The organism is Gymnodinialimonas mytili, from assembly GCF_037544085.1.
GTDB lineage: Bacteria > Pseudomonadota > Alphaproteobacteria > Rhodobacterales > Rhodobacteraceae > Gymnodinialimonas > Gymnodinialimonas mytili.
In genome coordinates this window covers 911434-963502 of record NZ_JBBIFW010000002.1, presented here as the reverse complement: position 1 = coordinate 963502, position 52069 = coordinate 911434, and the positions used below count along the sequence as shown (strand labels likewise).

Sequence of the window (52069 nt, the reverse complement as noted above, 5' to 3'; positions counted from 1 at the left end):
GACAGCTTCAGCTCGATCTCACGCATCAGCTTCAATACATCTTCGTCTGAATGTCGCTTCCGCGCCATTCCACTCCCCCCTCTCGCGACCAATGTCGTGGCCCAGCTTTACGGGGAAAGGACAATCTTCCTCGAATCCGAATGGGTGCGCCACTATGCCACGATGGCTGTGCAGAATAGGGCTAGTGCCAAACAGTCCCGAACCCTATTTTGCCCAATCATCTATTTCTCTGGGCACTCGCTCAGGGCCAAGGGTGGTTAGCTACGATCCAGCCCGAGCCACCGCAAAAGAGGCTCGTATCGAAGCGCAAGAGCGCGTGGGTGCTCGAGTGCTGGCACAGCGCGGATATGATCCAAACGCGCCACGCGTCACCTTATGACAGGGTATCAGCGAAGAATTTCGACGCTTACATCGAGACCGCGCTTGAAGCGGAATTGCTGCCGCTCGGATATGAACGCGCGCGCGTGGCCGGATCTTGTCGCGAGAAGCAAGTAGCGGCGGCCGCCATTTAGTTGCGGCTTAGGAAAGAGATTGTCAATTGCACTAGCTATCGCGCCCCTTTCTGGGAGTTCAAGATACTGCGCCTTCAGCACACATTTAGTTGATGCGAATGTGATCCATCACAACATGCAGTTCATAAAGTTTTAACGAGTTCTTTGGATAACTGCAGGTGTTGACGATTAGGTAAGCAAGATGAACACCCACCAGGTTCTAGAGATGGCAATAGCGCGCGCAGAGGGCACGGCTTCGCTTGCGCGTAGACACGGTTGTGAGCTGACAGAGGCAATCTACTCCGACATTGCCAAACGGATTGCAGAGGTCATCCGCGACGATGACAACTCAGCTCAAATCTCGGCATTCGAAAGGCGGCAAGTTGTTGCTTGAAAAAAATTCTATTGGAAGGATTAACGCTTCATTAGGAATTATTACTCAGATTGTGCATGTATACACGTTCAAAGGACTGATTCTATGCAAGACTTGATGTTGAAAACTCTTTTGGCAGAGAAGCGTGCGCGGGAGCTAGGCTTTGAGCACACAGCTACTGTTCTGCAGAAGCAAGCTGATAAGCTGATGTACATACACCGTAAGGGGTCGCCTGAAGCGCCTAACGCCGCCAATTGTCATGGGTCGCCAAGCATCGTCGCCAAGATCATGGCAGCTCAATCCAAGTTTTGATCATCCTACCGGATCTCCAAGCGGTGAGCGGGGCAGTAGAAGTTCGGCTTTCTCTGTGTCGGCGCAATACGAAGTGAGCAATCCCATTACTCACCTGCTCACTTGATCCAAATGCTGCGAAGTCTCGTGCAGAAAAGTCACATCCGGTTAGCGCGAACAGTTTTTTGGAGCTATTAACCAACTGTTAAGCCTTTGAGCGAATTGTTGCTCAAGCGACGAATGCTGGTCACGGAGAAACACGAATATGGCGAAGACCTCGATCATTGATGCTATTGTTGATGTGCTTGAAGAACTCGAATGTGCCGGTGAGACAGATTCACGGGTATCTATGACGATACTTGGCGAAGCTCTGGCGAAAGATCTTGGAGTATCTCGCAGACTTGTACTGGATGAAATCAAGAGCGCGAAAGCGACTAGGTGCGAACAACATGCGAGGGCCAGTATGCACGGCTTAGGCCTTTCGGCATCTTCAAAGTACCAAAACATGCAAAGACGTCAGATCTAAGAAATCAGACGACGTTATACCTGTGGGCCATTAGTAAATGGTCATTTTAGAGGTCGCACCAGCCATTTCAGTGACACCAGAATTCATCTTCATCGGGCCATGACCGAGCCAAGCCTTCGCGGATCAAGATGTCCCCGACATTTTCGCCGCTGACAAAGAATTCAGCTACGCCCTCGCCAAAGAAGTCATCAATAACACAGCCATCAAAATCTGTGTTTGGATTTGATAGCCCAGTGCATCGGTACGATCTGACATCTCAGTCAATGGCACCCTGAACACATCTTTTATGACGCGCGGCACCGGAATCTATTCAATTTGCCGAAACCTCTATTTGTAGGCGCTTCGATGGATCTGGTTGCAGAACACCGTTGCGCGGCGCCGCGTTTGTTTCAACCAAGTTGAATTGTCCGTTCTTTTGCAAAGCAGAAACGGTTCAATTGACTGCGACGGCAGCGTAGCCTGACAGAGCGGAAACCTCATGTATCGCAGCCCTGGCTGGCTACGCGGGCCTCCTTTTCGCGGCGCTTGACCAGCGTGTTCCAGCCATCATTTCGAGATCATGTTGGTGTATATCGCCTAGTTTGTTTGCCCGCCGCCGTTTCTTCGGAGGCGTCTTCTCTCGCTCTGTTTTGATGGGAGTGGTATATTCACTTTGTTCTAAGGCTAATTCGGTCGATAGAGTTGTTGAGCAGAGACAACAGCAGTAGGCCCAGGCGGTAGCTGGGTTGACGATAGCTTGCAGTTTCATCGCGATAATAACCCCGTCGCCGGTGACCATTTTTGCCCATCGATCCGAGCGCCCAATCGAGCAATGCCTTTACCTTGGGTCGGGAAACGCCCAGGATTTCGCCGAGCGCATAGAGCAAAAACCCTTCGGTTGCGTTCAGCAAAGGCGCCTCACGCTGATTGGGGTTTGGGCCCTAACATCGCCACTGCGCTGGCTGCTCGACCAAACTGTCAGGACAGGAAAATTTCCGTGTGCTCACATTTTTTTCGAAATCCTCATAGGCATCGCGAAGTTGGTCGCGCTCGCGCCCGCATGCTATTGCTGCTGTGACCAGGGCGTTGACTTTGCAAATCGCCTGCCGGGCAATGGTGTCACTTGCCAGCCTGCATCCCGCAGCAGGGCGGCGATCCGGCGGTAGCTATAGCGGCCGTACTGACGGGCCAGTTCAATCATGCCGGCGACCAGATGCGCCTCGTCGACCCGGCCGCTTGGCGACTTTGTCTGCGTCGAACAGTGCTGCCCCAAGACACGGCAGGCCTTCCGTTCCGACACCTTGAACTGACTGCGCACACGCTCAATGCAGGCCCGGCGACGGGCGGGGCTCAGAAGGGCTGCGCGTTCAGGCCTGCAAACCATCCACTGGATGGTTTCTTTGACGGCCTTCATCCTTTGCCGCCTCCGACAGAATGAGCGTGTCCAGTGTCAGGTCCGAGACGGCGCGTCGCAGTCGTTCGTTCTCCTCCTGAAGCCGTTTGAGTTCCTTCAGTTGGTCGGTTCCCATCCCGTACTCGACCATTGTCCTCGGACCAATGGCGGGCAAGGTCTCGTTGCTTACGCCAGCGATAGTAGGTCTGCTCAGTGATGCGCACTTCGCGGATCGCATCCACGCGCCGCATCCCCGGACCGACAAGCACCTCAACCTGCCGCAGCGTCGTGACAATCTCTTCCGGCTTGTGCCACTTCGTAGCCATCCTGATCCTCCGCTTTCATAACCATAACGGCGGACAACTTCACTGGGGGAGGATCAAGGGAGGCCCGGACACATACATAAATCTGCCGTTAACGCTGTTGTTTTCGACGACAGTACTATGTGCTTCACAACAGTCGAACACTTCATCAAAGATATCTTCTAAGAGGTTGATTTCAGTCAGAAACCTACAGTATTGAAAAAAATTTTCAAGGAATTAACCTGAAATTTATATAAATCTGTGAGTGTTTAAACAACATCAACCAGCTGAAGAGCACGGATCTTATGCCCAGTAATCCCAAGCAGTTTTTTGAATTAGCCAGCTCAATTTCCTCGATAGTCGAAGATCTCAACAAGTTGGGTATTTCAGTAAAGGTAGGAAACGACTTTTCCGTATATAGGGAGTATCGATCACACCTTTCAGAGCGAGGACCAGTCTATCCGATGTTCGACGCAAGAAGCTCCTACATTGACCATACAAATGGTTTCTGGATCTGCGGATTTGATAACGACGCCCGGTTAATTCATACGCAAGCGGCTAGACTTATCGACCTTTCCAACCGAACTTTGGGCGAGCATATTACAATACACCGACAGAAGTATGCGACACCAAATAAGAGCTCGGATCCCGACAAGACATTTTTTGTCGGTCCGAAAGCTCTAGGGCGAATTACAGGGCGTGTCTGTTATCAAGGCGAGTTTTGGCTTCACGCTCAAGGTCTCGGAGGGCCACGTAGCCTAGGCGCTACTCCATTGTTATCCAGCTTGCTCCTTGAAATCGCTGCAGCTTCTTGGAAACCTTCCTCTTTCTTTGCACTTGTGCCTAAGAAGCTAGCTGCAAAAGGTGCTCATCTCCGCTATGGCTACCATCACTGCGAACCTGGCCAATGGCTTGGACCAAACCGTGAAGTGACGGACGAAGACTATTTGATTTGGATGGATGCGGACGAGTTTGAGAGTGACAGCGGTAGCATTTTAGCGTCAAGTTTTGCCGACATGGGTCTTTTGGAAGCTCCCTTGGTACAATGCACTAATTATCAACGGCCACAACTTGTTCTTGCTGGTGAATAGTGGTGTCGCGTTCGAACAGCAACCCATCTCACCTAGTAGTAAACTCAAGGGCACCCAAAGTGAAACATACCCACAATTGGGGGCTTTTCCCCCCAGTTTTGGCTAGCGCTGCATTCGTCTTGGAACTAACGCTCACACCTGCAACTCTCCCAGCTATCCGCGGCGCCCTCGAGCTCGAGCTCTCAGAGCTAGCTCTTTATGTGAACTCTTATAGCTTCGCCGTTGCATTAGGCGTTGTTTTCAGTGGCGTTCTCGGTCACAAATGTGGTGAGACTGGCGTTTTTCTTGTTGGAACACTTCTGTTTTCAATAGGGTGTTTTCTCGTCTTGATGAGCGAACAAATCCACTCGCTCCTGATGGCACGTTCAGTTAAAGGTCTCGGAGCCGGCCTTTTCATACCAATTGTTCCCGTACTGTTAACTAAGGCCACCTCCGAAAAACCCGGCCGAATTCTTATAGTATGCGGTGCAATCTCTGGCTATTTGGCGGGACTGGCGCCCATTACCTACGGAAGTCTCCTTAAGGAGGGAAATTGGATTACACCATACATAAGCCTGGCTGTAATCAGCTTACTCGCGTTCGCGCTGTCAATTACATCTAACAAAAGATGCGATAAAACTTGTGTCAAACAGTCGAATGCTCCCCGATTCTCAATAGTCGAAGCTAAGGGACTTATGGGAATTTATGTATATATCTTCTGCACCTACGGCGCGGTCACGTACTACCTTTTCAAGTCACCAATTTTAGTCTCTGATAGCGGGTTCAATATAACAGAGTTGGGCGGGTTACTTACTTTACTCTGGGTCTCCTTTTCAACAGTCAGCCTTGCCCTTCGAAATCTTGTTGACAGTTACTTCATATCTTTTGTCCTCGCCACCGCTCCAGTTGCGCTCATAGCGGGTCTTGTCTTGCTAAGCCTGCCTTACTCACCCCCAATCTTGATCGCCTCAGCCTTTTTGGTTGGCGTTGGTTTGGCCTGCAGCAACTCGCCTTCCACCCAAGTAATTCTTACATTAACACCGAGAAGATTTCATTCTTTGGCTTCGAGCTTAGACTTCATTTTTGCACGACTTGGGGGAGTGCTTTGTAGTACGCTGTGTGTTGTTCTCTTGCCGCAAGCCCAAGTCATCGTGCTCCTATACCTTTTAGCAGCAGCTATTGCTGCAGCCAGTTTCGTTAGACCCATCTTGCACCAACGAATGTTGGCCAGCGTCAACGCTCCGAGAAACAAGCTTCCCTAGGCCGAAGGAGAAGTAATTCGCCAGCTTAGGGGTCTGCGGCACCACCCGGACGCTGTTCTCTTCCCTGTGAATACTATCTAGCGAAATAGTTCGCACTTTTCACCGTTTGTTAACCAAACTCTAAGTATCGTGACTAAAAAATCCTTGAGGTTACAATGCTTCCAGCACAAGTGTTCGATCAAATACCTCTGCTCTGCCCAGTAGGCTTGGGTCTGGCGAAGGCAGAGCCTGACGACGGTGCTGTCATGCATTTTCTTTGGGCAAACGAGCGCTTCTGTCGAACTCTGGGCTACCGAAGCGAAAAACTTCTAGGCAGTCGCGGCACCATCTTAATTGGTGCAAATATGTCACAGGCGACACACTTGTATATCATCGAACGACTCATGAGTTGGGAAGAGTTTTCAGTTAGCACTCCCACAAACATGCAAGACGGCACACCGATCCAAGTCGAAATGTGTTGGACCCCTCTCTCGGATCATGTGTCAGGTGATCGCTGGTGGCTTTGTGCACTCTCGGAACAACCACGTCTGAACGATGGACCGAAAGTGGCAAATCTTCAAAAAGAGACTTCTACCTATGCACCCATCGTTGAGCTGCAGAGAGAGATAGGCCGCCTGAAAAAGGATAATCAACGGCTCCACAATCTGAGTAAGATGGTCGCGAGGGAATCTAACCGTGATCCTCTTACTGGACTATCAAATAGAAGACATTACGGGGTTCAACTTAGGGAATGGATAGAGTGGTCAAAAGTCTCCTCCAAAGATTTCGCTGTCATCTATGTCGACTTAGACCATTTTAAGCTTGTAAATGATAACTTTGGTCATGAAGCCGGTGATCAAGTTCTAATTTCAACCGCAGAGACTCTCCGTGAGATCTGCAACCCAACCGACTTTATCGCACGGATCGGCGGAGACGAGTTTGTCATTTTCAGAGAACTCTCCCAAAGCGCGCTTTCGATAAGTGGGCTAGCAGACCAGATTGTCGAAGCTTTCGGCAAACCTCAAGAGTTTGATGGCGGAAGCGTAACTATTTCCGCAAGTGTTGGAATTTCTCTTGGAAGTTTAGCTGATCACGACCCAGAGCAAGTAGTTAGCCAAGCCGACATCGCTCTTTTCAAATCGAAGGAAAATGGTCGCGGGCATTGGTCTTTTTTTACGCCCTTGATGCATACCGAAAGCATCGAAAAAAAAAGGTTGTCAGCGGAGATTCTGGTCGCCTGCGAGCGCAAAGAGTTTTTTCCTGTGTTCCAGCCCGTAGTCGACGCCTTGACTGGGGAAATCAGTAGTGCGGAAGCACTGATGCGATGGCAGCATCCAACAAGAGGAGTATTGCCACCAAGCGCTTTTCTTGATGTTGCCAATAGGACTGGACTTATTGGACGTATAGATCAAATCGTGTTTGAGAAGGTGTGTCAATTCGCCAAAGAGACAGATTTATTCACTCTTGGCCTTCCTAGGGTTTCAATCAACGTATCATCGGGTCGACTCTCTGACCCATCCTTTCTTCACGAAGTCTTGAGCAGTGGTATTGAGCCAAACCGATTATGCGTAGAGATACTAGAGTCTACTTATCTGGATCGGCCCACTGTTGCACTACGTAAATCAATAGAATCACTTCGACGAAATGGTATATTAATTGCTGTCGATGATTTTGGAATGGGTCACACTTCCCTTCAAGGACTACTCCAAATCGAGCCTGATCTGATGAAAGTTGATCGTCAATTTATCAAGCCACTTCTGGACAGTGAAAGGAACAAACTGATAGTCCAATCCCTTTTTGGGATCGCGGAAGCGTTGGACATAAGAGTGGTTGCTGAAGGCGTCGAGACAGAAGCTCTCGCGATGGCAGCCACAGAGCTTGGATGCGAGTATCTGCAGGGGTTTCACTTTAGCCGGCCCCTCTCGTGCGAACAACTTTGCTCGTTGCTCGCCAAAACCAGAGTTTTTCGGGGACACAAATCTGCGCAAGCAAAAATTTTGGCCGAAGACTATAGTGTTAGCAGAAAGCTTTAGCACAGATTGGAACTGTCCCGGTCTCGCGGACGGTTACGAGCTAGAACTCTAGCGTCTCGAGGGCGCCCCTTTCATAGTCGATGAGCGAGAGTGGAGTTCCCCCGGTTTGATGGACACTTTTTCACTGATGATGGAGAGTGTTTTTCATGCCGAGAACGAGGAACCCGTACCCGACGGAATTTAGGGAACACTTGGTTGCGCTGGCGCGAGCTGGTCGCAGCGTTGAGAGTCTTGCGCGGGAGTATGAGCCCTGCGCTGCAACGATCCATGACTGGGTCAAGCAGGCTGGAGCGGACGAAGGTGAACGTGATGACCGCCTGACGAGCGCCGAGTTGGGAGAGCTTCGCCATTTACGCCGCGAGCTGAAACAGCTTCGCCAGGAACGAGATATCTTATCAAAGGCCGCTGCTTGGTTTGCACAAAACGACGTGACATCGCGGAGGTCTTCAAGTTCATGACCGCGAACCAGGCCGAGTATTCGATCCAGTTGATGTCGCGCACCTTGGGCGTATCCCGCAGTGGTTTCTATGCCTGTCGCAGCCGTCCGCCCAGTGCCCGACAGGTTGCCGATGATGCGCTGTCCGACCGGATCGCCACGATCCATCAGGCATCGAAGGAAACCTATGGCGCACCACGCATCCACACTGAATTGTCTGAAGACGGCATCAATGTCGGTCGCAAGCGCATTGAGCGATTGATGAAGGCCAAGAGTTTGAGAGGTGTCAGCCGCCGCAAGTTCGTCGTTACGACAGAGCGTGACCCAAGGGCCCGGCCAGCCAGTGATCTGGTTGACCGAAACTTCTATGCCGATGCGCCAAACGTGCTTTGGGTTGCCGACATCACCTATATACCAACCTGGGCAGGCTTTCTGTATCTGGCCGTCGTTCTGGATGCCTTCAGTCGCCGGATCATTGGCTGGGCCATGGGCAACGATCAGAAGGCGCAGCTTGTCATCGATGCGATGAACATGGCTGTGACGCAGCGCAAGCCCGATAGCGTCATTCACCATAGCGACCAGGGATCGCAGTACACATCAGTGGCGTTCGGCCTCAGGTGCAAAGAAATGGGTGTACGCCCGTCAATGGGATCGGTTGGTAATTGCTATGACAACGCCATGTGCGAAAGCTTCTTCGCCACCCTTGAGTGCGAGTTGCTCGACCGCCGGAAGTTCGAGACCAAGGCTGAGGCCCGTGTCGCCTGCTTCGAGTTCATCGAAGGCTGGTACACCCCCCTCGCGCAGGCATTCAGCTTTGGGATACAAGTCCCCGATCAACTACGAAAGGACCGCCGCTGATGGGCTAGAATCTATAAGCCCATAACCGTCCATCAAACCGGGGGAACTCCAACACCTACAACCATACTTGCGCCATGCTTGGCTGCACTTTGATCACGACTTTGCTGCACTTGCCTCCCAAGAGAGTAAACGTGTGCTCACGCGCCGCTGAGACGCCAGAAGCAAACAATTCGTTAAGCGCAGCAGACGCCGTGCGTACCGGCGGAACTTCAAGATACTGCGCCTTCAGCACACATTTAGTTGATGCGAATGTGATCCATCACAACATGCAGTTCATAAAGTTTTAACGAGTTCTTTGGATAACTGCAGGTGTTGACGATTAGGTAAGCAAGATGAACACCCACCAGGTTCTAGAGATGGCAATAGCGCGCGCAGAGGGCACGGCTTCGCTTGCGCGTAGACACGGTTGTGAGCTGACAGAGGCAATCTACTCCGACATTGCCAAACGGATTGCAGAGGTCATCCGCGACGATGACAACTCAGCTCAAATCTCGGCATTCGAAAGGCGGCAAGTTGTTGCTTGAAAAAAATTCTATTGGAAGGATTAACGCTTCATTAGGAATTATTACTCAGATTGTGCATGTATACACGTTCAAAGGACTGATTCTATGCAAGACTTGATGTTGAAAACTCTTTTGGCAGAGAAGCGTGCGCGGGAGCTAGGCTTTGAGCACACAGCTACTGTTCTGCAGAAGCAAGCTGATAAGCTGATGTACATACACCGTAAGGGGTCGCCTGAAGCGCCTAACGCCGCCAATTGTCATGGGTCGCCAAGCATCGTCGCCAAGATCATGGCAGCTCAATCCAAGTTTTGATCATCCTACCGGATCTCCAAGCGGTGAGCGGGGCAGTAGAAGTTCGGCTTTCTCTGTGTCGGCGCAATACGAAGTGAGCAATCCCATTACTCACCTGCTCACTTGATCCAAATGCTGCGAAGTCTCGTGCAGAAAAGTCACATCCGGTTAGCGCGAACAGTTTTTTGGAGCTATTAACCAACTGTTAAGCCTTTGAGCGAATTGTTGCTCAAGCGACGAATGCTGGTCACGGAGAAACACGAATATGGCGAAGACCTCGATCATTGATGCTATTGTTGATGTGCTTGAAGAACTCGAATGTGCCGGTGAGACAGATTCACGGGTATCTATGACGATACTTGGCGAAGCTCTGGCGAAAGATCTTGGAGTATCTCGCAGACTTGTACTGGATGAAATCAAGAGCGCGAAAGCGACTAGGTGCGAACAACATGCGAGGGCCAGTATGCACGGCTTAGGCCTTTCGGCATCTTCAAAGTTCCAAAACATGCAAAGGCGTCAGATCTAAGAAATCAGACGACGCTTTACTTATCGGCTACGAGTAAATGGATGTGTTGGACATAGTTCGCAGCTAGTTCTCGGCCAAAATCGCCATGCCGAGGATTAATCTATTCGTTGTGGATCTAAACCTCTAGGCCGATTGCAGTGTCACCGATCTCCATGAACCGTATACCTGCTTCTTCTAGTCGAGGAGATTACACGCGTCCTGACGGAGGCTCGTGTGCGTATTTTCACCGAACTGACACGGAATTCTCAATAACACTGCTGCGCAATCTTAATAAAACAGCCGTCGGGTAGTTGGAAGTGACTGATGGGAGAAGGCGAGAAGCGCGGAGACTTAATGCATTGTAGCGGTTCTCGCCTTCGGGCAACAAGCGCTTAGCTCGGAGTGGGTCGGGATCCAAAGGCCCCCGGCGGGCCGATCAATTGCACCAGAATTCTTCTCCATCGGGCCAGTATCGCGCGAGGCCCTCGCGGACCAATATGTCCCCTACGTCCTCGCCATTGATGTCGATGCTCGCCAAAACCCTGCCGTGGCGGTCGGCTTGCCCGTGTGACTACAACTCCCAGTCGTTCTGGTTCAGCAGTTCAATGAGGCGCTGTGTAGCCTCGCGGGCCAGATCAATCTCCCGAAACCCGCCGCAGATGTTAGTGTGCTCCTCCGGCGTGTCGTAGCCGCGGAGGCGATAATTGATGCCATCCAGCCAAAGCGTGCCGCCATCCACGACGCAGGTGTAGCGGTCTGATCTCGGGCAAATCTCGATTGCTTTCGCCTGATTGGCCAGTATTGCGGCGGAAAGCCCGAAGCAAATTGCCAAAACCTTTGCGCGCATACTGGCTCACCCTTTGAGTGATGTTTGTTTGCGAAACTTATGTCGCCGTGACTCGTGTTCCCAAAGGATTTGCACGATATTTGGCCTTTTGGACATGTCTGTTTGTATGTCTTGGCAGTCAAGCCTGGCCGAAACTATAAAATCTGTGTGTGTAAAGTCGACCTGAGTAACGATTGTTCCATTACGGAAACCGACCACTTCTATGACCTAGAGTGGTCGGATTTCGTCAAGGAAGTTAATAAGCTAACAGGCGGCAATCCCGTCGCCCGCCAGCTTTTCTTTGATGCTCGTGAACGACATCTGGCTGGTCGCCACTAAGAAGCCCGCCATCTGCCGACACGCGATGCTGACAAGCAGCCCTTAGGACTTGTCCTCATTCGAGGGCCACTATCACCCGTCCTATGTTTTGTCAGATCCAGCTAAAGCAAACACGGTTAGACAAGGCTATGTTGCCTGCATGCTGCTACTTTGCATCATCGTAGCCGCACCTGCGCTGGCGCTGTTGAGCGGTGTTCCACATGTCTCTTGCACACCACCCGCCACTAAGGGCACCCAGACGGCTCATCGCGTCAAAGGCGGGATATGGGCGCATCTCAATCTTTGAAATGTGCAGGTAGTCTCTGCCGTCATCAGGCATCACGTAGTAACCGCTGGCTGATCCGTACGGGGTGTCCCATCCTAGTCTAACAAGACGTCCTTCGGGCTTGTTCTCGTGTAACATAATCATGATCGGATCCGCCATAGACTTGGTCCTCACTTCTAATACTGCCGAGCGCTTTGCGACGAGACCCTCTCAACAGAATGCGCTAAACCAGCTTCTTTCTGGGTTGATCGATGCTCTTCAAGGCTTACCACAACACCACGTTCCACAAAGCCTGACCCTGAAATGTCATGTCGAAGTGGTAACGGTTCTGGCGAAGGTCTTAAAGATGCTGCGACCAGCAGTGCCAGAAAAGCCGTGAATGAAATGCCGTAGAAGCAGCTGATAGCCACCAAGACTGACGCGCTAAACGAGTATCCTGCAAAAGCAGCAACCGTTCCCATAGTCATTGCCAGTAGAAGAATTCCGAAGGCCAAGGGTTCATTTCTTTTCATGTCCTCACCATTCAGTGACAAGGTTAAGCTATGGTTAACTTTTGAACCGAAGTCTTTGCATACGTCGTTTTGGTGCTTCCAGCGAAGTGACATAGGCGGCCTCTTGCTCGGTGGAGCGCTCAGGGCTTGAGGATGAAATGAAATTTCTTAGCGGTTCAGATTAATCTCTCTGAAACGTTTTGCGCTCTACCGTGCACGTGAGCAGTCACTAAACTTATCAACTTACTGAAAACAAAAAATGTAATACGTTTGGCCGTCAGTCAGTCTTTTTGGGGACGAGGCTGACGGTGACCTCTCAAGCTAGCAGATGGCACGTCCTTCCCCTTTAAAACTGGGCCATTAAGCTGGCTGAGAGAGGGGGATTGGACATGGCGAGGGAACGACACTCTGACGAGGACATCTTGAAGCTGCTGCGTGAGATCGAGCTGAAGCTGGCTTCGGGCCATGATGTGGCATCGGCGTGTCGCAACATCAGGATCAGCGATGCGACGTACTACAACTGGCGGAAGCGGTTTGGCGGCATGGGGCGCGCGCATTTGTCAGAACTTAACAGCCTGAAGAAAGAGAACGCCCGACTGAAGAAGATCGTCGCGGAACTCACGCCTGCTCGGCTCCCCAAAGCGGGCATCTGTTAATTGTGTAGCATTCAGCAGAAAGGGCTCTCTGGACCTTGTGGCAAACGCTGCATCTAAGCAATGGTGCGCCCAGATGACGGCCACTCACGGCCCAAAGGAGACATCCAGCATAGACCTGCGATCCTGCGGTGCGCCCGTCAGACCTGCCGTTCGCTGCGGCTGCAAAACCAAAGATTGGGTGAACTCACGGATCGCGGACTTAAAGCTTTGGCTTTGCGTTTGCAGCGAAGGTCAGCTTCCCGCCCTCCCTGCTGAACAGAGGGCGCTCAGCTCGGCCAATCGAATGTCTCCTTCGGCGCGATTCGGTCGTTGGTCCAGATGCGGAGGATGGCGGATGTGAGCCCTATTCACCAAATGCGGCGAGACAGCGAAGGTCGGCTTTTCAACAACCTCGTGGTAAGCTCATCTTATGACAGACAAGAAGAAACCCGCGCATTCCTCCAGCACGAACCCCTATATCCCGAAGGGTGACGGCGACGAAGCCGTGCAAGCATACATCTCGGCGATGCTCGGCTGGAAAGGCACGCTCGGCAAAGAGATCGACGCGACTGTCGAAAGTGCCTTCCCCGAGGTGCGCAAACAGGTTCGTTGGAACACGCCGTTCTATGGCAAGGAGGACGGCTGGTTTCTGGCGATGTATTGCTACAAAAACTACGTCCAGATCACCTTTATGACCGGGTCGTCGCTCGATCCGGTACCGCCGAAAGCATCCAAGGTAGAAGGTACTCGGTATCTGGACATTTACGAGGATGAGGCTCTCGACAAAGAGCAACTTGCAAGCTGGGTTCACCAAGCCCTGAAGCTTCCGGGACAGAAGCTCTAAAAAGCAGTCATTCAGGTTGATAGGGCGAACGCCAGCTTTGTCCCGCACTGCCGTCATTGTCCGGGTCGATGGTGCAGTTCCGGTTGGCGGACGAAAGCGACCCTCGGTTGTACTTGCATCAAAGACCGCTTTCGGACGGGCGGGCAAAATGCAAATGGTCATTGCATACCTAGAACAAGACTTTAGCCGCGCCGTCTCCGAGCCGATATTATCACAGCTTCCTCTCACTGCTCGAAGTAGACGATCATCTTAAGGTGGCGGTGCTCGTCGACAGTCAGTAACTGGTGGTTGAAACTGAGAAGCGCTTCGTCTTCTGCAAGCAGAGCGCTGACGCCTCTGGCGCAGATGTCCATGCCGGGTTGTTCCATCCAGCGGCGGAAGTCTGGCGACACCTTTTTCAGGTCTTCGACCAGCCAGAGCATGTCTGGATCGTCCGGCGCAGCGGCCAGATCGTATCGAAACTGTGCGACCAGCCGGGGCGCGTCCTGTTTCCATTCCGGCAGACGTCGCCGCAGGTCCGGATCGGCAAAGACCATGCGGATGATGTTGCGGTCGCGTTGATCCCGCTTGGAGAATGCGAACAGATTCTCGGCCGCCGCGTTCCAAGCGATGACGTCCCAGCGAAGATTGGACACGTAAGCCGGCCGTTCGACTAGATCGTCCAGCAATAGCTGAACCAACGGGTCGACCGATGGCCATTGACGGGCTTCCGGCGGTGGTGGTCGCCTGTGGGCAAGAAGGAACAGATGGTTGCAATCAGCGTCGTCCAGTTTGAGCGCCTTGGCGATCTTGAGAAGAAAACTCTCTGACACCTGGATATCGCGGCCCTGTTCGAACCAAGTGTACCATGTGAGCCCGACGCCCGCGAGTGCGGCGACCTCCTCCCGCCGGAGCCCGGGCGTGCGTCGCCCCCCGGTGGTCGGCAGGCCGACATCGGCCGGGGTGAGTGACTTCCTGTGGCGCGTGACGAATTCAGAGAGGTTGGGTTTGTCGCGCGCGAGGGTTCGGCCAGACAAGACCATTACTCCTAGTAATAGGATTATTTCTCACATTGTAACACCCATCGAGATAGCCAGTTTGTCAGTCTCACGCAAGGAGACGACATGACAGTTCACCACGATACAGAGGTTAAGTCGCCCCACGGCAAAGTGGCCTCCTCGGCGAGGGCTGGGGCGCGCGAATGGCTGGGTTTGGCGCTGCTCGCCTTGCCGACCATATTGCTCGGGCTTGATCTCACATTCCTGCCCATGACCTTGCCAACGCTGGCAATCGACCTGCAGCCGACCAGCACACAATCGCTGTGGATAATCGATGCCTCGGGCTTCATGTTGGGCGGGTTCCTGATCACTATGGGCACGCTTGGTGACAGGATCGGGCGACGCAAACTCTTGATGATTGGCGCGGCATGTTTCGCCGCGGCGTCCACCCTGGCAGCTTTTTCGACAAGCGCTGAGGTGTTGATCGCGGCCCGTGCAATGCTCGGCGTGGCCGCAGCCACACTCATGCCCTCGACCTTGGCGCTGATCAGCACGCTTTTCATCAATCCGCGGGAGCGTGCGCTGGCCTTCGGCCTTTGGGCCACGATTTTCGGGGTCGGCTATGCCCTCGGGCCGGTTCTTGGGGGATATCTGTTGGGGCAATTCTGGTGGGGCGCCACTTTCCTGTTCGCTGTGCCGATCGTCGCGCTGTTGCTGATACTCGCCCCGTTCCTGTTGCCTGAGTATCGCACACCGAAGGCCGGACGGCTCGACCTTTTCAGTGTCGCAATTTCACTCGCCGCCATGCTGCCAGTGATCTATGGCGTCAAACAAATAGCCGCATATGGGCTGTCCCCCCATGCGGTTGGTCCCGCCGTGGTGGGCATTCTTTTCGCCATGCTCTTTGTTTGGCGACAAAGGCGTCTCTCCGATCCGCTGCTCGACATCAGCCTGTTTCGCAACAGGGCCTTTTCCGTGGCTTTGATCGTCCTGCTGGTGGGCCTAGTGGCGGTCGGCGGGACGATGTTGTTGTCCGCCCAGTACCTGCAATTGGTGGCTGGTTACGCGCCATTCGCTGCCGGACTTTGGATGGGCCTTGCGGCCTTGGGCATGATCACTGGCGGCGTGGGTGCCCCGCTGGTTGCCAGATCCGTCCGGCCCGGCTTTGTCGTTGCGGGCTCGCTGGTTCTGTCAGCTGCGGGTTATGTGATGCTCGCGGTGGTTACCGACGGGGGTGTCAGCGTAGCCTTGGTCGTCTCTGGTTTGAGTCTCGCTTATCTCGGCAACGGGGTCATCGCTGCGCTCGGGACTGATCTTGTGGTTGGAGCCGCGCCAGCAGAGAAAGCGGGATCCGCCTCGGCCATGTCCGAGACCGTTCAGGACATCGGCGTCTCGATTGGCATCGCCATTCTCGGCAGCCTCGCGACCGCCATTTATCGACGCACAATGCACGACCACATACCGGATACCCTCGGCGACACGATGCGCGTAGCGGTAAGCGATAGTCTTTGGACGGCATCGGCGATGGCACCTGACCTACCGACCGAGCTGATCGATCAGGCGCAGGCGGCGTTTACTCTGGGCTTCAACGGAGCCGCGTTAGCGAGCGCGATTAGCATTCTGGTGATAGCTATCCTAGCGGCAGTGGCGCTGCGGCACGGCAAACCTCTTGGACCATCTGATTGCAAGCATTGATTGGATTTTTGAGGAGCCTCGACCAAAAGTCGTTACGCGGAAAGCTTCTCGTCCTCACCATTTTTACAGACTAGAGAACCTTCGGCGACGAAGCCTCATGCGGCGGCATTGACCGACGGTTGCATCTCTTGAAGGGGCCATTCGCACGTGAATAGCAAACCCTCCTGTCGCCAAGTTAGGTTTGGTCGACCGTTGAACGTTGAAGCTGAGATCCCGGTCAGAACCTGCATGCCAAACCCAGTGGTCTTGGTGGGTGCCGAAACTTGGTAGCTAGCGCGTTCTGACCATCTGAGCGTTAGTAGGTTGTCTTCGGTGAAGATGCTCAGATCCATCCCAAAGCCTTCTTCGGCCAGACCCCCATATTTGACCGCATTCGTCATCAATTCCCCAATAACAAGCGCAATTGTCTGAGCGGCCGTTCGATTAACTTTTGTTTCTGCCACTTCAACGCTCAGATTAGTGGCGTGCTTGACGGGTCTCAGCACTGCGTCGACAAGCTCTTGCAGATCAGCGGCGTCGCCACCGCCCTGCAAGACTACGTCGTTCAGCGCAGTAAGTGCGCCGAGCCTTTGCAAGAAAGCGACCGCGAGGCCTTCTTTGTCATCGGCACCGCGGGCCGTGGCGCGAAAGATGCTAGAGACGATAGCCAGGATGTTCTTCACCCGGTGGTTCATCTCACTGGCAACCAGATTGGCGCGTTCGAGTTCGGTGTGCTTATCGGTCACATCGTAATTCACGCCAATGAGAACCCGTTCACCACCTTCGGCGATTGCGACGCGACCGTTGGCGGCAAGCCACATCACCTCGCCAGTGGGCTTGTTGAACTTAAACTCCACAGCATAAGTTCCGTCTCCCGCAATGGCCTCATCCACCGCGAGCCTGACCTGAGGCCAATCCATCGGCTCGATGCGGCTGGTAAAGTCTGTCGCAGGTCCGCGGCCTTTAAAGTCGTGCAAGCCCGTTAAGTCGCGCAATGTGGCATCGATTTCGCATTCGCCAGAGTCAAGGTACCAGATGAAACGCGCAACGTCCCCCGCGCTCGGTGCAACATCGCGCCACGCGTTCACGCTGACCACGTCATCGAAATCGCTAGCGCACATGGCCACACCGGTTCGCAGGCGAAACTGTCGCCAGTCCTAAGCTCAGAATTCGCTGACAATCTCGCTGTCAACTTGACGAAGGTCAACATGCGTAAGTACGCAAGCATGGACTAAGGGTGCGTGCAGCCAAAGTCTTCGCTTCGCAAACGTCTAATGACCACTAAGCGGAGGAGAGCCGACAATCATGTCACCTCGGACCATGTCCGCTATGTAGTACCAAAGGAGCCATTCCAGCGACGGGTGAAATGATGTCCAAAACTGATCCATCTCGAACAAACACACCCTTTCGCCGCGCTCTGGTTGAGACGCCGTTTGCCGCGCATTGGACTGCAACCCAGATTGATCACTATATCGATTTCACCGCCGCGCTTGATCCAGAAGGCAAGCTGAATGCAACCTTTGGGAAAGGTGGCGTAAGCTACTTCGGCGGATCGGAAAAGGGGCGAGTGTTCTTGTGCCATTTCAACGCGGCACCGCGTGCGAGTGAACCTGATCTTGGCTTTGCCGACTTTCGCTACGCCTCCATCGAAAACCATGTAGACGTCGATGGCGTTATCGCCCGGTTGAGCGAAGCGGCTGAGGGACACGCCACAGCCTCCGCCAAGAAAACTTGGTTTAGCCTACACTTCGCATTGAGCGACACCGCAAAGATCGCGGGCTTCTTTCGCGCGCACCTGGTTAACCCCGTGCTGGCCAGCTTCAACAAGGCGGCCCCTTAGAGTTGTCCGCTGTGACTTGCTGAAAGAGCCGAAATTTTCCGCGTACATGGCACCCACCAGCAAGAACTCCGTCCAGACGCGAGCTGAATAGGTTTGGCATGGAAGCAGTGCGGACGGAGCAGACCTTGCCGCTGGGACGGACCAAAACCCGCTTTGGCTTCCTCTAGGGCTGTGATCTTTAAGTCGATGAGATTGCGCTTAGCAGCCCTCTAAACCATGATCCCTCGTTCAGATCATCACCCAATACGGGACAGCCTGCCCACATATCGCAACTTGACATCGTTAGTCGTAGCCCCTGCCTCCGGGCAGAAGTATTGGCCCCACATATGTCCAGAGCAAAAATCCAGCGACTGTCCCGGTAACCAGTGCGATCACCAGTGACACTCCCTCTTTGTGGTACGCGCGCAGCAGAAACCAAATCAGTCCACCGACACCCAAGATCACGGCAAGTGCCGCCAGGGGCAACGATCCGATGCCAAGCGCTTGCGAGACCTGAACTTCGTCCGACGAGAAGCCAGACGTATCTCGGCCTAGCAAGCTTTTGACCGTAAAAGGTAAAAGTAGGATATCGCGACTGCATGCGCCGAGACCCAAAGACAATGCTGCCGGACGCGAAGTGCCACTCAGCCAGACCAGCAGAATGATTGCATGAGTCAGAAGCGGCCCTGCCATCCAAGTGACGGCAAGACCGCGATCGTCAAGAGTGGTCTCATCGAAGGTTATGTCCGCCCAATGCAGAGCAACATTCTGCGCGCCCATCGCCACGGCGCCTAAGTAGTGCGCTATCTCATGGGCCAGAATCGTGAGGGCCGTCATTATCGCTCCAACGGCAAACCAGCCAGCCAGTTTTCCAAGATTACCCACCTAGCTAACCCTTACGTTTTTTTGAAGCATGCAATCCTCATCGTTGCCGAGCGGATCCGGATTGGCAAGGCACCGAGAAAAGCGGGCGACACGAGATCTTGTTGCTGATGAGTTCGGGCTCACTGCCGACCTTTGCTGCTTTGGCGAGCGTCCCGAACCGATGAAATACCCCGACGAAGGTCCGGTTGGCGGACGAACCGGACATTGAATCATCTATCTGGTACGTCTGCTTTTGCAGCTTCCAAGCTGAGGGATTAATCCTGCGGGTTTCATCAATTGAAAACACTTCCTGCTGATCTATTGGGTCAGTCTCTATGCGACACGACCAGAACTCCTATCGCCGATTTCTCAATCCATGAACGCGCTATCTGCAAATGCCTCGATCAGCGCCGCGGTGGCACTCGGCTGTTCTTCCATGATCCAGTGGCCGGAATCTTCAATCTCCGCCGTCTCCACATTTGTGGCGCCTCCCGCCTCTAACGCTTCACGCATGGTTTCGAGCGCTGGCGCCATTGCGGTTTCGGCACCAATCAAGAGCAGCTGCACATCGAAAGGACCTGTCATGGCTTCAAAGTGGGCCTGATCTTGATCGAATGCGCGATAAAGCTCGAAACCCGCACGCAACCGTTCTGGTGTCCCATAGGCCTCCGCATAAATGGCAACGTCCACGTCCGCAATCGCCTCCGGGTGCTTGGCGACATGGTCGATGAAGTACCGGATATACTCCGCCTCCTGGCCTGCCACGAGATCTTCGGCGATGGGTTGATTGTGGAAGTCGAAGTGCCAGGAGTTCGGAATGCTGACCACCCAGTCCCATGGGGCAAAGCCTGGCAGGGGCACATCCATGACAATCACACCGGCCAATTCGTCGGGGTATTGACGCGCGTAGGCATAGGCCACCATGCCGCCGATGTCGTGTCCTGCGACAAGGGGGTTGTCCAAACCAAGCGCACCGACAAAGACGTGGATATCATCTGCAAGCGCTTGTTTCGTCCAATCCTGATCGGGATTGGTTGAACCACCGATACCGCTGAGGTCAGGGCAAAGACCCTGTAGTCCTCAGCCAGATCAGGCATGATGTGACGAAATTCATCTGCGCTTTGTGGCCATCCATGCAACAGCACGATCGCAGGTCCGTCGTCGCCTGCGGCCAGGTATCGAAACGTCTGACCCTCTGCGGTGATGGTTTGGTCGGTGATTTCTGTTTCCTGCGCCCAAAGCGGTGCTGCAGTCAGAAGGCTGATGGTGGTCGCAGCCAGAAGCGCGACCCGTTGGGTCGGTGTCATGGGAAAGTCCTTTCGGTTGATGGTGTCTAAGTCTGTCGTTCGAGAGCGATGACCGTGTCGATCACCGTTGCCGTTTGGCCGCCCGGACCATTTGCGAGCCGTTCGATGGGTCCAATGAAGACCTCGCGCCAATCGGATTGGTTGAGGTCGAGATGGGCGAGTTCGTCCTCTGCCGTGGGATAGATCGTGTCCGCATCAGCCCACGACCACGGTGCGCGTGATCCGTGTGCTGCGATCAGAAGCATGCCTCCTGGAGCCACCACACTTGCCGCGCGCTGCAACGCCGCTACGCGATCAAATTTGCCCGGCGAATGTAGGAACATGGCCGAGACGAGCTCAAATGCGCCATCTGGGATAGAGACGTTCAGATCGTGACGCTCAAAGCGGGTGCGTCCTGCAACGCCAGCATGTTCCGCTGCCCGTTGCGCCGCATCAATCGCCGACTGCGCAACATCAACACCCGTGGCCGTCCATCCCTGTTTTGCGAGCCAGATCGTGTCATCCCCGCGTGCGCAACCCAGATCGAGCGCTCGCCCGAGAACAAGACCCTCAGTAAAGCGAACCAGGATGGCCGAGGGGCGACCACCAGAGGGCTTGGTCAGCTTTGCGTAGTGACCTTCCCAAAACGAGGCCACGTCCTCATGGGCTTGTGGCATTGTCATGTTGTGTCCTTTCTTGTGCGCCATGCCGACACGCCGACCAGAAGTGTCAGTGTGGCGAAAACGGCGATAGAATAGATTGTGGCCATGGCAGCGGCCTCGACAAAGCGGGGTGCTGTGGCAACGCCTGCGGCCATGCCGTTCTCACCAAGCAGCCCGAAGAAAATTTGACCCGCGATTGCGATGCCGAGGGCTGCGCCGATCTGTTGGAACGCCTGCATGGCACCCGACCCTGCGCCCGCATCCTGGGGCTCCACGCTCGACATGGTGACTTGAAACAGCGACATGATCGCGGTGCCCATGCCGAAGCCACAGACGAGAAGTGGCAGAGTGAAGGCATAGGGGTTCAGGTCGGCCCCAATGGACCGGATCACCCATTGCAGCGCACTCATGCCGATCATGAGCAACGCTGCTCCGCCCGCGATGCGGGCTGAGAGATAGCGATCGCCAAAGCGCTCCGTTGTCATCGAGGCGAGCATGACACCGACCGGGAACGGGGTTGTGACAAGGCCGCTTTGCAAGGCGGTCAGCCCAAAGCCCGATTGCAGGAAGATGGCGAGCACGAGGAACAGACCTGGGATGCCGCTGAAGAACAGTGTCACCAGTCCGAGCCGCCGCAGATAGGGACCGTTCGACAGAAGACCCAGCGGCATCAAGGCTGAGTGGCCATGCGCGCTGCGGCGTCGTTCAAAAGCGACGAAGAGAAGAGTTGCGGGGATCGATGCGAGCAATGCGGCGAAGCACCACCACGGCCAGCCAAGTGCGCGACCTTCGATCAAGGGCAGCACCAGCAGCACCGCCGCTACAGTGAACAGTGCCGTGCCGATCCAGTCTGGGCGGGCTTTGTTGTCGGTATCGAGTACGGGGACAAACGTCCGTGCGCCGATCAAGGCTGCGATCCCAAGTGGGATGTTGATCAGGAACGCCAAGCGCCAGCCAAGACCGGCAAGGTCGGCCGAGATCAGCGCGCCACCGATGATGGGGCCTGCCACAACCGCAAGGCTCGACACCGTTCCAAAGAGACCAAAGACACGGGATTTTTCCTCCGGTGGAAAGATCACATGGGCGATGGCGAGAACTTGTGGAACCATCATCGCCGCTGCAATGCCTTTGACCGCGCGTGCAGCGATTAGTGTCACCACATCGGGTGCAAGGCCGCAGATGGCGGAAGACACAGTGAAGCCGATCAGGCCCCAAATGAATAAACGTCGCCGTCCAAAAACATCACCGAAACGTCCGAATGGAAGGAGGCCAACCGCAAGGGCCAGGACATAAATCGCCGCGACCCATTCAAGCTGCGTTGGCGTGGCACCGGTATCGGCTTGTATCTGCGGCAGGGCCACATTCACGATACTGACGTCGATCAGGTTCATGAAGCTGGCCAAAAACAGCACGGCCAAAGCCGCCCATCGTTTTGAATGAACCGTTTCGGCCTGGAAGCTGGCATTTGATGCGATACTCATGTATCACTAAATGTATCAAGAGATCGCAAGAGTCAATCTCTTGTGTTTTTAAAAGTTACGTGACCGGAGCGAAACCACGGAATGAGACAAGACAAACGGCTTTCCCGGGTCCTGCACGCCCTTCTGCATCTGGATGAAATGGATGGACCCGCGACCTCCGAACAGATTGCACAAATGCTGCAAACGAACTCGGCGGTGGTCCGTCGTACAATGTCCGGCTTGCGTGAGGCTGGGATCGTAACATCTGTAAAAGGCCATGGCGGTGGGTGGTCATTGGCCAAGCCCTTGAAGGATGTGACCCTGCTTGCAATATATGAGGCGCTTGGATCCCCGAAGCTCTTTGCCATCGGCAATGACGACGAAAACCCAAGCTGTATTCTTGCCAAAGCGGCCTATATCGCGACCGACGAGGCCTTAAGCGCAGCCCGGATACAATTCGAGCAATCCTTGCAAAAAGTGACCGTCGCTGACCTCGCTGAAGGCGCCTGACACGCGATACCGGCTCCTATCGCCTGATATCCTGGGGCGGTGTCCCGGTCTCAAGCCATCTTTCCAATGCCATCAGAGGATCAAGATCAGCCTGCGTGATGCCTGCCGGTCCAGGTTGCGCACCGCAATGATCGACGCCAGGTAGCATATGCAAAGAAACCGCTTCCGCGCGCGCGTCCGTGCCAATGGATTCCCCAACGGCTGCGTACCAATCCACGGTCTTCTGCGGCGTGACCAGCGGATCAGCCCACCCATGCCAGACGAGCATGCGCCCCCCTGCCTCGTGAAAGGCTGAGATGTCCGGGTTGTCTGCATTGTAGAGGCTTGCGGCCTCACTCATGCGCTGCGAGTCCACATCGAGGTCGAACTGTCTCGGATTGTAGTTTGCACCCGGGTCTTCCGGAAACGCCATATGTCCCAGAAAGCCTGCCGCAAAGAAGTCCATGAGTGGAGGAGAGCCATCCGGCGCGCCAACCAACCAAAACGGCCAGAACGCTTCCGAACCGGCAGGAATGCCGCCGGGATAAAGCTGTTCGCCGGTACTATTGCGCGGGCCATCGCGCCAACTGGAGAGGACCTGCATCTCCTCATCGGTCAAGCAATTGTCGTCTGCGCCGTCGCACATCAAGGCGGACAAATCGGGCTGGCACATCTCTGGATCAGCTACTGCGCCATCTGACGATCCATCAGCGGCATCGCATTGATCCAAGACCGCCTCAGCAATCAGTGCTGAGTCATCTGGGCCAAGAATACGTTCCCCTGTCGGGCTGGTGTTCGTCTGTATCAGAAAGGCAAGCATCGAGCCAACGAGGCCTGGGTAATCCATCGCCGGAGCACCAACAATGATGCCGTCGAACATCTCCGGTGTGTCGAGGGCGGCGCGCATCGCCATGCGTCCACCGGTAGAACATCCTTGAAAAATCGACGTTTCCGGCGTTTCGTCATAAAAGGCGCTCATCAAAACATTGGCGACACGGTTGGTCTCAGGGACAGAGCGCCATCCCCAATCGCGTTCGGCTTGCGGATTTTCATGTGCCCACGATGCATCCACAACCGATAAACCGTGATGTCCGGAATCCGACGTTGCTGTTGCATAGCCACGGGCGAGCCCCGGTCCCATCGAATTTATGATCGAACCACCTGCGTCAGCGCGGCCGAGTTCGCCACAGAACCCACCACATCCGGCTTGATAGAGACCACCATTCCAGCCCTCGATCGGCAACCGCACTTCGATAGATATTGCCGGCAGTGCCGTCGCGCGCACTTCGCAATAGGCAGGAAGTGAACCATATGGACCGTCTTGGGTGGCCTCGACCACTTGGGCGGACGTCACATAACCCCCAGGGAACGATTGGTTTTGCAACGCGGTACAAGCGTCTTCCGACTGCGCCATGGCGCTCCCGGCAACGCCGTAGGCGAGGAGTGAGCAAGTGAGACTGAGGAAAATAGGGCGGCTCATGCGTTACTTCCTTTCAAGGTGCGATCAAAGAAGCTGATCATTTCTTTCCATCCACGCTCGGCTGAGGTTGCGTCATAGACCGGGAAATCCGGTTTCATCCAACCATGCGCCGCAGGATAGGTTTCAGCTGTGTAGGTCACGCCTTCCTGGTCCAGCGCAGCTTCAAAGCTCTTCGCCATTTCAGCAGGATAGTGTTCATCATTCGTTGCAGCAGCGATGTAGAGCTCGGCCTTCAGCTTCGACGCAAGAAGATGTGGGCTGTCAGGCGCGTCACTGGCCAGATTGCTTCCATGGAAACTCGCCGCGGCCCCAATCTGATCGGGATAGGTTCCGGCAGCGGTGATGGCCATGCCACCACCAAAGCAGAACCCGACTGTGCCCACCTTGTCTCCAACGACATCGCTCCGCGTCCCGAGGTAGTCAAGGATCGCGCCGGTGTCTTCTGCGGCCTTCGCATTGTTCGTCGTCATGAGCAGCGGACCGAGAATGGCCATCATGTCGCCAGCCAGCACTTCGACTGGATCGAAAGGGCCATACGGGCCGTGACGGTAGAAGAGATCTGGAAGCAAAACCACATATCCGGCATCTGCGAGCTTCTGCGCCATATCCGCGACAGCAGGCCGAATGCCCCCGGCGTCAAAGTAGAAAACGACTGCCGGACCGCCACGGTCATCGCTTGGTGTGTAGACAAAGAGCGGACACTCACCGTCTTGCATTGAGAGGTCGAGTATTTCTTCGGGCATATCTGGATCCTTTTTCGAGTACCTTAAAGGGGGTGAATGTCCATGCGTTGGACGAGATTGTTTTGCATGTGAAAGACGTATTCGAACCGACCGCGGGACAGCACCGACCCGTGCATGTTCCGGACAACTTGGCCGAGAGAAACGACCCACTGATCGTCAATGAGGCGCCGCACATCTGTCACGTCATCCTTCGTGTCGATGTGTTTCCATTGCTCAGTCCAGTAGTGGCGAATGGCATCATGAGATCGCAGGCGCTTGTCGCCATCGGGGTAATCAATGTCAGGGGCGCAATGGGCCAGCATGGCGTCCGCATCGCGTGCGTTGAACGCTGCAAAGAGCATGTGAAAGAGCGATGTGAGGTCGTCGCTGTCTTCTGTCATTGATGGTCGCCTGTTATCGGTTGGCAGGTTCAAAGCGAATTTATATATGTACGTATGTATTACCTCGACGAGGCTCGCAAGAATGACTGACGACAAGGATGATGTGCTTTCGACACCGGGGCATCTGATCAGCTTGGCTGCACGCAGCTTCGCGCGGCTCAGCGAGGCGCGATTAAAGCCACTAGGCTTTACGCCAGGTCATCTGCCCGTTCTGGTGGCTCTGCGAGATGGTCATGCGGACACGCAGCGTGACCTTGCGCGCTTTGCGAAGATTGAGCAGCCGCCCATGGCACAGATGCTCAACCGGATGGAGCGCGACGGTTTGATCGACCGCGAGCCTGATCCCAAGGATGGCCGTAGCCAAAAGATATCACTGACACCTATGGCTTTGGAGCGCATGCCCATTGCGATTGACGCACTCATGAACGGCAATCGCGAGGCAATGGACGGTCTTAGCGAGATGGAAGCAGAGCAATTTGAAGGGCTGGTACTGCGTGTCATCGAGAACCTTGATCGGATGACGCAGTTATCGTGAGTGCCGTGGACCGGACGCCTGCGCGTCCGGCCCCGTCATCTTGAGCGTAACAGACCGCTATTCCTCGCGAAAAAGACGTAACCGCCGTGATAGAGGACACCGTCTCGGAACTAACCATCGGCATAGAAACCAGTGTCGTCCCAATATTGGATGATGTCGCCAGTGACGTGATAGCGCCCCTGATAGGCACTTTCCCGGTCACCGCGTGCTTCATCGTAGCGCCCGTTCGGGAGTAGATCGTGGCGGATATGACCGTCTTCTGTTACCCACATGCCAACGAATTCATGCGATTGCGGCTCAGTCGGAGCCTCGGGGCGCGGCGAGCGTGGGAAATCCGTGGTGATAAGCTGTGCGCCTGCGGTCGTGCCACTCATGATGACCCCCAATCCGACGGCGAAACCCTTGGCAAGCAATCCATGTCCAATCCCCTCACTGGTCTGTCCCAGCACTGCGCCGCTCTTCAAACAGTTCCGACATGGTTTGGGAGGCGAGAATAGCCCTTGGGAAGCCGGCGGGAACGGTGATCATGTAGACAATCTCTTTCAGTTCATCTTCGGTGACCCCGACGTTGAGGGCATAGTCTGCGTGGATCTTCATCAATTCCCGTTCGCCCATGGCCGCAAAGGCCGCCACGGCTGCAAGTTGGCGCGTGCGGTCGTCGAGACCAGGACGTGTCCAGACGTCGCCGAGGGCATAGGCTTGGGTGGCATCAGCCAAGAACGGAAACTCTTCACGCATGTTTTCCAGCGTGGTTTGAGGAACACCGTTGTTCAGTCTGACAATGACGTCAGCACCAAGCTGAAGCCGCTCTTCGGTCGTGTCTGGCATGGTACTTCCTTCATTCGATTGCGCGTTCACGGGAGACATCGAGAGGCTGGTCGCAACCGCGATGGCTGAAAGGGTAGACTTGTGCATAGTCATTGTCCTTTTGCTTGATGCTGAGTACCGAAGACACTCAAACTCGAACGTCTTCAGCACAGAGTGAGGTTTGTGGTCAGGCGGCAGAGGCGGTTGCGCCGTCCGTCGATCTGGACAAGTCATGCCACTTGGCCAGTTCACCTTTTCGGGCGTCGTAGGCGCCACTCAGATACTCGAAGGCATCCGAGCCAGCGGCATACCGCAGGGGCGCATGTTCATCGCGCGAAAGCCGCACGAGCGCCGCACCCAATTTCGCAGGGTTACCGGCCTGCACATGGTTCTGCGATTGATAAAAGCCCTGTGTCGCCTTGGCGTATTCGGCATAGTCACTGATCGGCTGATCTGCATATCGGATTGAGCTTTCATCAAGGAAATCCGTGCGGAAGAAGCCTGGCTCAACAATGGTGACACCGATGTTGAATGGTTTCACCTCAAGGGCCAGACATTCCGAGAACCCTTCGACCGCAAATTTTGTAGCGCAGTAAATCGACGCAATGTCGAAGCCGAGCGCACCACCGATGGACGAGATGTTGAAGATGTGGCCCGATTTTTGCGATCGCATGGTCGGCAACACGGCGCGGGTGACATGCAGTGTGCCATGGACGTTGGTGTCGAACTGGCGAACGATCTTTTCGTGCTCGATCTCTTCGAACACGCCAAGCTGCCCGTAGCCTGCATTGTTCACAAGGACGTCGACCCGCCCGAAATGAGCAATGGCTTTGGCGACGGCGGTATCGGCTTGTTTGGCGTCAGTGACATCCAGCGGCAATGCCAGTGCGTCGTCGGTATCCGGCAGTACTTTTTTGACAGCATCCGCGTCCCGCCCGGTCGCTACGACACGATCACCAGCATCCAAAGCCGCCTTCGCGATCTGAAGACCAAGGCCCCGTGAAGCCCCGGTTATGAACCATACTTTTTTGTCATCCGTCATATCGACCTCCTGTCTGTCGTTGGCCCCATGATTAGAGCCGTCTCTTATGCGGTGGATATGTGTATGCCAGTGCTTTAGGCGGTAGCACGATCCAACAGGATCATTGCCTAATTCTCCGTGAGGCTGAGAAAAATGCTTATTTTCAGCCTAGATGGTATGCAATGCAGCAGCGCGGTTTGTAACAGGCATGGAGGGTAAACCATGACAGAAACAGTTGAAGATCTTGCGACGCTGGTTGCCCGATTTGTACGATCTGACGGCGTTCACACAACTCCGGTTCCTCGGTTGGACCTCATCCGCAGCACGCAGCAAACCCAAGACCTGCATGCGGTTCACGAACCTGCACTTTGTATCGTGGTGCGAGGCGCAAAACGTGTCATGCTTACCGATCACATCTATGACTACGACCCCGCAAACTACCTCGTAGTATCATTTGACTTGCCCATTATTGGACAGATCACGTCTGCCAGCCATGCAGAACCATATCTTTGCATCCGCGTTGGCATTGACGCCGGAGTCTTGTCCGATTTGGCCGTTGACATGCCCTGGGATGAAGAAGCACCGTCGAAAGGGCCGGGTTTGTTTCTTGGTGAAACAACACCGGACATTTTGGATGCCGCGATGCGGCTGGTTAAACTTATTGAATCGCCTGACGATATTCCCGCGCTTGCAAAGCTCTATGAGCGTGAATTGCTCTACAGGATCATCCGTGCACCAGGCGGTCGGGCCGTGCTGCGGAGTGTCTATGGGCCGGGGCGGGGGAAGCAGATTTCTCGTGTGATCGCTTCGATCAAACAAAACTACCGCGAGCCGTTTGAAATGGCCGGACTGGCCAAAGAAGCCCACTTGCAACCGTCAGCTTTGCACCAGCACTTCAAGGCTGTGACGCTCATGTCACCATTGCAATATCACAAGCGTCTCCGCCTTCAGGAAGCGCGTAGGCTGATGCTGTTCGAAGAGAAGTCGGCAGCGCAGGCGGCATTTGCAGTAGGATATGAAAGCCCATCGCAATTTAGCCGCGAATACCGTCGGCAGTTTGGTTTGCCGCCGATGAAAGACGTTGAGGCTTTGGCTGGGTCAATCTTGGCGACGGAACCTCAAAGTGGAGAAGCGGTTGTGGCAAGACTGGCATAAGGGATCGTTCATTGATCGCTTTAGAGCGGCCGTTCGTTCGTATCGCAGCATCCGGCACGATGGGCTCAGTGCAGACCTTCGCCAATTTCGGTAAGACATCTCGGTTAAAGCGATGACCTCCATGGCGCCTTCGCGGACAGAGATGTCGTTGACCGCACTTAGCACCGAAGCGACTGAAGAGTGCCATGGCGCTTTTTGCGGGCGAAGGGCGCCTTCGCCGCGTTCGCACCGGTGTCCGTTTTCCTACGCGACTGCTCCCAGGTTTTTGCTCAAATGTCGAAAAAGCAGCGGCATTTGTAGAGAAATACTCCCTATAATCAGACAACCAACCGCGCTTCATGCGGTTTCGCGGATAGCCTAGCTGCCGGGAAGGATGAACGGCCTTCCAGCGTGGCCAGCTCTGGGAACAACTCAATCAGTTCCCCAAAAACCCCTGCCCCGTCCAGGTCAATGATATCGCCCGGCTGGAAACTCTCAGTCCATGCATTGTCCACCCGCAGGATGTCGTGCTGGTCAAACATCACATGGATGTAAGTAACACCATCCTCAGCCTCGACTTGATCTACTCCGGGTTTGTGGGTCATGTGCTTGGCTTTGACCAACACCTCTTCTTCTCCAAGCCAGAGCTGCGCCGCACTGTTCTCAATCAGCATCCGGTGTTGGGGCGAAACGCGCATATCTCGATCTGGGACAGACGGCGCAATGCTGTCTTTGCGAATTAGGATCGGTTGTAGATGCGGCGAGGTTTCCAGTTCTTTTGCACAGATGGTCTTCTTCCCGATCCAGCGCACTTCTTGCGATCCATGATCGCGCGTCTCTACCAAATCCCCAACTCGCAAGTCTTCGACAGCGACGCGACCTTTAGGAGTCGCAACCATACTGCCTGGCGTGAAACACGGCACGATGTTCTCGATATTGGCAAACGTCGCCGCCGAGCCATCAGAGAACGTAACCGTGCCGTTTTCCGGATTGCCACCGTCGAATACGACAGTTGCGCCAAAGTCGTTGAGAACCAGCGTGTCGCTATCGTCGCCGCCCTCACCGCCATCAACAACATCGCCCGCGCCAATGAAGATCGTATCGGCGTCGTCTCCGCCATCGATGGTGTCCGCACCTGAGCCGCCGTCGATGATATCTTCGCCCGTACCGCCGGTGATGATATCATCGTTGCTTGGGTCCTGAGCTGTGCTGACGACAAGGTTGTCGATGCCGTAGCTTTCGTTGTCGATCCCAGCAGAAAGATCAGCGCCGAAGCCCAGACTGATTGAGGTTCCGGGGTTTTCAACCGTGACCCTGACCGGGTGAATTTCATCGTCGGTCCCAGCAAAGCCGAGGTTCGCGGGCGTGCCTGCGCCCATGTCTATCGTGACGATGCGCCCGTCTGACAACGTGAAGGTCGAGGAAAACTGTTCGGCGTTGGCGTCATTGAAGCTCTCAACGAACACCTCTTCCCCATCGATGAAGATCGAGAATGTGTCTCCTCCACCGTCCCAGCTGTCCAGTTCGTAAAAGTCGAACTCAAGGATTGCGAAGTCTGCACCTGGGTCGAGCGTGAAGGTTTTGGAGGTCGCTTCCGCGCCATTGGTGTCGCCGAAGCGCCCAAGGAATTCGCTGAAATTCGCGCCGCCATCGGTGGTGGTGGTGTCCGTCCAGCCGCTTGCGCCGCCTTCGAAGTTATCTCTGGTAACGATCACTGGATCGGCGGATCCGTCAACGGCATCGCCAAAGATCGTGTCGTTGCCTGTCCCGCCGTCGATGGTGTCAGCACCTGACCCGCCCTGGATGGAATCGTCGCCGCCTTCGCCAAAGATGATGTCGTCCCCAGCTTCGCCGTCGAGATCGTCGTCGCCCGCGCCGTCATTCAGACCTGGTTGTGTGAGAGGCGGGTAGCTTGCCAGATCAACCGCGCCGCCGCCGCTGTCTGGGCCAGAGATTGTGCCACTGAGTGTGTTGCCGCCGTTGTTTTCAAAGTAGATGATTTCGATCAGGTGTTCACCGGGCGGCAGCGTGATTGTGCCCGAGGCCGTTACAGTGCCGTGTAGGCCGTCATTGTCCACGACTTCCACGCCGTTGATGAAGATCTTCGAGCCATCGTCCGAGGACGTGGAGAAGGTGTAGGTGCCGCCATTTGTGACGGTCAGCTCACTTGTGAACTTCAGCGCAAAGTCGTCAGCCGTGTCGTAGTCGGTTGGCGTAATCGAGCTGGCGATGCCGGTTGTTGTCGGTGTCGCGGCATTGTCGCGCCCGCCATTTGCCGTGAACCCTGCATCCGCAAGGTTGGTGGGTTCTCCGGTCGGGTCGAGATCATAATATTCGTAAACCCAAGGAGTCTGATCTGACCCAGGTGTGCCGCCAGCCGTGCCAGGCAGGGCCGCCGTGTCGCCGTAGATCTCATCGTCACCGTCGCCACCGAGGACGGTATCATTACCACCACCTGCAAGGATGATGTCATCTTGCGACCCTTCGCCGGGAAGGATTTCATCGTTGCTATCAACGAAGTCACCCTCAGGATCGCCAGTGTAGCTGCCGTCGATCACCTCGTCGCCAGTCGTGCCTTCGACATAGCCGTCGAGAGCCTGGTCCACGACATTTTCGATATTGCTGAAGCTCAGTGTTGAGCCGTCATTGAACGTGACGATGCCTTGCTCAGTTTCGAAGGCAACGTCAGTCCCAAACTCATCCTGGTATTGGATCGAGGCGACATCACTGACAAAAAGCGTATCTGTGTCGCCGTCGCTCGCATCCTCGCCACCATCAACGGTGTCAGAGCCATTGGCGAAAATCGTGTCGTCACCGGTTCCGCCGATGATGTTGTCACCGAAATTGGGGTCAGTTGCGCCAGCAGCCCCGCCTGTTGCGTCGCCATTTGCAATGATGGTGTCGTTGTCTGCACCGCCGTCCAGCGTATCAGGACCGTCGCCGCCAATGAGAGTATCGTCCCCCTCACCGCCAGACAGGTTGTCCGATCCGGCTCCACCGGACAGATTGTCAGCGCCCTTCCCACCATCCAGCGTATCGTCGCCGATCCCGCCGGTGATTGTATCGTCGCCAGTCCCGCCACTGGCAGAGTCATTCCCCTCCCCGCCATTGATACTATCATTGCCCCAGTCGCCCGACAGGGTGTCGTCACCAGAGCCGCCGGTCAGCGTGTCGTCACCCGCACTGGTGAAGACTAGTGTGGACCCATCCGCCGGAGCTTCATAAAGCTCCAGGATGTCGCCCGTGGCTGGATCGAGAAGTACCCAGTTTGTTTCGGTTGTGGAGGTGGATGCGAAGTTCGAACCTGCGGGGATCGCTATGACTGAGATCAGCGCTCCAGTGTCATCAATCTGAGCCAGTTCAACGGCAAAAGGCGATTGGTTGTCGAAGGTGACGTTCGTGGCTATCCCCGTCGTCCCAGATGCAAAATCCGCCGGATCAATCGCCAGTTGGTCGCCGAAGATCACATCATTGCCAGCGTCACCATCCAGGCTGTCATCGCCCTGATCGCCGTGCATGACATCATCATCCGTCTCGAAGGCCGTGAAGTGGACATCTGTGACGTAGGTCGCCTGCCCGCCGGTCGAGCCGTTCTCATAGACGATCTCCAAACTGGCGACCGGCCCGGCGATCTCGACCAGCACTGAGCCGTTGGCATCGGCCTGGTTGTCATTACCAGCTCCACCCGTTGCCGTCTGACCTGTGATCGTTTCGTTGCCCGCCGCAGTTAGGGTGACAGGGATCGGATCGCCGTCGGCATCGAAGGCATTGACGGTCACAATGTCCTGCCAGGCATTGCTATCGAGGTCGTTGATCCGGAAGTTTACATTCTCCAAAGGGACGTCGGACGAGAAATTGACAGTCGCGACATCCGGCCCGCCATTCCCGCCGAGAGCCAGGGCAGAGTTCGTGTCGAACGGCTCGCCGGCGCCCACATCCACAAACTGCGTCGAGTTGTCGATGTCAGATTGGTTCAAAGCACCATCATTGGTGATCGAAATGGTGATATTGGCAATGCCGGTGTCTTGAGTGAAGCCGCCAGAGACGTCAGTGCCATCACCCTCAGCGATCCAGCTCAGATTCTCGGTGGCCGAAATGAGGGTAACAGGGCCGCCAGAAACGACGTCATCACCTTGACCAGCATAAACCGTGTCGTCGCCCAGGTCCGCCTGAATGTTGTCGTCGTCGCCTGTCGTGCCAAGCGTTCCGTCATTATTATCGACCTGTTCGAGGTTCTCATCGACGAAATCGCTGCTGATAAGGTCCGCACCGCCACTGCCTGAGACAATTCCATCAGGGCCGCCGTTGACGGTCAGGGTTTCAATGCCCGTAAAGGTCGCTGTTGTGCCGTCATTGAACGTGACGGTGCCATTCTCGCTGTTGGTCGGATCGAAGGTGACAACATCCACATTATTGACGATCAGCTCGTCATTGGTATCGGTGCTTGTTTCGCCACCGATGACCACATCTCCGCCGTTGGCAAAGAAGGTGTCATTTTCAGCGCCACCATCGAGGGTATCTGCGCCTTCTCCACCTGTCAGTGTGTCGGACCCTGTTCCACCCGTGATGTTGTCGTCTCCGGTCCCACCGGTCAGGACATCGGCTCCACCACCGCCTGAAAGGATATCGTTCCCTTCACCGCCATCCAGCGTGTCAGCGCCGGTACCCCCAGACAGATCGTCACTGCCCGTTCCACCCGCCAGTGTGTCGCTGCCGTCGCCACCGATCAGAGTGTCATTGCCAGACCCACCGTCAATAACGTCATCGTCAGCGCCGCCGTCGATCAAATCGTTCCCGAAGCCACCCGACAGGCTGTCATTGCCATCTTCACCGAAAATCGTGTCGTCATCCGTCGGCACAGCTTCGAAGTGAACATCGCTGACATAAAGAAGCTGACCGCCCGTTCCAGTGTTCTCATAGATAATCTCGACCCGGGCCACGGGACCAGCGATGGACACCAGAACGGAACCCTGCGGATCGGTGGTGCCAGTCGAAGTCGGTCCCGCGGTGACGGTATTGCCGCTGACCGTATCGTCACCTGCGGGCGTCAGCGAAACCGCGACCGGATTGCCGTCCGCATCAAACGCGTTAACGGTCACGACATCCTGCCAGCCGCCTTGGTCGATATCCTGAAGGCGGAAAATGACGTTTTCCACTTCATCTGCGAGGCCGGAACCACCCACAGCAGAGAAGTTCAGATCAGCCGTCCAAGCTGTGCCGGAGCCGTTCGAGCGCAAGTCAAGGCCAGAATTGGTGGCAAAGGGATCGCCGGCTTCGGTGTATTGTGTGCCAGTTTCGACCGTTGCCGAGGTGCCAGGCCCGCCATCAACGAAGCTGACAGCCACGTTGATACCGCCGGTATCTTGCGTGAAGCCGCCTGACAGGTCGGTGTTGTTGCCGCCCTGGGCCGTCCAGTCGAGGAACAGATCGGTATTGGTCAGTGCCGGGGAACCGCCATCAACAACGTCATCACTGCCACCAGCGTTGATCGTATCATTGCCAGCACCGCCGGTAATATCATCGGCATCTGCCGTGCCATTCAGCGTGTTGTCGGTGTCATCACCATTGATGGTTGCCATTGCTCGATACCCCTAACTCCCTGCGCCACTCGAACCGGTGACTTTTGTTCCGACGGGGAATAGGCATTAAAGTGGGCAGAGAGGTGGCAGCGCAAAGCAACGTGTAGGATTTGTGACATTTTTGTCTCAAGTTTTGCGACATTGGAACGAAGCGGCTGATGAAACCAGCAAAGTAGCGCTTCATCAGCAAGTGCATCTGGGTTTTACGATCAACTCGTAAGTTTGCGTCGCATCGAAGCCCGACGGGAGAAGCAGGTAGCTTTGCCCTCTATTGTCTCTGTTGGTGATGTAACGGCACATCAGCAGCGTGCCACGAGCGGACATAAGCGTCAGATTGATAGCCTTTCCGATCACGAAGTAAGTCATTCCAATGTCGACGCATGACGCGAGCTTGATCGAGGTGCAGCACCCTTCATCCAGTGTGTCTGCCGACGTCGTGTTACAGCTCGCTTGAAAAGACCACGTGTCCCCTTCGATCAGATCATGGACGGATCGGAGTTGCTCGCGCTCCATTACACCGAACTGCACCCGCACATCCGCCAGAGCCATCAATTGAAAAGGCTGATTGCCGTTCGCCGCCGGTGAGGGACACTAAACATCGACTTTGCCAAACGAAAGTGGGATGCGCCCATGGACTGCATCACGCGTCTGACCCAGGTTTTGAGCCGTGTTGATCATTTACTAATTTGCCCCATCCGGCCGCTTTTGCGCGGTCTTTGATTTGAGTTAGATTTGAATTTGGGCAAATTCATGATGGCTGTCGACCTATTTTAGGCCCGACATCAAATTCAATGTTCGTCGCCGGTCCAGAATAAGCTGGTGCTTTGGGTTCCAAGCTGCGATCCGTATCATCAGGCACCGGTGAACCGAGCAGCCCAGAAGCCGACGTTGGTCCAAGGGTTTCATAAGACTGCCGAGCGGGACGGAACTTACCTTCGACTATGCGGTTTGAATGTCAGCTTTCGATATGATGCGTTCAGTGCGCCCCTCTCCGAAGCACTCAGATTTCTCTGGTTCGAAACAGCAAGAAGGCTCCGGCTCCGAAAACAGCCGCAGCGGCAGCTTCAATCCAACGCCGAGCCTTTCCATAGACCGCCATGGCAGCCTGACTGGACAAGATAAGCGCGTAACTCGTCGTTAAAGTGACATTGACGAGCAGGCTGAGCACCAGAACCCACGCTACAACTTCCGTGCCGCCGCCCGGTTTGACGCCAATCGCGAGAATCGAGCCCCAATAAATCACCGCTTTTGGATTGGTCAGATGAGTGCCGAGGCCTTTCAGCCACGCTGCAAGCAATCTGGACGCACCAACATCCACAGGCACAATCGCTTTGTCGAAAAGTGCCGAACGCGCGGACCTCCACGCCAGCCATGTAAGGTATCCGGTGCCGATATACTTCAACACCTCGAATAGAGTGGCTTTCGCTTGAAGGAGCGCCCCGAAGCCAAGGGCCGCCGCGACGGCCCAGATCGTGGAAGCCGATGTGATGCCCCACGCCACCGCTAAGCCCATAGAACGACCCCGCGCCATGGCAGTTCCAGCAATCGCAACTGTCCCTGGCCCAGGAGAAAGGCCACCGATCAAGGCCGCGCTCAACACGATAACGATGTTCACGTTTTCCATGCTGTCCTGAGTAAATCCTCTGAATCAAACGAGCAACTCTTCATCGGCCAACATCAGCCGAACCGGACATCCGCTACGGCGCAGAATTCTTGCAAAAAGGGCTCTAACCCGCCATCCGCCGCACCAGGCTCCAATGACCGCAGCCAGCCCCAGAGCTGACGTTGGTTCATGAGTGCCATAAGGCCGAATTGCGGACAAACCGGACTTGTGCAGGTGCGGCTATTGCTCAAGCGGCATCCTTTCGCAATCGCGGCACAAAAATCCCTGCCGCGCGGCGGGTTCCGCAAAACCGGTCATTGAAAGCTAGCCGAAGCAGACAAACTCGACTTTGGATTCTCGGCCTTCGCTAACGCAGCACGTGTTCGCTTGAGCGGCGTACTTGTTGTTGCAGCACGATAGAAGTCACCAATCCGGTCGTTCGCACATGAAGATTTTTGCGTGCAGCGAGACTGAACCTTGGCCTTAAGCCGATCTGACCAACGAGATGCGGACAAACTGGCCTAATGAAACTGTGGCTATTGCTGGCTCAGCATTGCTTCGCAGAGGTGGCACCGCTTTTGGTTCGGCGAAACGATCACCGGTAATTCGGACATCTATCGGGTGCGCGGGTGCGATTTGGTCTACTTCGAGAATGTTCGTTTGCGTATCTCACGGGATAAGACAGCCCCCGCCGTATCAATCAACTGTCACATGCAACGACCCATGTGCTGGAGAAACATTGAAATTGCGTCGATGACCATTGGTGACTTGGCCTGTCTGAGAACCGTTGAGCATTTGCACGATCCCGATTGATGGTGATTGCCGCAGCAATGGCGAAGACCTGCGGCCGTATGGCAAACAACGCGCCGCGCGGGCAGCGGTCTTCATCTCCTGACTGTAGGGAACCAAAACGACATTACTGCGTTAAACAATGATACTTAAAATAGCGAGCTTTTCAAATGACGGCGTTTTCGACGATCAATCCTGCGACTGAAACAGAGCTTGCGGGGTATGACCTGATGTCGCCGGATACGGCCTTCGACAAGATCGACAAGTGTCATTCGGCATTCTTAGGTTGGCGGACCAACAGCCGTGCCGAACGAGCGCCAATCCTGCGCGACATCGCAAAGGTGCTCCGGAGCAAGGCCGATGAATACGCCAACTTGATGACCGAAGAGACCGGCAAGTTGTTGCGCGACGGCAAGACCGAGGTAGAGCTCTGCGCACAGATTTTTGAATATACCGCCGATCACGGCCCGGACATGCTGGCAGACGAGGAACGTCAGCACGGCGCGGATGGCAAGCTGGGGTTTGTCGCCTATTGCCCGATCGGGGTGATCTACAGCATCCAGCCTTGGAATTTCCCGGTGTACCAACCGACCCGCGTGCTTGCGTCGAACTTGATGGCCGGAAACGGCGTGATCCTCAAACATGCGTCCATTTGTACGGGCAGCGGCCTGCTGCTGCGGGACATCTGCCTCGAGGCCGGCCTCCCAGAAGGCTTGTTCGACGTGCTGATCATTGATCATGATACGTCAGATGCGGTGATCGAGCACAGACTGATCCGCGGAGTGACCATGACAGGAAGCGATGGTGGTGGCCGTCACATCGGTCAGATCGCGGCCAAGAACCTTAAAAAGACTGTGTTGGAGCTTGGCTCCAACGACGCCTATCTCGTCCTCGAGGATGCCGATATCGAGTTAGCCGTGAAGACGTGCGTCCAAGGCCGTCTGTTTAACAATGGCGAAACCTGTGTCTCTGCAAAACGCTTCGTGGTGACTGAGGCCGTTTACGATGATTTCATCGGCGCGTTTGTCGAACAGATGCGCGCCATCCAACTGGGTGACCCCAAGAACGAGAATACGCAATTGGGCCCCCTTTCGAGCGAGGAGCAGTTCGACACGATCTGCACGCAAGTTGCAGAAAGCGTCAAAGGAGGCGCGGAAATCCTGTGTGGCGGCGAAGCGCCGGACCGGACGGGTCAGTACTATCCCGCGACCGTGCTGGTGAACTGCCAGCCCGGCACACCGGCCTATGACGATGAGATTTTTGGCCCTGTCGCTGCGGTCATCAAGGCTAAAGATGATGACGACGCCATGCGGATCGCTAATGACAGCCATTACGGGCTGGGCGGCGGTATCTTTACCAAGGACGCGGAAAAGGCGCGCGAGCTGGCCCGCGATCATTTCGATACCGGCATGGTGCGGATCAACTCGTTCGGTGCGGCTGATCCGAACATGCCATTTGGCGGAGTCAAGGACTCCGGCTTCGGCCGCGAGCATGGCGGCTTTGGCATGAAGGAATTCGTCAACGTCAAGGCGATTTACATGCCGTGAGGCGGTCAGCCTGACAGATGCGCGAATAATCCGGGGTTATACTGTGCGGAACACTTTCGAAACAGTCGCCGTACCCCGGAATTGCTGCGCATTGCCGCGCCTATCAACGGCCCCATCCGTCTGACGGAGGATAGCGGCCAACATTCACTTTTTACAAAGGATCTTGTCATGAAAATTCTTGTCGCAGGCGCCACCGGAGGCACCGGTACGCGTCTTATGAAAACGCTCGTATCGGATGGGCACACCCCCATCGCCCTGGTGCGCGAAAGCTCTGACACCAGCAAACTGTCGGACCAGGTTGAGACGCGCATGGGCGACCTCGCGGACCTTCAGGACGGCGTGTGCGACGGGTGCGAGGCGGTGATCTTTGCTGCGGGTTCAGGCGGAGACACAAGCGCCGAGATGACCGACAAAATTGATCGCGATGGCGCGATTAGTTTGATCGATCATGCGTCGAAGGCGGGCGTGGCCCGCTTTGTCATGCTCAGCAGCGTTGGCGCAGATGATCCCGATCCCAGCACCGACATGGGCCATTACCTAAAAGCGAAACATGACGCTGATGAGTACCTAAAGGGTTCTGGCCTGACCTATGCGATCGTGCGCCCTGTCGCGCTGACCGACGAGGATGGCACCGGCGACATGATTTTCGGCGACGACGTCGATCCAAAGGCCAAAGCTGCCCGCGGCGATGTCGCGCGTGTTCTGGCCGATGCCGTCACAGGCGACGCGTGGGCAGGCAAGACCTTCTTGATGCAAACGGCCTGAGCGCGCCTCGCCCACTTTCACCGACAAAAGGAGCCTGCACCATGAAAGCAGCCATTATCCGTGAATACGAAACAGACATCGAAATCGACGAGGTTGGCGAGCCTGCCCTCCAGGACGACTCGGTTCTGATTTCGGTCCATGCTGCCAGCCTGAACCCGATTGACTATATCCTTCAGTCCGGCGTGATGAAGGACAGCATCTCGCTGCAATTCCCCCACGTCATGGGCTTTGACGTATCCGGCGTGATCACCTGCGTTGGCAGCAAGGTGAGCGGGTTCAAGGTTGGCGATGCCGTGTTTGCACGCGCAAACCAGGACGATGCGGGCGCCATCGCGGAAGTCGCCCGTCTGAAAGCAGACGAAATGGCGCTGAAACCGGAAAACATCAGTCATGTCGAAGCCGCCTCCGTTCCGCTGGCCGGGCTGACGGCTTGGCAGGCACTGGTCACCAGGGGAAACCTGAAGCAGGGCGAAAAGGTGCTGATCCACGCGGGCTCCGGCGGCGTCGGCACCTTGGCGATCCAGATCGCAAAACACATCGGCGCGCATATTGCGACCACCTGTAGCCCGCGCAATGCGGACCTGGTGCGCAGTCTGGGCGCGGACGTCGTCATCGACTACAACACTCAGGCGTTTGAGGATGAACTTGCGGACTACGACATGGTCTTCGACATGCTGGGCGGCGAGACGCTCAATCGGTCTTTCAAGGTGCTGAAAAAAGGCGGCAGGCTGGTGTCGATCAAGGGGCAGGACACCGACAACCTCGCCGAGAAACATGGTGTCCGGTTCGAATGGTTTTTCATGGAGCCGGATGGCGAGATGCTGGGCCAGCTGGCCGCGCTGATCAAGAACGGCACGATCAGGACCATCATCGACAGTACCTATGGCATGGCGGAGACGGCAGAGGCCTACGGCGCTTTGAAAGAGGGGCACGCGGTGGGCAAAATCGTTGTTATAGTTGCCTGAGATGCCGGTGTTCGATCACCGCCATGCGCGCTCGGAAAAGGGGCCGGTTGTCCAACCGCCAACGCCCGTTGACGGCAATGCGGCGCGCGGCGCCTTCGTAGGCAAAAGATGGTCCTTGGGCCGGGCGTTCTGAGCGCGCGCCATGACACGGATCGAAATCCAACATGAAACGACGTACCGGTACGCAGGGCCCGTGTCACTCGGCCCGCACCAGATGATGCTGCGCCCACGTGAGACACGCGATCTGCACCTGGTGCGTTTCGATCTGAATGTGTCGCCCGATGCGCGTATCGACTGGTCGACAGACGTGGCCGGAAACTCGGTGGCCAAGGCAACGTTCGAAGATGCGAGCGACCGCCTTGCCATCAATGCGCGTATGGTCGTCGACCTGACCGCACAGGTCTGGCCCGTCTTTCCAATCTCGGCCGACGCCGCCTCTTATCCGTTTCTGCATTCGAACGACGAGATAACGGATCTTGGGCCACTTACGACGCCGCAGTATCAGGATCACGCCGGTCGGCTGTCCGACTGGGTGGAAGGGTTTGTCATGCAGCGGCCGACCGATACGCTCTCTCTGCTCAAGGACGTGGCAAACGGCGTGACGGCGCAGGTCGCCTATCAGAGCCGCGAGACGGAAGGGACACAGGGACCGCTGGAAACACTGGACCGGGGTTGGGGCACCTGCCGCGATTTCGCGGTTCTGTTTGCCGAGGCAGCCCGCACCCTGGGGTTCGGCGCACGTCTTGTATCCGGCTATCTCTCAAATCCGAACGCCGACCTAGTCGGTTCGGCAGGCGATGGCTCCACGCACGCCTGGGTCGAGGTCTTTGTGCCGGGTGCCGGTTGGATCCCGTTCGACCCGACCAATCAGTCGGTCGGTGCGGCCAACCTGATCCCCGTGGCGGTCGCGCGCAGGATCGAACAAGTGGCGCCAGCGACAGGAAGTTTTATCGGGACACCGAGCGCTCTGATCTCGATGGACGTCAGCGTGCGCGTCGCGCACCTCAAAAAATAGCGGCGGTTTAATACTTGACGTTAAGGTGGCTTCGACTGACGCCGGCATCGATAAGCTGACAGACCAACTGTCGCGCTACGTCCGGTGCCTGTTTTGGGTTGCGCTCTGCCATTGGCACAGAACGCAGAGAAGGCCAGGTCAGAGACTAGATTCACCTACGCTGAAAGATACACTAACGTCAGCTATTCCGTTCCAAAGGGATGGCCAATGTAAACACAGTGCGGTCTTCACTCGATGTCACGGTGAGTTCGCCAGAATGCGCCCTTGCGATCTGATCCGCGATATAGAGTCCTAAACCCAGCCCTTGGAGAGAGGCACCCTCTTCGGAGCGTTCAAAAGGCTCGAAAAGGTTTGGAATGGCGTCGTCAGGAATTTTCTTTCCAGAGTTTCCCACCGATAGCACAAAGGAGGCATCCACTTTGTCCGTGACGACCGAAATAGGGGCGTCTGACGACCCATGCGCAACGGCATTGGCGACCAGGTTCGACAACAGTTGATAGAGGCGAGCCGGGTCACACATCAACGCGCCATCAAACCTCAAAGCTGTTTCGAACTGTCGCTCGGGATGCGCAATCCTGATCTCATCAACCACGCGCTCGAAACCCTCCCGCAGATCATCGGTTGGGCTCAACTCGACGGGGATGCCCCCACCGAGGCGGGCTCTCGCAAAGTCCATGATGCTGTCGATCAGCTTTGCCATTCGGTCGGCACTACCATCTATGGCTGTGAACATCGCGGCGATTTTTTCGTCGTGAGGTTGGCGTGAAGCGATACGGACGGCTGAACCAATAGCCGCCAGGGGATTGCGCAGATCATGTCCCAGAATGGCGATGAACTGCTCGCGCAAAGTGGCTTCATCCTCAGAAGATTGCAGCGCCCGGACGTTCGCTTTGTCCGCTGTCACGTCACGGGCACTGCAAACGAAAATGTCGCCCTCGGGCACCGCAACCCAGGAAAGCCACCGATAGCCGCCATCTTTGCATCGGTATCTGTTCTCAAAATGCAGAGCTGGCTCGCCCGCCTTCATGGTGGTGAACAGCGCAAGCGTGCGGTCCATATCGTCGGGATGAAGGAAGTCGGTGAAGACCATGCTTCTGATTTCGGGGGCAGTCCACCCAAGAACAGTTTGCCATGCGGGGTTCGTCTCGACAAAAACGCCCGCCTGATTGACGATGGCGTGTAGGTCGGGCGAAACCAGCCAGGTCAAGCGCGGTGTGTCTGACGCATTTGTCATGACGGTACTTTACCGGAAACTGCGCGATTGTCATGTGACATCGATTTGGCAGCTGTTGCCAAGGGCGGTTACCTCCAATATCGGAGGTTCAAGACCTTAGGGCTAATTGTCCAGAAAGTCCGCGACCTGTGGATTGCTAGCTTCGTATTCGCTGCGAAGTGCATCAATGACCAGTTTTCCCGCCGCGTAGCAGCGCGCTTAGTTGCGCAGATGCAGCGATTTTCGTGCCGCGTGCGCACGCAGCACGAAAAAGCAATGACCGCCTTGGGCTCTCTCCTGCCATCCGCCGCGCCATGCTCCGACGACCGGAGCAGCCCCAGAGCAGCCATTAGGATCCCGCCGGTTCGGGCGGAGAGCTGGAATTCCCAAAGGTGCGGACTTGTCTGTGAGAAGCTGAGCAGAGCGGACGTTCGAGCGCCTCTTGAGATGGGTTGGGAAACCGAAAAGGCTAGTCATTCCCGCCGCCTGCGCCATGCCAGGTTCATCTATAAGCAGAGATAGAGGTTGAAATTCTCATATGTCTGAGGATTGGCGCGTGTAGAGGCATATTCCGCGCGTTGAGAGCCGCCGGTTCTACAGATCCGAGTTGCCTCGGCTTGAGCGGCTTGCGCCGCCTGCTCTCGATCCGCGAATTGCGATGTGACGATAGTGACACTTGCTCCGTTGTAGTCTGAGACAATGGGGTTGGTCGGGACGCATGCCGATAGGGCCAGTACTGCGAACGGGATGATGGTGGTGACTTTCATAGGCGCCTCGCACTCTAAACTTGGGCTATGACCATATTAGGCTCGTTACCAACGTCAATCGATGTTGTTGCTATCATCGACCTGAAAAGGCGCCAAATGCACTTGACGTATTCGGGCCTAGGCCTGGATGTGCTCATTGGTCATACCTTTGGGCGCAAGGCTTATCGTCGCGCTTGAGACACGAACGTGCTTGCAAACCCGGTCTAGAAATCGAAAAATCAGAAAATCGATAACCTCAATTCAGGCGAAAGCTATTAGCCATTCCGTTAGCATTAGCTTTCGTAGGCGATGATTTTGAGAGAGTTGGTAACATGCGCGTATTGGCATGCCTCGTGGCGTCCATAGGGTTTCTTCTGATTTCTGTGCTTCCCGGAGATGCGAGCGAAGAAAGTGAACAGAAACCGCAAACGGTTGAACAGCGCCTTATAGAGTTAGCGCAAAGCTACAGCTGCACGCCGCGGAGATATTGCTCCCGCAACATTTCAAGCTGCCAAGAGGCACGGTGGTACTTCTTAAATTGCTCCTGGGGCGGCGCACTTGACGGCGACAATGATGGGATCCCGTGTGAAAACCTTTGTTAGGAACATCTCAAGCTGACGTCTGGGGGTCCTTAATCGTGCCTTGGCATTCGAGATCCAGCCCAAAGCAGACATGACACTCCTGCTGGTCAGACGACAAAGCTGTCGCTTGCTGCATAATGCACTTTTTCAGGCGAAGAACCAAAGCAGACGGGGTGGATGGCTCCCGCTCCCCGGCGTCGCAATGCGCCATAGTGCAGGTGTCAGAGTCTGCGATAGATAGGAGCCACCCCATGCAGGTTACCACCGTTGGCCTGGATTTGGCCAAGACCATCTTTCACCTGCACGGAGTTACTGAGACCGGAGAGGTTGCATTCAATCGGCCTTTGCGCCGAGTTCAGTTGCTTGCATTCTTCGAGCGTCTCGCGCCCTGCCTCGTCGGCATCGAAGCCTGCACATCGAGCCACTACTGGGCTCGTGAGCTGTCCAAGCTGGGTCACACCGTCAGGTTGATGCCACCGATGTATGTCAAACCCTATGTGAAGCGCGGCAAGTCTGATGCGGTCGACGCAGAAGCCATCTGCGAGGCGGTGACGCGCCCGACGATGCGGTTCGTTGAGATCAAATCCGAGGAGCAGCAGGCACTGTTGTCCCTGCATCGGGCACGGGATTTTGTGGTCCGCCAGCGCACTCAGCTGATCAACATGCTTCGCAGCTTGGCGGCGGAATTCGGCGTCATCATTGCGCGCGGCGTTTCGCGAGCCATCGATTTCGCAAAAGGGATAATAGAAGGACGACAGGCCGATCTGCCCGAGCTTGCGCTGGACGTCCTGCGCGTCCTCAGTCGGCAGCTTGTGCAACTCCACAATCGCCTTGGCTGGTACGAGATCACGATGCGCATCCAGGCGCGCCTCAGCAGACAAGCGCAGCTTCTGCAGTCCATTCCGGGTGTCGGGCCGGTCACCGCCTCGGCTGTAGCCGCGACGATCGGTTCGGGTCACCAGTTCCGAAGCGGTCGCGAGTTTGCCGCCTGGCTGGGGCTCACGCCACGCAACCATTCCAGTGGTGGCAAGGAGCGGTTGGGAAAGATCACAAAGATGGGTGACAGGTATCTGCGCCAGCTCATCGTGGTCGGCATGACATCACGGGTCAGGCAGGTTGCCAATCATCCGGACCGAGCCGATCCATGGCTTGCCGATCTCTTGCAACGAAAGCCTGCGCGCCTCGCGACAGTCGCCATGGCGAACAAAACGGCTCGGATCATGTGGGCCGTGCTGACCAGGAACGAACCCTACAGGCCGCACGCAGCCTGAAAGCGAAAAAACAAAGAGATAGCAAGACCAACGATGTGATGGTGTACCCTTCAGCCGCAACGATCAGGACGCTCCGCCCAATGTCCCGGGCGTCATAGTCCGCAAAGCAGTTAGGAACCTGATCTGCGGATCCTATCAGGGCCAGCGGTCAAAACCGCGCAAACAGGCCGGACACAAGACCGCTTCTGAATAGGTACGCACAATCTCATTTAACCCTTGCTATGCGGGTGCCATCCACACAAGACATTGGGACATTAAGTCATCAACAACTCTGTAGTACTATCCATGACTTGAGGCTACCGCTTGAGAGTCGGGTTCAATCGACGGCACTAGAGCAACTCATAGAAACCTTCGATCGATAGGCGCTGGAAGCCTTCAGGTACAACAATTTCAAGGCCCTCACCGGGGCGTAACGCTTGGTCTTGCACCAACACTTCAGAACCCTGTGCGCCATGCAGACCAATTTCGGTCAGGAAAGATATTTCCGGCTCAATTTCTTCGATGCGAATGATGTGAGTGCCTTCTGGGATTTCCAGCTCTTCGCGCATTGCCAACTCGGGGGCGCTAGCGCCTACTAGAACGCGTCGCCACTCTAACCGGTTACCAGCTTCATCGTAAAACGAAACGAAGGGGCAAGAACCTCCCATGACAAAGCCTCTTGAGACAAGTGCGGAAGCAGGTGGCTCGGCGACTGCGAATGACGATTGATCCGTTTGCACTGTTTGAATAGCCAGGCTCGGGCCGAAAACATAGCTTCGGGTTATCGGCGTCCCGGTCGGTAGCGGAAGATCGTTCAGTTGACGAATTATTTGCCAGTGTGGGCTATGATTGACGATCAAAGGATCTGGCGCAAAACGTTGCAGAGTTTCCCTTATCTGGTCTGGGCCGTCGTTTGCCCCTGTGATTGATGCATACGGCTCGGCATTAAGATCATAGCGCAAGTCAATCCTCAGAGGGATCAACAATGGTCTATCTCGACTTACCCTCAACTGAGAGGAGAAGTTCAAATCGACATCCTCAGAATAGCGTGTCGACGTTCGTAGTTCTGGCCCAGGATCCCTGAGCATGCCGAGTCGGGTGATTGAAACCTCTTCGTCTTGCGGCGACAACACCGCAATCAAAAGAAACGGCGTTCGTGGAAGAGCATTTAAGGTAAAACCTCCAGGCGTTCCCCAGCACAGGTTGCTGGTGTAGTAGCTTCCGGTCGCTAATAGGTAGTCTGTGGGCCAGTTATAGCGGGCAAAGTGTGCTAACGCGTCGTAGGACGGGTGACCCGCGCGAATCGAGCCGACGCCAGCATTTTCCGAGTATGGATCAAAGCTGGCGTATGCGCCTGTCATTGGAAGAAACCTATAGCCGGAGACACGGTCTACTTCGAACGCCGCACTCGCGCGATCGAGTATGTTCCAATAGTCACGAAAGGTTTCTTCCGAGATGAACCGATAAGGAACAACACACGAGAGCGTAGTTTCGTTGGCTGGAGCCCAGTTTTCATCGCGAATTAAGAGCTCACGCAGTTCTCCGACCGATCTAGGCCAAACATACGTATAATCCGCGCTTGGCCATACAGTCCCGTCTGTAAAGCGGCCGATGGTTTCGAGATCAGGCCAAGGGAAAGGGTTCATGGGCATGTAGCGAACGAATGGAAGTTCAGCTCCGCTCTCAGTTAACCTGTTGACGAGGTCCTCGAATACAAGTTGTCGGGTTTCCGACCGAGCTAAAAGCGTCAAGGCTAAGCCGTCTGGAACAAATCTACCAGGATCGTCTGGGCGAACCACCGCACCGCGGTTGTGCCAAACCGTACCGTAGCGGCTAAGTACTGACTGGGCTTCGCGCCAAGTCTCTGTGTCGCCGACGAACGGGTCTGTACCAAAAAGATCGCGCAGTTCCGGCGGAACGGATCCCGATAGGACAATAGCGGCAGCATCAAAATCCATCCAATAATACTGTACGTTAAGCCCTTGAGGTCCCTCACAATTTGTCGAGTGGAATGATACGACGCTGTTTTCAATCGTGGCGGCCTCAAGCCCTAAGCTGCAATCTATTAAGTCGCCGTTGACAACATTGCCGTCGACCGAACCAGAAATTGCGATCCCATTGTCACCTGCGCGCGCTCCGACGCCCAGAACCTGGGCACTAAGCGCGAGCGTAGAGCCAAAAATGAGGATGGTAATCCATGTAGTCAAAGCATTGTAGTTCATTCGTCGCATCCACTGTTGATGACGTCCCCTGTGACCTCGCCCACGACAGCGATTCCGCAACCGTCGACTCTTGCTTGATCACCACCTCCGCGCAAGCCGAGCAATAGAACCATTCCCAAACAAACTAGTATTAGGAAAACGAGCGGCTTTCCCGATAAGCCATTGGAGATTAGAGTAGTTTTTACGGTTGTGAGCAAAACTGAATTGGAGTGGCCGTTTCTTTGATCCTGGGCATTCTCTACTTGTTCGGCTCGTTTCAAAAAGAACGTAAAGACAGTCCAAAGTGCACTGAAAACAACGACCAAGCCGCCACCAAGCCAACTTATCAACGTCCTTACGTCAGGGTCGCCGATGCGATCCAACACAGTCTCAAGCATTATTAATCCATGAATGGTCAATCGTACTTCTACGAAGGATCGTAACACGCAAGAGCAAAAACCCAACCTATTATGAAACTGGATTTGAGCTGAGCTGTCAGTTCGTCCTCTGACTAGCCTGCCGATGTGATCACTTCCCCCATTAGCTGTCTTGCTGCAAATTCGTCTGTCTCCCTAGCGAGGCAATTGCGCCCTATTGCGCAATTAAAAAGTCAACTCGCCCGGAAATACTCATATAACTAGTATGACACGACCCGCGCACTTTCGATGTCGCGCGCTTGCTTGGTAGCTACCTCAAGCACTGCCACGCTCCTCCAGCGTCGCACTCGCCATGTGTAGTTCACGTCGCGCCGAGGACGAAACAATTCTGCGATTAAGTGGTTGCCATCAGGCTGCTTCACGAGAGCAGCTGGGCACTTGTACCGACAGCGAAGAAATGCTGGACCGATTATGAACGTCCGCTTCCGGGAAGCCGCGCCGCGGCACAAATCATGGCAAGCAATGTCTGCAACGGGCCTATCACAAAACTTTGCAAAGTCCGCTTTCTGCGCATCGCTGCCATCCATAGGATGATTTGAGTCAGCGTCTAAACGCTAAGTCAAAGAAGAGTTTTCTAATAAAACGGGCCCATGTCGATGCTTTGACATCTGATGCGAAGCGCGCCCGATGGGCGCACTTCTTTTAAAGAGAACAATGGTGCCTCAGACGAACAAGCAATCCGTATTCATGGACATGTCCCGCAGGAGTTCAAACAACCCCTCAGAGAGCCTTTCGAATTCGGCTGGGTCGTCTATCGTGACTGTTTCGCCGTTGGCCGAGATCGTTCCCGTAAAGGCCTGACCAGAGAAGCTTTCTGTCAGATCCACCTGATCGACGCTATTAAACAGATCGGCGAAGTCGAACCGATCGACGGTATCGAACTGCAGACCTGACGTGTCGTTTAAATCACTGGGGACGTCGGCAAGATCGAGCTCTGACATCAGCGTATCGTCCGGCAGTTCAGGTGCGGTTACGCCATTGTCGGCATCAGAAGTGGCAAAGTTCTGGGTCACCATGACGGCCTCAAACCCGTCAAAGGCGCCGACCTCAATGCCGATTCCGATATCCTCTAATTCGGGGTTGAGGATGTTGGCGCGGTGGCCTGGGCTATTCATCAGCGAGGCGTGGATATCGCGAACATCATCCTCAATGCCGGGGGCCCCGCGCTCACTTTGCCACCCGATGTTTTCGGCTGTGCGCCAACTTCCTTCAAGATCGTATTCGGCCTCTTGAATCCGCTGCGTCGCACTACTGCCGCCATCGCCTCTATGCGCGAAGGTGTCCGTTTCGAGCATCCACTGACTATGCTCTTCGCTCGACTCGTTGAGCCGGTTGTTCATGTCGAGCGAGTCAAGCCCACGGGCGGTGCGCTCTTCATTGATAAACGACAGCATGAGCAGTTCAGCTGCATTAGCTTGTGACATCATCTTACCTCGTTGTTTCGCCGTTTGTTTCGGCCGAGTTGGGTTGGCCGGAGATCCCTTGATCCGCGGGTCTCTGCCAGCTGCGATGCTGGGCGCCATCCAAGGCGCTGTTCAACGCTTGGTTGCGCGGCCTTACCGAACAAGCGCCCACTGGCTGACTGCCAGGAGCGTCCTAAGCAGGAAATAACCGTCAGCAGATTTGCGCCGCCCAACAAGCGCTCATTCGGCACATAGCCGAGCCGCCCAGCCGCAGGCGCCTATCGCGATCTCAAAGAACAGCCCTTCCAGATCCAAAACAGCATTTTCTATTTGAAAATCGACGGAAAACACCTACCCAATGATACGGGTTAGAGCCTTGAGATCGACCAGTGATGCATTGGCAAACAGCTCCACTTAGATGCAGCGCGCCCATTCGCGCCAGCGCAGCTTAGACGGTAGGTCGTCTTATCACTGTTCAAACTCTAGCCTGTGTACTCCCTCGGCAGGTTTTGCGACCAAATATCCGAGCATCAAGGCGACGTCCCACCTACGCCTCAGTCGGATCGTGGTGTGAAGACCGCACAGGCCTCGGCCGCGCGCAGGGCCAGCCGCGCCCGGAGCAAGGTCTGGGGGACGTCCTGCTGGCGCAACACCAGATGCAGATGGGCGAGCGCGGCGCCGGACAAAACCGCCACATCTTCAGGGGTTTCCGGCCGCGCCGCGGTGACCCAGGCGGGCATGTGAGGGAGGGTGTCGGCGCGCTCGGGGGCATAGGTCATGCCACAAGACTATCGCAGGACGGCGCTTACGTCCACAATATGATGTATAAACCGCCCCACCCCGCCGCTCTCCGCCACGTCCAATAAGCTTGCCTTATTGGACACGTATCAACCGTCGTTTGAAGTCTCCATGTGAGCCGTCGATTGCGGCCGGTAGAAATCGGGGCCGCAGAAAACCTGCCTCTGCTCGCTACGCCTCTACTACGCCTTCACAGCTGTTGCCCGTAGCCAAATAGCCGTCTTCTTAATCGGTCCCGAGAACCATCGCGGGACCCACCATGACCGTTGCGCCCTTCCAAACTGAGACATCTTTCCGTAGCGCGCGGATGCTGCGCACTGCGCTTGGTATCGACATCGCGACCTGGCTAGAGGATGCGAGCGTAGTCGAAGTGATGCTGAACCCCGACGGGCGGCTCTGGGTGGACCGATTGGCCGACGGGCTGGCCGAAACAGGCGCGACTCTATCCCCGGCAGATGGTGAGCGCATCATCCGGCTTGTCGCGCATCATATCGGGGCTGAGGTGCATCCCGAGTCTCCTCGTGTTTCTGCAGAGTTGCCTGGGACAGGCGAGCGTTTCGAAGGGTTGCTGCCGCCGGTGGTGTCTGCCCCAACATTCGCCATTCGCAAGCCCGCCGTTGCGGTATTTAGCCTCCAGGACTATGTCTCCAACGGCATTCTTTCGGCAAACGCCTCGGACCATTTGCGCGAGGGTGTGAAAAGCCGGGCCAATATCCTCGTGGCAGGCGGCACCTCGACCGGCAAGACCACCCTTGCCAACGCACTTTTGGCAGAGGTCGCCAGGACTTCCGACCGTGTGGTCCTGATCGAGGACACGCGAGAACTTCAATGCTTGACGCCGAACCTCGTGGCATTGCGCACCAAGGACAAGGTCGCGACCCTGTCCGATCTCGTGTGTGCCTCGCTGCGGCTGCGGCCCGATCGCATCCCAATCGGCGAGGTACGCGGCCCGGAAGCGTTGGACCTGCTAAAGGCCTGGGGCACCGGCCATCCGGGCGGGATCGGAACGATTCACGCCGGGACCGCAATCGGCGCTCTGCGGCGGCTGGAGCAGCTCATCCAGGAAGCAGTGGTTACCGTCCCGCGCGCCCTGATCACAGAGACCATCGACATCATCGCCGTGCTGTCAGGACGCGGCACCGAGCGCCATCTGTCCGAACTTGCTCGGGTCACCGGCCTCACAGCTTCCGGCGACTACGCCCTCACCCCCCTTCTTTCGCCACACTCAGGAGACCGTACGTGACCCTCATTCGATCCCCCCAACTGCTGCCCGGCACCGCCGCGTTGACCCTTCTGGCTTTCGCCCTGCCCGAGCCGGCGCTCGCCGCCGGGTCCGGCATGCCCTGGGAAGCCCCCTTGCAAACCATCCTGGAGTCCATCGAAGGCCCGGTCGCCAAGATCGTCGCGGTGATCATCATCATTGTCACGGGCCTGACTCTGGCCTTTGGCGACAGTTCGGGCGGGTTCCGGCGTCTGGTCCAGATCGTCTTCGGACTATCCATCGCCTTCGCGGCCTCGAGCTTTTTTCTCTCCTTCTTCTCTTTCGGCGGCGGAGCGCTGATCTGATGGAGAGCCCCACCGACATCCCCGGCTATTATGCCCCGGTCCACCGGGCGTTGATCGATCCGATCCTGCTGGCCGGTGCTCCCCGCACCATCGCCATCGCAAACGGCACTCTCGCCGCCGCCATCGGGCTCGGCCTGCGTCTTTGGCTCGTGGGCCTGGCGTTCTGGCTGGTTGGTCATCTCCTCGCGGTCTGGGCTGCCAAGCGAGATGCACAGATCGCCGAGGTGGCGCGGCGGCATCTCCGCTACCCGTCCTCGATCAGGGTTTGAGCCAATGATGCGCCTCGCCGAATACCGGTCCAAACCGGCACTTCTGGCCGATTTCCTGCCATGGGCGGCGCTTGTCGCACCGGGCGTTATCCTGAACAAGGACGGCAGCCTGCAGCGCACGGCACGGTTCCGGGGGCCGGACCTGGAGTCCGCCGCGCCCGCAGAACTGGTCGCCACATCGGCCCGGCTCAACGGCGCGCTGCGGCGGCTTGGCTCGGGCTGGGCTGTCTTCGTGGAGGCTCAGCGTATCCCGGCGCAAGACTACCCCGCCTCCGAGTTCCCCGATCCCGTCTCAGCCCTTGTCGATGCCGAACGGCGC

The 52069-nt window shown here is 55.8% G+C and carries 47 protein-coding genes and 4 pseudogenes (1 of these 51 cut by a window edge); 26 read left to right on the top strand and 25 right to left on the bottom strand.

Features of this window, described 5'->3' with window-relative positions:
- The first annotated feature begins 347 nt into the window (after positions 1-347).
- From V8J82_RS14200 to V8J82_RS14190, 3 genes are all read left to right on the top strand, one after another.
- Entirely contained in the window at positions 348-512 is a 165-nt protein-coding gene (locus V8J82_RS14200) for a hypothetical protein (RefSeq protein WP_339976016.1), read from the top strand.
- 457 nt (positions 513-969) lie between these two features.
- On the top strand, positions 970-1176 hold the full coding sequence (locus V8J82_RS14195; protein ID WP_339976010.1) for a hypothetical protein: 207 nt from the start codon (positions 970-972) through the stop codon (positions 1174-1176).
- 244 nt (positions 1177-1420) lie between these two features.
- The gene (locus V8J82_RS14190; protein ID WP_339976015.1) at positions 1421-1681 is read left to right on the top strand and encodes a hypothetical protein; all 261 of its coding nucleotides are present in this window, start codon (positions 1421-1423) and stop codon (positions 1679-1681) included.
- 647 nt (positions 1682-2328) lie between these two features.
- Here V8J82_RS14190 and V8J82_RS14185 read toward each other — a convergent pair.
- Both V8J82_RS14185 and V8J82_RS14180 read right to left on the bottom strand, forming a co-directional pair.
- Positions 2329-2571 carry a hypothetical protein gene (locus tag V8J82_RS14185; RefSeq protein ID WP_339976014.1) on the bottom strand — a complete coding sequence of 81 codons (243 nt, stop codon included), beginning with the start codon at positions 2569-2571 and terminating at the stop codon, positions 2329-2331.
- A gap of 209 nt (positions 2572-2780) precedes the next feature.
- Positions 2781-3379: pseudogene (locus tag V8J82_RS14180) on the bottom strand (transposase family protein); the annotation flags it as partial.
- Positions 3380-3660: 281 nt separating this feature from the next.
- On the opposite strand from V8J82_RS14180, the gene V8J82_RS14175 reads away from it, so the two are divergent.
- From V8J82_RS14175 to V8J82_RS14150, 6 genes and pseudogenes are all read left to right on the top strand, one after another.
- Entirely contained in the window at positions 3661-4446 is a 786-nt protein-coding gene (locus V8J82_RS14175) for a hypothetical protein (RefSeq protein WP_339976013.1), read from the top strand.
- 59 nt (positions 4447-4505) lie between these two features.
- The gene (locus tag V8J82_RS14170) at positions 4506-5687 is read left to right on the top strand and encodes an MFS transporter (protein WP_339976012.1); all 1182 of its coding nucleotides are present in this window, start codon (positions 4506-4508) and stop codon (positions 5685-5687) included.
- Between the two features lie 245 nt (positions 5688-5932).
- Entirely contained in the window at positions 5933-7699 is a 1767-nt protein-coding gene (locus V8J82_RS14165) for an EAL domain-containing protein (RefSeq protein WP_339976011.1), read from the top strand.
- Positions 7700-7845: 146 nt separating this feature from the next.
- Positions 7846-9018 (top strand): annotated as a pseudogene (locus tag V8J82_RS14160) (IS3 family transposase).
- Between the two features lie 583 nt (positions 9019-9601).
- Positions 9602-9808 (top strand): hypothetical protein, encoded by a 207-nt coding sequence (locus tag V8J82_RS14155; protein ID WP_339976010.1) that lies wholly within the window; start codon positions 9602-9604, stop codon positions 9806-9808.
- A 244-nt stretch (positions 9809-10052) separates the two neighbouring features.
- Positions 10053-10313: a hypothetical protein gene (locus tag V8J82_RS14150; protein ID WP_339976009.1), complete on the top strand. Its 261-nt coding sequence runs from the start codon at positions 10053-10055 to the stop codon at positions 10311-10313.
- Positions 10314-10728: 415 nt separating this feature from the next.
- Here V8J82_RS14150 and V8J82_RS23695 read toward each other — a convergent pair.
- The 3 genes and pseudogenes from V8J82_RS23695 to V8J82_RS14140 form a co-directional block, all read right to left on the bottom strand.
- Positions 10729-10842, bottom strand: a pseudogene (locus V8J82_RS23695) (hypothetical protein); the annotation flags it as partial.
- A gap of 21 nt (positions 10843-10863) precedes the next feature.
- Positions 10864-11139 carry a hypothetical protein gene (locus tag V8J82_RS14145; protein WP_339976008.1) on the bottom strand — a complete coding sequence of 92 codons (276 nt, stop codon included), beginning with the start codon at positions 11137-11139 and terminating at the stop codon, positions 10864-10866.
- 759 nt (positions 11140-11898) lie between these two features.
- A complete protein-coding gene (locus V8J82_RS14140) occupies positions 11899-12327 on the bottom strand; it encodes a hypothetical protein (protein ID WP_339976007.1) in 429 nt (142 codons plus the stop codon).
- A gap of 275 nt (positions 12328-12602) precedes the next feature.
- Between V8J82_RS14140 and V8J82_RS14135 the strand changes: the two genes are divergently transcribed.
- Both V8J82_RS14135 and V8J82_RS14130 read left to right on the top strand, forming a co-directional pair.
- Positions 12603-12869 (top strand): transposase, encoded by a 267-nt coding sequence (locus V8J82_RS14135; protein ID WP_339976006.1) that lies wholly within the window; start codon positions 12603-12605, stop codon positions 12867-12869.
- Positions 12870-13278: 409 nt separating this feature from the next.
- The gene (locus V8J82_RS14130) at positions 13279-13692 is read left to right on the top strand and encodes a DUF1801 domain-containing protein (protein ID WP_339976005.1); all 414 of its coding nucleotides are present in this window, start codon (positions 13279-13281) and stop codon (positions 13690-13692) included.
- Positions 13693-13916: 224 nt separating this feature from the next.
- On the opposite strand, the gene V8J82_RS14125 is transcribed toward V8J82_RS14130, so the two are convergent.
- The gene (locus V8J82_RS14125) at positions 13917-14708 is read right to left on the bottom strand and encodes a helix-turn-helix transcriptional regulator (RefSeq protein WP_339976004.1); all 792 of its coding nucleotides are present in this window, start codon (positions 14706-14708) and stop codon (positions 13917-13919) included.
- 87 nt (positions 14709-14795) lie between these two features.
- Here V8J82_RS14125 and V8J82_RS14120 point away from each other — a divergent pair, with 87 nt between their 5' ends.
- Positions 14796-16364 carry an MFS transporter gene (locus V8J82_RS14120; protein WP_339976003.1) on the top strand — a complete coding sequence of 523 codons (1569 nt, stop codon included), beginning with the start codon at positions 14796-14798 and terminating at the stop codon, positions 16362-16364.
- A gap of 95 nt (positions 16365-16459) precedes the next feature.
- On the opposite strand, the gene V8J82_RS14115 is transcribed toward V8J82_RS14120, so the two are convergent.
- A complete protein-coding gene (locus V8J82_RS14115; RefSeq protein ID WP_339976002.1) occupies positions 16460-17464 on the bottom strand; it encodes a sensor histidine kinase in 1005 nt (334 codons plus the stop codon).
- Positions 17465-17712: 248 nt separating this feature from the next.
- Between V8J82_RS14115 and V8J82_RS14110 the strand changes: the two genes are divergently transcribed.
- Positions 17713-18183, top strand: coding sequence for a hypothetical protein (locus tag V8J82_RS14110; RefSeq protein ID WP_339976001.1), 471 nt, complete (start codon positions 17713-17715; stop codon positions 18181-18183).
- A gap of 282 nt (positions 18184-18465) precedes the next feature.
- Here V8J82_RS14110 and V8J82_RS14105 read toward each other — a convergent pair whose 3' ends face one another.
- The 4 genes from V8J82_RS14105 to V8J82_RS14090 all read right to left on the bottom strand — a co-directional run bounded on the left by V8J82_RS14105 (position 18466) and on the right by V8J82_RS14090 (position 22455).
- The gene (locus V8J82_RS14105; RefSeq protein WP_339976000.1) at positions 18466-18999 is read right to left on the bottom strand and encodes a hypothetical protein; all 534 of its coding nucleotides are present in this window, start codon (positions 18997-18999) and stop codon (positions 18466-18468) included.
- A 396-nt stretch (positions 19000-19395) separates the two neighbouring features.
- Complete coding sequence (locus tag V8J82_RS14100) at positions 19396-20073, bottom strand: alpha/beta fold hydrolase (protein ID WP_339976052.1); 678 nt, start codon at positions 20071-20073, stop codon at positions 19396-19398.
- A 286-nt stretch (positions 20074-20359) separates the two neighbouring features.
- Positions 20360-20995: an SAM-dependent methyltransferase gene (locus V8J82_RS14095; RefSeq protein ID WP_339975999.1), complete on the bottom strand. Its 636-nt coding sequence runs from the start codon at positions 20993-20995 to the stop codon at positions 20360-20362.
- Positions 20992-22455 carry an MFS transporter gene (locus V8J82_RS14090; RefSeq protein WP_339975998.1) on the bottom strand — a complete coding sequence of 488 codons (1464 nt, stop codon included), beginning with the start codon at positions 22453-22455 and terminating at the stop codon, positions 20992-20994. Before V8J82_RS14090 ends, V8J82_RS14095 begins: the two co-directional genes overlap by 4 nt.
- A gap of 81 nt (positions 22456-22536) precedes the next feature.
- Here V8J82_RS14090 and V8J82_RS14085 point away from each other — a divergent pair, with 81 nt between their 5' ends.
- On the top strand, positions 22537-22944 hold the full coding sequence (locus tag V8J82_RS14085; RefSeq protein WP_339975997.1) for an RrF2 family transcriptional regulator: 408 nt from the start codon (positions 22537-22539) through the stop codon (positions 22942-22944).
- 16 nt (positions 22945-22960) lie between these two features.
- Here V8J82_RS14085 and V8J82_RS14080 read toward each other — a convergent pair whose 3' ends face one another.
- Genes V8J82_RS14080 through V8J82_RS14070 form a run of 3 tightly spaced genes read right to left on the bottom strand, consistent with a single transcriptional unit; the run spans position 22961 to position 25526 of the window.
- The gene (locus tag V8J82_RS14080) at positions 22961-24403 is read right to left on the bottom strand and encodes a tannase/feruloyl esterase family alpha/beta hydrolase (RefSeq protein WP_339975996.1); all 1443 of its coding nucleotides are present in this window, start codon (positions 24401-24403) and stop codon (positions 22961-22963) included.
- The gene (locus tag V8J82_RS14075) at positions 24400-25119 is read right to left on the bottom strand and encodes a dienelactone hydrolase family protein (protein ID WP_339976051.1); all 720 of its coding nucleotides are present in this window, start codon (positions 25117-25119) and stop codon (positions 24400-24402) included. Before V8J82_RS14075 ends, V8J82_RS14080 begins: the two co-directional genes overlap by 4 nt.
- A 50-nt stretch (positions 25120-25169) precedes the next feature.
- On the bottom strand, positions 25170-25526 hold the full coding sequence (locus V8J82_RS14070) for a nuclear transport factor 2 family protein (RefSeq protein ID WP_339975995.1): 357 nt from the start codon (positions 25524-25526) through the stop codon (positions 25170-25172).
- Positions 25527-25608: 82 nt separating this feature from the next.
- Between V8J82_RS14070 and V8J82_RS14065 the strand changes: the two genes are divergently transcribed.
- Positions 25609-26061 carry a MarR family winged helix-turn-helix transcriptional regulator gene (locus tag V8J82_RS14065; RefSeq protein ID WP_339975994.1) on the top strand — a complete coding sequence of 151 codons (453 nt, stop codon included), beginning with the start codon at positions 25609-25611 and terminating at the stop codon, positions 26059-26061.
- Between the two features lie 110 nt (positions 26062-26171).
- Here the strand turns inward: V8J82_RS14065 and V8J82_RS14060 are convergent, their stop codons facing one another.
- The 3 genes from V8J82_RS14060 to V8J82_RS14050 form a co-directional block, all read right to left on the bottom strand.
- Complete coding sequence (locus tag V8J82_RS14060; protein ID WP_339975993.1) at positions 26172-26435, bottom strand: Atu4866 domain-containing protein; 264 nt, start codon at positions 26433-26435, stop codon at positions 26172-26174.
- A 55-nt stretch (positions 26436-26490) separates the two neighbouring features.
- The gene (locus V8J82_RS14055; RefSeq protein ID WP_339975992.1) at positions 26491-26889 is read right to left on the bottom strand and encodes a carboxymuconolactone decarboxylase family protein; all 399 of its coding nucleotides are present in this window, start codon (positions 26887-26889) and stop codon (positions 26491-26493) included.
- Between the two features lie 166 nt (positions 26890-27055).
- Positions 27056-27910 carry an oxidoreductase gene (locus V8J82_RS14050; RefSeq protein WP_339975991.1) on the bottom strand — a complete coding sequence of 285 codons (855 nt, stop codon included), beginning with the start codon at positions 27908-27910 and terminating at the stop codon, positions 27056-27058.
- 201 nt (positions 27911-28111) lie between these two features.
- On the opposite strand from V8J82_RS14050, the gene V8J82_RS14045 reads away from it, so the two are divergent.
- Entirely contained in the window at positions 28112-29044 is a 933-nt protein-coding gene (locus V8J82_RS14045) for an AraC family transcriptional regulator (protein WP_339975990.1), read from the top strand.
- 317 nt (positions 29045-29361) lie between these two features.
- On the opposite strand, the gene V8J82_RS14040 is transcribed toward V8J82_RS14045, so the two are convergent.
- The 3 genes from V8J82_RS14040 to V8J82_RS14030 all read right to left on the bottom strand — a co-directional run bounded on the left by V8J82_RS14040 (position 29362) and on the right by V8J82_RS14030 (position 36405).
- Positions 29362-34602, bottom strand: a complete 5241-nt coding sequence (locus V8J82_RS14040; protein WP_339975989.1) for a Hint domain-containing protein — start codon at positions 34600-34602, stop codon at positions 29362-29364.
- Between the two features lie 1000 nt (positions 34603-35602).
- On the bottom strand, positions 35603-36226 hold the full coding sequence (locus tag V8J82_RS14035) for a LysE family translocator (RefSeq protein ID WP_339975988.1): 624 nt from the start codon (positions 36224-36226) through the stop codon (positions 35603-35605).
- A gap of 53 nt (positions 36227-36279) precedes the next feature.
- Positions 36280-36405 (bottom strand): hypothetical protein, encoded by a 126-nt coding sequence (locus V8J82_RS14030; protein WP_339975987.1) that lies wholly within the window; start codon positions 36403-36405, stop codon positions 36280-36282.
- A 759-nt stretch (positions 36406-37164) separates the two neighbouring features.
- Here V8J82_RS14030 and V8J82_RS14025 point away from each other — a divergent pair.
- From V8J82_RS14025 to V8J82_RS14010, 4 genes are all read left to right on the top strand, one after another.
- On the top strand, positions 37165-38541 hold the full coding sequence (locus V8J82_RS14025) for an NAD-dependent succinate-semialdehyde dehydrogenase (protein WP_339975986.1): 1377 nt from the start codon (positions 37165-37167) through the stop codon (positions 38539-38541).
- A 168-nt stretch (positions 38542-38709) separates the two neighbouring features.
- Complete coding sequence (locus tag V8J82_RS14020) at positions 38710-39306, top strand: SDR family oxidoreductase (protein WP_339975985.1); 597 nt, start codon at positions 38710-38712, stop codon at positions 39304-39306.
- Positions 39270-40271: an NADP-dependent oxidoreductase gene (locus V8J82_RS14015; RefSeq protein ID WP_339975984.1), complete on the top strand. Its 1002-nt coding sequence runs from the start codon at positions 39270-39272 to the stop codon at positions 40269-40271. The genes V8J82_RS14020 and V8J82_RS14015 overlap by 37 nt, the downstream gene beginning before the upstream one ends.
- 142 nt (positions 40272-40413) lie before the next feature.
- Positions 40414-41286 (top strand): transglutaminase family protein, encoded by an 873-nt coding sequence (locus tag V8J82_RS14010; protein ID WP_339975983.1) that lies wholly within the window; start codon positions 40414-40416, stop codon positions 41284-41286.
- Positions 41287-41464: 178 nt separating this feature from the next.
- Here V8J82_RS14010 and V8J82_RS14005 read toward each other — a convergent pair whose 3' ends face one another.
- Together V8J82_RS14005 and V8J82_RS14000 are read right to left on the bottom strand one after the other, a co-directional pair.
- Complete coding sequence (locus V8J82_RS14005; RefSeq protein WP_339975982.1) at positions 41465-42493, bottom strand: PAS domain-containing sensor histidine kinase; 1029 nt, start codon at positions 42491-42493, stop codon at positions 41465-41467.
- A 512-nt stretch (positions 42494-43005) separates the two neighbouring features.
- Positions 43006-43266 (bottom strand): hypothetical protein, encoded by a 261-nt coding sequence (locus V8J82_RS14000; RefSeq protein WP_339975981.1) that lies wholly within the window; start codon positions 43264-43266, stop codon positions 43006-43008.
- A gap of 311 nt (positions 43267-43577) precedes the next feature.
- Between V8J82_RS14000 and V8J82_RS23690 the strand changes: the two genes are divergently transcribed.
- On the top strand, positions 43578-43847 hold the full coding sequence (locus V8J82_RS23690) for an excalibur calcium-binding domain-containing protein (protein WP_439650064.1): 270 nt from the start codon (positions 43578-43580) through the stop codon (positions 43845-43847).
- A 230-nt stretch (positions 43848-44077) separates the two neighbouring features.
- Positions 44078-45097: an IS110 family RNA-guided transposase gene (locus V8J82_RS13995; protein WP_339975980.1), complete on the top strand. Its 1020-nt coding sequence runs from the start codon at positions 44078-44080 to the stop codon at positions 45095-45097.
- Between the two features lie 329 nt (positions 45098-45426).
- Here V8J82_RS13995 and V8J82_RS13990 read toward each other — a convergent pair whose 3' ends face one another.
- The 3 genes and pseudogenes from V8J82_RS13990 to V8J82_RS13980 all read right to left on the bottom strand — a co-directional run.
- Positions 45427-47298: a hypothetical protein gene (locus V8J82_RS13990; RefSeq protein WP_339975979.1), complete on the bottom strand. Its 1872-nt coding sequence runs from the start codon at positions 47296-47298 to the stop codon at positions 45427-45429.
- Positions 47299-48376: 1078 nt separating this feature from the next.
- Complete coding sequence (locus V8J82_RS13985) at positions 48377-49237, bottom strand: CAP domain-containing protein (RefSeq protein WP_339975978.1); 861 nt, start codon at positions 49235-49237, stop codon at positions 48377-48379.
- Positions 49238-49674: 437 nt separating this feature from the next.
- Positions 49675-49896, bottom strand: a pseudogene (locus tag V8J82_RS13980) (DUF1403 family protein); the annotation flags it as partial.
- A gap of 326 nt (positions 49897-50222) precedes the next feature.
- Between V8J82_RS13980 and trbB the strand changes: the two are divergent.
- The 4 genes in view from trbB to trbE are tightly spaced (at most 20 nt apart) and all read left to right on the top strand, a layout consistent with a single transcriptional unit that may run on beyond the window.
- On the top strand, positions 50223-51158 hold the full coding sequence (gene trbB / locus V8J82_RS13975) for a P-type conjugative transfer ATPase TrbB (protein ID WP_439650072.1): 936 nt from the start codon (positions 50223-50225) through the stop codon (positions 51156-51158).
- 20 nt (positions 51159-51178) lie between these two features.
- Positions 51179-51481 carry a TrbC/VirB2 family type IV secretion system protein gene (locus V8J82_RS13970; protein ID WP_439650071.1) on the top strand — a complete coding sequence of 101 codons (303 nt, stop codon included), beginning with the start codon at positions 51179-51181 and terminating at the stop codon, positions 51479-51481.
- Positions 51481-51750: a VirB3 family type IV secretion system protein gene (locus V8J82_RS13965; RefSeq protein WP_339975976.1), complete on the top strand. Its 270-nt coding sequence runs from the start codon at positions 51481-51483 to the stop codon at positions 51748-51750. Before V8J82_RS13970 ends, V8J82_RS13965 begins: the two co-directional genes overlap by 1 nt.
- Before the next feature lie 4 nt (positions 51751-51754).
- On the top strand, positions 51755-52069 hold the start of the coding sequence (gene trbE / locus V8J82_RS13960) for a conjugal transfer protein TrbE (RefSeq protein WP_339975975.1). Its footprint extends 2166 nt past the window's final position; the window shows 315 of its 2481 coding nt (coding positions 1-315); its start codon is at positions 51755-51757; the stop codon falls past the right edge of the window.

What these genes read in the sequence shown, in the direction of transcription:
- V8J82_RS14070 (WP_339975995.1), bottom strand. Translation starts at nt 25,526, where the DNA reads ATGACAGAAGACAGCGACGACCTCACATCGCTCTTTCACATGCTCTTT.
- V8J82_RS14130 (WP_339976005.1), top strand. Translation starts at nt 13,279, where the DNA reads ATGACAGACAAGAAGAAACCCGCGCATTCCTCCAGCACGAACCCCTAT.
- V8J82_RS14195 (WP_339976010.1), top strand. Translation starts at nt 970, where the DNA reads ATGCAAGACTTGATGTTGAAAACTCTTTTGGCAGAGAAGCGTGCGCGG.
- V8J82_RS14040 (WP_339975989.1), bottom strand. Translation starts at nt 34,602, where the DNA reads ATGGCAACCATCAATGGTGATGACACCGACAACACGCTGAATGGCACG.
- V8J82_RS13965 (WP_339975976.1), top strand. Translation starts at nt 51,481, where the DNA reads ATGGAGAGCCCCACCGACATCCCCGGCTATTATGCCCCGGTCCACCGG.
- V8J82_RS14060 (WP_339975993.1), bottom strand. Translation starts at nt 26,435, where the DNA reads ATGAGTGGCACGACCGCAGGCGCACAGCTTATCACCACGGATTTCCCA.
- V8J82_RS14080 (WP_339975996.1), bottom strand. Translation starts at nt 24,403, where the DNA reads ATGAGCCGCCCTATTTTCCTCAGTCTCACTTGCTCACTCCTCGCCTAC.
- V8J82_RS14075 (WP_339976051.1), bottom strand. Translation starts at nt 25,119, where the DNA reads ATGCAAGACGGTGAGTGTCCGCTCTTTGTCTACACACCAAGCGATGAC.
- V8J82_RS14025 (WP_339975986.1), top strand. Translation starts at nt 37,165, where the DNA reads ATGACGGCGTTTTCGACGATCAATCCTGCGACTGAAACAGAGCTTGCG.
- V8J82_RS14045 (WP_339975990.1), top strand. Translation starts at nt 28,112, where the DNA reads ATGACAGAAACAGTTGAAGATCTTGCGACGCTGGTTGCCCGATTTGTA.
- V8J82_RS14110 (WP_339976001.1), top strand. Translation starts at nt 17,713, where the DNA reads ATGTCCAAAACTGATCCATCTCGAACAAACACACCCTTTCGCCGCGCT.
- V8J82_RS14020 (WP_339975985.1), top strand. Translation starts at nt 38,710, where the DNA reads ATGAAAATTCTTGTCGCAGGCGCCACCGGAGGCACCGGTACGCGTCTT.
- V8J82_RS14165 (WP_339976011.1), top strand. Translation starts at nt 5,933, where the DNA reads ATGCATTTTCTTTGGGCAAACGAGCGCTTCTGTCGAACTCTGGGCTAC.
- V8J82_RS14200 (WP_339976016.1), top strand. Translation starts at nt 348, where the DNA reads ATGATCCAAACGCGCCACGCGTCACCTTATGACAGGGTATCAGCGAAG.
- V8J82_RS13990 (WP_339975979.1), bottom strand. Translation starts at nt 47,298, where the DNA reads ATGAACTACAATGCTTTGACTACATGGATTACCATCCTCATTTTTGGC.
- V8J82_RS14140 (WP_339976007.1), bottom strand. Translation starts at nt 12,327, where the DNA reads ATGTCACTTCGCTGGAAGCACCAAAACGACGTATGCAAAGACTTCGGT.
- V8J82_RS13985 (WP_339975978.1), bottom strand. Translation starts at nt 49,237, where the DNA reads ATGGCGCCCAGCATCGCAGCTGGCAGAGACCCGCGGATCAAGGGATCT.
- V8J82_RS14030 (WP_339975987.1), bottom strand. Translation starts at nt 36,405, where the DNA reads ATGGCACTCATGAACCAACGTCAGCTCTGGGGCTGGCTGCGGTCATTG.
- V8J82_RS14010 (WP_339975983.1), top strand. Translation starts at nt 40,414, where the DNA reads ATGACACGGATCGAAATCCAACATGAAACGACGTACCGGTACGCAGGG.
- V8J82_RS14035 (WP_339975988.1), bottom strand. Translation starts at nt 36,226, where the DNA reads ATGGAAAACGTGAACATCGTTATCGTGTTGAGCGCGGCCTTGATCGGT.
- V8J82_RS14095 (WP_339975999.1), bottom strand. Translation starts at nt 20,995, where the DNA reads ATGACAATGCCACAAGCCCATGAGGACGTGGCCTCGTTTTGGGAAGGT.
- V8J82_RS14190 (WP_339976015.1), top strand. Translation starts at nt 1,421, where the DNA reads ATGGCGAAGACCTCGATCATTGATGCTATTGTTGATGTGCTTGAAGAA.
- V8J82_RS14145 (WP_339976008.1), bottom strand. Translation starts at nt 11,139, where the DNA reads ATGCGCGCAAAGGTTTTGGCAATTTGCTTCGGGCTTTCCGCCGCAATA.
- V8J82_RS14000 (WP_339975981.1), bottom strand. Translation starts at nt 43,266, where the DNA reads ATGAAAGTCACCACCATCATCCCGTTCGCAGTACTGGCCCTATCGGCA.
- V8J82_RS14050 (WP_339975991.1), bottom strand. Translation starts at nt 27,910, where the DNA reads ATGACGGATGACAAAAAAGTATGGTTCATAACCGGGGCTTCACGGGGC.
- V8J82_RS14055 (WP_339975992.1), bottom strand. Translation starts at nt 26,889, where the DNA reads ATGCCAGACACGACCGAAGAGCGGCTTCAGCTTGGTGCTGACGTCATT.
- V8J82_RS14085 (WP_339975997.1), top strand. Translation starts at nt 22,537, where the DNA reads ATGAGACAAGACAAACGGCTTTCCCGGGTCCTGCACGCCCTTCTGCAT.
- V8J82_RS23690 (WP_439650064.1), top strand. Translation starts at nt 43,578, where the DNA reads ATGCGCGTATTGGCATGCCTCGTGGCGTCCATAGGGTTTCTTCTGATT.
- V8J82_RS14155 (WP_339976010.1), top strand. Translation starts at nt 9,602, where the DNA reads ATGCAAGACTTGATGTTGAAAACTCTTTTGGCAGAGAAGCGTGCGCGG.
- V8J82_RS14105 (WP_339976000.1), bottom strand. Translation starts at nt 18,999, where the DNA reads ATGACGGCCCTCACGATTCTGGCCCATGAGATAGCGCACTACTTAGGC.
- trbB (WP_439650072.1), top strand. Translation starts at nt 50,223, where the DNA reads ATGCTGCGCACTGCGCTTGGTATCGACATCGCGACCTGGCTAGAGGAT.
- V8J82_RS14090 (WP_339975998.1), bottom strand. Translation starts at nt 22,455, where the DNA reads ATGAGTATCGCATCAAATGCCAGCTTCCAGGCCGAAACGGTTCATTCA.
- V8J82_RS14150 (WP_339976009.1), top strand. Translation starts at nt 10,053, where the DNA reads ATGGCGAAGACCTCGATCATTGATGCTATTGTTGATGTGCTTGAAGAA.
- V8J82_RS14065 (WP_339975994.1), top strand. Translation starts at nt 25,609, where the DNA reads ATGACTGACGACAAGGATGATGTGCTTTCGACACCGGGGCATCTGATC.
- V8J82_RS14115 (WP_339976002.1), bottom strand. Translation starts at nt 17,464, where the DNA reads ATGTGCGCTAGCGATTTCGATGACGTGGTCAGCGTGAACGCGTGGCGC.
- V8J82_RS13995 (WP_339975980.1), top strand. Translation starts at nt 44,078, where the DNA reads ATGCAGGTTACCACCGTTGGCCTGGATTTGGCCAAGACCATCTTTCAC.
- V8J82_RS14175 (WP_339976013.1), top strand. Translation starts at nt 3,661, where the DNA reads ATGCCCAGTAATCCCAAGCAGTTTTTTGAATTAGCCAGCTCAATTTCC.
- V8J82_RS14135 (WP_339976006.1), top strand. Translation starts at nt 12,603, where the DNA reads ATGGCGAGGGAACGACACTCTGACGAGGACATCTTGAAGCTGCTGCGT.
- V8J82_RS14120 (WP_339976003.1), top strand. Translation starts at nt 14,796, where the DNA reads ATGACAGTTCACCACGATACAGAGGTTAAGTCGCCCCACGGCAAAGTG.